Origin of the sequence: Nocardioides fonticola, from assembly GCF_039536805.1 — a bacterium.
Classification (GTDB): Bacteria; Actinomycetota; Actinomycetes; order Propionibacteriales; family Nocardioidaceae; genus Nocardioides; species Nocardioides fonticola.
In genome coordinates, this window is record NZ_BAAAZH010000013.1 from 135790 (window position 1) to 190144 (window position 54355).

Below are 54355 nucleotides of genomic sequence, written 5' to 3' on the forward strand. Positions count from 1 at the left end.
TCGAGGTGCGAGCGCCAGCGAGCCGCGAGACCCCCGCACCCGAGAGGCAGCCGGGACCCACCTAGCCAGCGCCTTCCAACCCGACGCGAACGGCGACCCGACAGGCGACCGCGCCCACCCACCTGCGTAGCCGGCGCCTTTCAACCCGAAGCCAACGCTGCAGCCGGGGTCGGTCGGCGCGGGCAGGCGACGTCCCCAACGAAGCAGCCCACCTCACCGGGTCTCGTGGCTCGGCGCCGGGGCGCCTCGCACCTCGACCACCGGAGGGCGCCCCGCACCTCGACCACCGAAAAGCACCCGAGCACCGGTACGCCGACTCACCCCACCTCGAGGTCGTCCGCATCGACGATGCGGTACGCGTACCCCTGCTCGGCGAGGAAACGCTGGCGGTGGGCGGCGAAGTCGGCGTCGACGGTGTCGCGGGCGACGATCGTGTAGAAGCGGGCGACCTTGCCGTCGCGGCCGGGGCGCAGCAGGCGTCCGAGGCGCTGGGCCTCCTCCTGGCGCGAACCGTAGGAGCCCGACACCTGGATCGCGACCTCGGCCGAGGGGAGGTCGATGGAGAAGTTGGCGACCTTGGAGACCACCAGCATCCGGATCTCGCCGGTGCGGAAGGCGTCGAAGAGCCGCTGCCGTTCCTTGACGGGGGTGTCGCCGGTGATGACGGGGGCGTCGAGGGCGCGGGCGAGCTCGTCGAGCTGCTCGAGGTACTGCCCGATCACGAGCGTGGGCTGGTCGGGGTGCTTCGCCACCAGCGAGCGGACGACGTCGACCTTGTGGTGCGTGCAGGCCGCGAGGCGGTAGCGCTCCTCGGGCTCGGCGGTCGCGTAGGCGAGCCGGTCGGACGACGGCAGGGTCACCCGCACCTCGACGCAGTCGGCGGGCGCGATCCAGCCCTGGGCCTCGATGTCCTTCCACGGGGCGTCGTAGCGCTTGGGTCCGATGAGGGAGAACACGTCGCCCTCGCGGCCGTCCTCGCGCACGAGGGTGGCGGTGAGGCCGAGGCGACGGCGAGCCTGGAGGTCGGCGGTCATCCGGAAGATCGGCGCCGGCAGCAGGTGCACCTCGTCGTAGACGATGAGGCCCCAGTCGCGGGCGTCGAGCAGTTCGAGGTGCGGGTAGACGCCCTTCCGGCGCATCGTCAGCACCTGGTAGGTCGCGATGGTCACCGGCCGGATCTCCTTCACGGCGCCGGAGTACTCGCCGATCTCGTCCTCGGTCAGCGAGGTGCGCCGCAGCAGCTCGTCCTTCCACTGCCGTGCCGACACGGTGTTGGTCACCAGGATCAGCGTCGTGGCCTGGGCGTGCGCCATCGCCGCCGCGCCGACCAGCGTCTTGCCCGCCCCGCAGGGCAGGACGACGACGCCAGAGCCGCCGTGCCAGAACGACTCGGCGGCCTCCTGCTGGTAGGGCCGCAACGACCAGCCGTCGGGGTCGAGGGCGATGGGGTGCGCCTCGCCGTCGACGTAGCCGGCGAAGTCCTCGGCCGGCCAGCCGAGCTTGAGCAGCGCCTGCTTGAGGTTGCCGCGTTCGGAGGGGTGCACGATCACGGTGTCGTCGTCGACGCGGGCCCCGAACATGCCGGCCACCTTCTTGGCGCGCAGCACCTCCTCGAGCACCGGGCGGTCGGAGGAGGAGAGCACGAGCCCATGCGTGGGGTGCTTCTCCAGCCGCAGCCGGCCGTAGCGCGCCATCGTCTCGGCGATGTCGATGAGCAGCGCGTGCGGGACGGCGTAGCGCGAGTAGCTGAGCAGGGTGTCGATGACCTGCTCGGCGTCGTGGCCGGCGGCGCGGGCGTTCCAGAGCCCCAGCGGTGTGAGCCGGTAGGTGTGCACGTGCTCGGGGCTGCGCTCGAGCTCGGCGAACGGCGCGATCGCCTTGCGGCAGGCTGCCGCCTGGTCGTGGTCGATCTCCAGCAGCAGGGTCTTGTCCGACTGGACGATCAGGGGGCCGTCGTTCACAACGTCCTAGCCTACGGAGGCCCCGAGGGCGCGGACGCCGACGATGCGGTGCACGGCGAACGCGCGGACGTCGTCGCTGCGGTGGTCGCGGGCCAGCAGCCGCCCGCCCTCGACGGATCGGGGGTCGACGACCCGCTCGGTGCGCACCCCGTCGTCGCCGACGTAGGTGATGACGACGCTCTCGCCGGTCTCGACGGCCTCGCGCAGCACCGCGAGCGCCCCGGACGGCGTCAGCGGCGACCCCGTGGGCGCTGCGGGCCGGCTGGCCTCGGCCCGGTCGCCGGCGCGGATCGCGGTGACCACCGCGCTGACCCGTGCGGCGTCGCGGGCCTGACGGGCGCCCTCGGCGCGCGCCGCCTTCGGTGTGCGGGCGCGCAGCGCGTCGGGACGTGCCACGTGCACCGTGCCGTCGGGCGCCTCGACGACCGGCGCCGCGCCCATCTCGCGCAGGCGGGGGAGCAGCACGTCGATGGGGGTGTCGGAGACCAGCACGGTCGGGGCGATGCAACGCAGCCCGAGGGCGGCGGCCTGCGGATGGTGCAGCAGTTCGGCGAGCGCCGTCTCGTCGTCCGAGCGCAGGAACGCCTCGGCATGGCCGACCCGCACACTGCCGTGTGTGCGGGCGGTGTCGTCGACGAGGTAGGTGAGCGGTTGCGGCACCGGCGTGCGCGAGACCGCGGCCAGGAAGGCGTGCACCTCGGCGGCGCTCCAGCCGATGTCGAAGGCGCGCCGCACCGAGGACGCCGTGAACCGGTAGACCGTCGCGCCGCCGCGTGACTCGACCTCGGCCACGCTCTGCAGCCGACGTGCCAACGCCGACTCCAGCGGCCCCGGCGCCACGGCGGTGAGGTCGGCCTGGAGCAGCACATGGTCGACCGGTGGGGGCAGCAACGCGGCGAGCGCCGCCGTCGCGGCGTCGGTGTCGCCGTCGAGCAGGGGTCGGGCGTAGGAGGTCAGGCCGTCGAGGCCGGTGACGCCGAGGGCGGCTGCCTCGCGCACTGCCCAGGCCACCTGATCGGCCCGGGTGCGGGGACGGCGCGGACGCCGCCACGCGACATGGGCGGTGAGCGACGGCAGGCCCGTGCCGGCCGCGAGCGTCTGGCCGGCGGGCAGATCGGCGAGCGCCGCCAACGTCATGCGGCGCGCCTCCACCTGGTGGACGCCGGTGAGCTCGGGCTGCAGCGCGTTCCACGCCTTGCCGGCGGTGTCGCGGGCGCCGACCAGACCGGGCAGCCGGTCGCTCTCCAGCCATGCGGTCACCAGTACGGCCCAGCGCTCGGCGGTCGGCAGCCCCGACCAGGTGTCGAAGCGATCGGAGGGCAACCAGCACAGGTCGCCGTCGGGGTTCATGCCCGCCGCGAGCAGACGTGCCGCGAAGGCGGTCTCGACCCACAGCGCCGCGGTCGCCTCGTCGTCCTGCAGGAGCGCGGCGATCGCCTTGAGGTCGCGCACCCCCAGGCCGCCGCTGCGCAGCACCGTCGGCGGGCGCAGGCTCCACTCGTCGAGCACGAGCTCGACGCGGCGCACGGCCTCGAAGGCCGCACCGGCCCCCGCCCGGTCGACGAGCGCCGCCGACCGGGACGACGTCGCGATCTCGGGCATCGCGTCGACCGGCTCGAGCGTGGTGCGCCCGCCGCGCAACGCCAGCCCCACCTCGCCGGGCAGCACGACGGTGCTGCCTCCGCGCGGCACGAGCAGGCGCCGCGCCAGCAGCTCCTCGGCGGGTGTGCGGGCGTCGTCGACCGAGACCGTGTGGCGCGAGCCGGACGTCGTCGCCTCCCCGCCCTGGTCGGCCACGTGCTGGAGCAGCGTGCGCGCCTCGGGCGAGACCGCCTCCAGCGCGGCCTTGATCTCCGCGGCCGGCGGCGGCTCGGGCGAGCGGGGCCGCAGACCGCTCGTGCCCGGACCGGCGGCCAGCGACTCGGCGACGCCGGTCAGCGCCCGCAGCCCCTGCGCCGACTCCCACGCCAGGGCGAGGTCGAGGAGCCGGTCGAGGGCGGCGCCGGCAGCGACCGGGTCGGCGTGCACCGTCCCCAGGAGTTCCTCGCGGCTGGTTTGGCCGGCGACGACCAGGGCATCAAGCACGGAGAGTTCGAGCCGGGTGAGCTGGTCGAGGGCGCGCAGCACCGACGACCTCGTCGCCGCCCGGGAGGCCAGTTGGCCGGAATCGTGAGGGGTGGGAGTGGCCAGGTCGGGACGTGCGAGCAGCAGACGGGACACCCGGTCGTCCGACCAGCTGCGCAGCTGGTCGGCGAGCGAACGGAATCCGGTCTCGGCCATCCCTGCAACGCTACCGGTGGCAGCGAACCCGGGCGGTGGCCGATGACCCGCATCACGCCCCGCCTGCTGCCCGGCCCGCACGTGGCGCTGCTCTCGGCTGATCGCCGCACGGTCGTCGTCCCCGGCTCCGAGGACGCCGTCGGGCCGCTGTGGGCGCTGTTGGCCGGCGCTGACGCCGTCCCCGATCTGTTCGAGCACCTCCTCGACGTCGTCCTCGCGGCCGGTGTGCGCGGGCGTCCCGGGTTCGCGCTCGTGCGCGACGAGCCGGACGCCGTCCGCGTGGCCGTGCGCGGTGCCTGGGCGGCCCACCTCCCCGACCACGACGTGCCGCTGCGCGCTGCCGACGACGTCGGCTGGCGTGAGGCGCGCCTGCCTGCGGGCGCGCGGGTGCTGCTCACCACCGTCGACGGGGTCGGCGGCCCGGGCCCCGGCTGGAGCGACGCGCCGTCGGGCCCCCTCGTCGTACGCCTGGGCGGCGTAGAGGTGCCGGGGGTCGAGCCCGCGGTCGTGCCGGTGGTGGAGGCACCCATGCCGGTGGTGGAGGCACCCGTGCCCGCCGTCGCGGCGCCCGCGCCGGTCATCGAGGCGCCCACGCCTGTCGTCCAGGCGCCCGCGCCCGTCGAGCCGATCCGGCCACGGCCCGTCCTGCAGCCCGATCCGCTCACCGTGCCGCTCGCGGCGCTGCTCGGCGGGCTCGACGACGAGGTGTCCGACCCCGAGCCTCTCGAGCCCGCGGTGCCCGCCGTCCCTGCCGCGACCCCGGTCCTGCGCCTCTCGGCAGGGGAGGTCGGCGAGATCGCCCTCGACCGGCCGGTGGTGATCGGCCGGGCGCCCCGGGCGCTGGGCCCCGACCCCGACGAGGAGGTGCGCCTGGTCGCGGTGCCCAGCCCGCACCACGAGATCTCCTCGACCCACCTGGAGATCCGGCCCGGTGTGCCCGACCCGCTCGTGCCCACCGTGACCGACCTCGGCTCCACCAACGGCACGCTGGTCATCCGGCCCGGACGACCGCCCGAGACCCTGCGCCCCGGCATCCCGGCGGCGGTCACCCCCGGGGTCGTCGTCGACCTCGGCGACGGGCTGACCATCGAGCTCGGGGTCGGTGCGTGACCCGAGCCGCCCCCGCACCGCGCGGGACCCGTGCCCGTCGTCCCGGCGGGCCGGCTGACGCCGATGCGACGCCGGCGCTGCTCGATCGGCGCCTCGGCGCCTGGCTCCTCGATCACGCCCTGCTCGGCGTCGTCGGAGTCGTCGCCTTCGCGGCGGCCGCGCAGGGAGTCGCGGTCGCGACCGCTGCGGCGATCGCCGTCGTCGCGGTGCTCCTGGTGTGGGTGCTGCTGGCGGTCGACCTCGGTCGTACCGGCGCCACGCCCGGACGACGCGTGGTCGGCGTCCGGGTCCTCGACGCCGACACCGGTCGGCCGCTGGGAGTCCCGCGGGGGCTGCTGCGCTCGACGCTCCTGCTGCCCGCGGTCGTGCCCACCGCCGGCGCGGGCGCCACCCTGCTGGCCTGGAGCGCCGCCGGCGACACGCGCCGGCGGGCCTGGCACGACCGGCTGGTCGGCTCCCTCGCCGTCGACGTGCGGGCCGCCCGCCCGGCCGCTGCGGCGCAGCCGACGGTGATCACCGCACCGGTCCCGGCCCCACCCGAGCCGCCCGTCGACGAGCCGTCCGTCGACGAGCCGCCCACGGTCGACCTCGGCCGGCTGGGGCTCGCGGCCCGGGTCGAGCGCCACACCCGCCCCTGGCGGCTGCTGGTCGACACCGGCGAGGACATCGTCTTAGGGTCCCGCACGCTGCTGGGGCGGGCACCCGCGCCCCGCGCCGACGAACCGGGCGGCCGCCTGGTCGCCCTGCCCAGCGACGACCTGTCGCTGGCCACCACCCACGCAGTGCTGGAGGTCGCCCACGACGGCGTCCTCACCGTCGCCGATCGCGGGTCGGCCGAGGGCACCTACGTCGTGCGCGGCCACGCGGCGCGCCGGGTCGCCGCGGAGCCGCTCGCCCTCGAGGACGGCGACGTGCTGCGCTGCGGCGACCGCGCCATGCGGGTGCGACGCACCGGGTGAGGATCCGTGCTGCGAGGTCGGGCCCGGCAGACCTCGCGGCCCGCCGCCGTCCGGGTGGAGTGCTCTGGCGCCGAACGAGAACTTGTTCTAGCGTCCGCCCATGACGTTCGAGCACGAGGGCAGCATCGCCACCACGGCCAGCCCCGCGGCGATCTGGCGACTGTGGAGCGACACCGGCACGTGGGCCCAGTGGGACCCGCCGGTCGAGCGGGTCGTCCTCGACGGCCCCTTCCGCATCGGCACCACCGGCACCCTGACCCTCGCCGGCGGCATCGAGGCCCCCTTCGAGCTCACCGTCGTGCGGGCCGAGGAGCGCTACGTCGACCGGCTCACCCTCGGCGAGCTCGTGATCGACATCGACCACCGGGTCGAGGCCCACGGCGACGGCGCGCTGGTCACCGTGCACACCACCATCGAGGGTCCCGGTGCCGACCAGATCGGCCCGATGGTCACCGCCGACGCGCCCGTCGCGCTGGCGGCGCTCGTCGCGATGGCCGAGGCGCCCGCGCCGGTCGCCTGACCGCCGCCCGGTCGATCAGACCGCCGCGAGGACGCCGTCGAGGGCCCAGGCCGCGGCCGCCTCGGCGTGCACCCGCATGGAGTCCAGCAGCGGCACGGGGGAGTCCGCGGCGCCGACGAGCAGCTGGATCTCGGTGCAGCCGAGCACGACCGCCTGCGCGCCGTCCGCGGCCAGGTCGTGCAGCAGTCCGCGGTAGATCGCGGCGCTCGGAGCGGAGACGACGCCGCGCGTGAGCTCCTCGAAGATGATCCGGTCGACCTCGGCGCGTGCGGCGGCGTCCGGGACGACGACCTCGAGCCCGGCCGCCCGCAGCCGACCGACGTAGAAGTCCTCCTCCATCGTCCACCGGGTGCCCAGCAGACCCACCGTGCGGTGCCCCTCGGCCAGCGCCCGCGCGGCGATCGCGTCGGTGATGCGCAGCAGCGGCAGGTCGACGGCGTCCTCGACGGCGTCGGCCACACGGTGCATGAGGTTGGTGCAGATGAGCAGTGCGTCGGCTCCCGAGGCCTCGCAGCGGCGGGCCGCCTCGGCGAGCAGGCGCCCGGCGCCGTCCCAGTCCTCGGCCACCTGGAGGGCCCGGATGCGGGAGAAGTCCACCGACTGGAGCGTGATGGGTGCCGAGGCGTGGCCGCCGAGCGCGGCCGCGGCCTGCTCGTTGAGCACGCGGTAGTAGTCGATGGTGCTGTGCCAGCTCATGCCGCCGAGGAGTCCGAGGGTGCGCATGGGTCCAGGATGGCGAGCGACCGACCCCAAGAGAATCCGTCATCTTCTAGAGTCGGCCATAAGCTGAGCTGATAGTGCGGGAACGAACCCCGAGGAGGCCGCCGTGCTCGATCCGCGTCGCGTGGTGCTCTTCCGGTCGGTCGTGCGCGCCGGCTCGATCTCGGCGGCCGCCCGCGACCTGGGGTGGACCCAACCGGCCGTCAGTCAGCACCTCCAGGCGCTCGAACGCTCGGCCGGCTGTCGGCTCCTCGAGCGCGGGCCCGGTGGCGTCGTGCCCACCGAGGCCGGGCGCCTGCTGCTGGCCCGCGCCGACACCATCGCCGGCGAGCTGCACCTGGCCGAGGAGGAGCTCGCGGCGGTCGCGCAGCTGCGGCGCGGCCGGGTGCGGTTGGCGGCCTACCCCTCCGCCGCCGCCACCGTCGTCCCGCGGGCGATCTCGCTGCTCCAGACCCGCCACCCCGAGCTCGACGTCGAGCTCACCGAGGCCGAGCCGCCCGAGGCCACCGAGGAGCTGCGGGCCGGTGCGGTCGACCTCGCGCTGGTCTTCGACTACGCCGACGACGCCGTCGACCCCCTCCCGGGCGTCGTCCGGGTGCCGCTGGGGGAGGAGCCGGTCGACCTGGTGCTCCCCGCCGAGCGCGCGGCCGGGCTCGGACGCCGTCCGCGGCTCGCCGCACTCGCCGACGACCCCTGGATCGTCGGGTGCGTGCGCTGCCGCGCCCACGCGGTGCGCCGCTGCGCGGAGGCCGGTTTCGAGCCGCGCGTGCGCCACGTCAGCGACGACTACGTGGTGGTGCAGCAGCTCGTCGCGCTCGGGCTCGGGGTCAGCCTGCTGCCGCGCACGGCCCTGGAGGCCTACCGGCACCCCGAGGTCGTCGTGGTGTCGGGCGCCGCCTACGGCACCCGACGCCGTGCCCTGCTGCATCGCACGGCGGCCGACGGCGTCCCCGCGGTGCGGGCGCTGGCCGAGGCCCTGGCCGTCAGCGGTTGACGACCACCGGGATGCGGGTGCGGGTGCCGGTGGCCCCGCGCCAGAGCACCCAGCCGTCGTCGGCGACAGCCGGCCCCAGCAGCAGCACCCGGAATCGGGCCGACTCGCCGGGCGCCAGGCGCACCGCCGCCGGCGTGACGATCGCGCGGTGGGAGGTGAACCCGCCCGCGGAGGAGGAGAAGTAGAGACGGCGTCCGGTGGTGTTGGTGATCGTGCGGGTGTCGGTGAGCACCGGCGCGGCGGCGGTCAGCACGATCGCGGGCAGGTCGAGGGCGGTGCGCTCGCCGTCCAGCCAGCGCCGGTAGGCCGTGGCCGGCACCTGCAGCGCCAGGCCGGGACGGCGTGCCGCGGCGGCGTCGACGACGCCCGCACCCGCCCGTCGGACCGCGGCCCCGGGCACCTCGCGCGCCGTCGTCGCCAGTGCCGAGCGCACCTCGGCCGGCCCCATGCCGTGGGAGAGCAGGGTGGCCGCGACCCCGGCGACGGTGGCCGTGGCGGCGGAGGTGCCGGTGAGGAACTCCCACCGGCGTCCAGTGGTGGCCGCGATGACGCCGGCGCCCGGCGCGAGGACGTCGGGCTTGACCACGCTGATCGAGGGATCGCCCGCGCTGGAGAAGGGGAGCACCCGGGCCGGGGCCGAGCGCACGGGCAGGGCGTCGAGCCGCACCTCGGCGGCCGGGTGCCGCAGCGCCCAGCGGCGCAGCGCCAGGCCGGTGGCGCGGTCGACGTGCAGGGTCGGCACCCGGTGCAGGTCGGTCTCGAGCGGCTGGCGGCGGGTGTTGGCGAGCACCATGCCGGCGCCGTCGGCCAGGGCGACGGCGGCCGACTTGTCGACCCGTCCGACCAGGCCGCGCTCGCACAGCACGATCGCGTCGCGCACCCGGCGCGCGTCGAGGCTGCCCGGCACGCACTGGCCGGCGGCCCGTGCCGAGTAGCCCGGCGCCGGCACGCGGGAGCCGACGACCACGCGGGCGGGGCCGGCGTCGCGGGTGGCGGTCATGACGCCGGTCAGCCGGCGTCCGTCGGGGAGCCGCAGCACGCCCGGACGGCGGATGCCGGCGCTGGCACCGACCGTGGTCACCCACGGCACCGGATGCGCCGCGTAGGCGCGGTCGCCCTCGTTGCCCGCGGCGGCGACCACGACGGCGCCGCCCTCGACCGCGCCGAGCAGGGCGAGGTCGACGGCGTCGATCGTGTCGGAGGGTCCGCCGACGGCGAGGGTGAGCACGTCGACGCCGTCGGCGGTCGCCCGGTCGATCGCGGCCACGAGGTCGGCGGTCGAGCAGCCGTCGTCGGCGGGGTCGGGGGCGGTCCAGCAGGCCTTGTAGGCGGCGATGCGCGCCTGCGGCGCCTCGCCGGAGAAGCGACCCAGATCGGTCGGGCCGGTCCGCACGGTGACGCCGGGGTTGCCCGCGGCGATCGAGGCCAGGGCGGTGCCGTGGCCGTCGTCGTCGGCGGGGGAGAGCGCCGAGCCCGACCGCACGGCGTCCTCGCCGAACCCGGCCACGAACCAGTCGCCGCCGACCACCTTGTCCGAGCAGGCGTCGGCGCCCCAGCCCTCGGCGACGCTGCACGCGCCGCGGTAGCCGGCGGGACGGCGGCCCAGGCCGGGGCTGGAGGCGAACAGGGGGCTGTCGGCGTCGAGGCCGGAGTCGATCACGCCGATGACGACGCCGCGCCCGCCCCGCGGATCGAGACGGGTCGAGCGGCCCAGCGCCGCCCGGTCGGCGACGCCCGCGAGCGGTCGCACGGCGTTGCGCTCGACGTCGGCGACGCGGGGATCGGCGGCCAGGTCGCGCGCCTGGGCCGCGGTGAGCTCGACCGCGACGCCGTTGAGCGCGGTGGTCCAGCGGTAGACCGGCGCCGCGGCGTCGACGGAGTCCAGGACGGCGTCCTGCTGGGCCAGCAGGTCGACCGGCACGAACGCCGCCGGCAGCAGGCTCGGGCGGCCGGCCGTGCCGGGCCCCTCCAGCACCACGAGGTAGAGGTCCCGCGAGCCCGACGCCGCCGCGCCGGCCGCCCCGACCGGGGCGATCGTCAGGAGCGAACCGACCGTCGCGAGCACGCCGAGCAGCGCCACGACGAGGGCGCTGCGACGACGGTGCGGGCGGGACACGGATGCTCCTGGGCTGGTTCGGGCTGGTTCGGGCTGGTTCGGGCTGGTTCTGACGGGCTCCCGCTGGTTCGGGCGGGGCCACGGTGACGCGTGGGACCCACCATTGTGACCCGTGGCCGGTGAGCCTGTCCCGCTGACGGCGTCCTGGCCCCGGAGCGCTGGCCCCGGCGCCGTACGCTGCGGGGCATGGACCGGTCGACGCTCGTGGTGGGATTCGACCTCGACCTGACCCTCATCGACACCGTCCCCGGCTTCCGCGCCGTGCTGGTCGCGCTGGGCGAGGAGCTCGGGGTGTCCTTCCCGGTCGAGGAGATGACCGCCAAGCTCGGGCCGCCCCTCGACCTCATGCTGGAGCCCTACCTCCCGGCCGCCGAGATCCCCGCCGCCGGCGACGTCTTCCGCGCCCTCTACCCGCGCTACGCCATCGACTCGGTACCCGCCCTGCCCGGCGCCCACGAGGCGATCGCCGCCGTCCGGGCGCGGCAGGGCCGGGTGCTGGTGGTCACCGGCAAGTACCCCGCCAACGCCCAGCTCCACCTCGACCACCTCGGCATCGAGCCCAACCACCTCGAGGGCTGGGTGTGGGGCGTCGGGAAGGCCGACGTGCTGCGGCGCGAGGGCGCCTCGATCTACGTCGGCGACCACGTGCACGACGTCGAGGGCGCGCTGGCGGCCGGCGTCACGAGCGTCTCGGTGCTCACCGGCGGCTGCACCCGCGAGGAGCTCCTCGACGCCGGCACCCACGTCGTCCTCGACCATCTCGGCGAGTTCCCGCACTGGCTCGACGACCACCTCGCCGGCGACCTCGCCGCTCGGTGATCCCCGACCCCGTGGGCGTCACGACGCTGCTGGAGGAGGTCTGGCGCACCCGCCCGCTCCCCGGGGCCCCCGTCGTGCTCGGTACCGGGGTGTTCGCGGCGGCCGCGGTGCTGTGGGCCCGCAGCTGGACGCTGGTCCGGCTGGGCATCACCACCGTCCACGAGGCGGGCCACGCGGCGGTGGCGCTGCTCGTCGGCCGTCGGCTGCACGGGGTGCGGGTGCATCAGGACACCTCGGGGCTGACCCTCTCCTCCGGGCGGGCGCGCGGCCCGGGGCTCGTCGCGGTCTACGCCGCCGGACACCTCGCGCCCGGGGTGCTCGGCCTGCTCGCCGTGGCCGCCCTCGCGGCCGGACGCCCGGTCGCGCTGCTGGCCGGCGGCGTGGTGGTGGCCGCGCTGCTGCTGGTGTGGGTGCGCAACCTCTACGGCCTGCTCGTCGTGACCGTGATCGGTGCGGCCCTCGCACTGCTGGCCTGGCGGGCGCCCGACGACGTGCGCACCGCCGCCGCGTACCTCGTCGCGTGGCTGCTGCTCCTCGGCGCCCCGCGGCCGGTGGTCGAGCTGCTCGCGGCCGGACGTCGTCGTCCCCGCGGCTCGGACGTCGACCGGCTCGCCGACCTCACCGGCGTCCCCGCGGTGCTGTGGGCCCTCGTCCTCCTGGCCGCGACCCACGCCGGCGCCGTCCTCGGCGCGACGACGCTCGCGCCCGACCTGCTAGCCGCAGCGGTCTGAACCGCTGCGCATCACGGGCCGCTATCGGTTCGCGGCGCCTTCCGGCGTCCCACTATCCTGGCCCGACCCCGCACCGCCATCCGAGGAGAGACCCGTGCCGACCGGCCGAGTGAAGTGGTTCGACGCCGAGAAGGGCTTCGGCTTCCTGTCCCAGGACGACGGTCCCGACGTCTACGTGCGCGCCGACGCCCTGCCCGAGGGCATGACGACGATCAAGAACGGCACCCGCGTCGAGTTCGGCATCGCCCAGGGCCGTCGCGGCGACCAGGCGCTCCAGGTGCGGGTGCTGGACAAGCAGCCCTCGCTCGCCCGCCAGCAGTCGCAGGCCAAGCGCAAGACGCCCGACGAGATGACCCCGATCGTCGAGGACCTCATCCGCCTCCTCGACGGCATCGGCGAGGCCTACCGTCACGGCCGGCACCCCGACCGCACCACCGCCAAGCCGGTGGCCAAGCTCCTGCGCGCGCTGGCCGACGAACTCGAACTCTGAGGCCCCTCGGTCACTGAGGTGCGAGCGCAGCGAGCCCGGTCGGTCACTGAGGTGCGAGCGCAGCGAGCCTCGAAGTGCCCGCACCCGGACGCCGACGGCGCGTGACGACTGCCAGGCTCAGACGGCCGTCCGGGCTCGCGGCCTCCGGGTCGCCCGCGCCCCGCTGAGCACGTAGACCGCCCACGCGGCCAGCACGCCGGTGGCGACCCCGAAGCCGATCGTGGCCGGGTCGAGGGGCAGCACGATGCCCACGAACCCGCCCGCCACCCACGCGAGCTGCAGCGCGGTGTCGCTGCGCGCGAAGGCGCTGGCCTGCACCCGGGTGGGCACGTCGCGCTGGATGGTCGCGTCGAGGCAGAACTTCGCCAGCGCCTGGGCGGTGCCGGCGGCCAGGCCGAGCAGCGCCAGCGCCAGGACGCCGTAGAGGAACGTCGCCACCGCGCACAGCGCGAGGTCGACGAGGAGCGCGGCCACGACCGTCACCCGCGGGTCGATGCGCCGCAGCAGGGACGCCGCCGCGACGCCGAGCGCGTTGCCGGCGCCCGCCGCCCCGATCACCAGGCCGACGAGCACCTCGGAGGACAACGAGGTCTCCGGCGGGTTCTCGCGCAGCAGGAACGCCAGGAACATCAGCAGGAAGCCCGAGAGCCAGCGCGGCCCGCAGTTGGCGCGCAGCGCGAACGCGACCCCGCTCGGCACGGGCGCCCGGCGACGCGACGGGCCCTGCGCCGTCCCGATCGGGCCGGGGCCGAGCGCCAGCGGCTCCTCGCCCTGGTTGGAGTCGACCCGGTCGGGGAGGCGGATCGCGCACACGGTGGCGATCGCGAAGAGCACGAACGCGTAGCGCAGCGACCACTCCGGGCCGATGAGCGAGGCGAGGCCGGCGATCGGCGCCGAGACCGTGGTGCCGACGATGCCCGACAGCGACACCCGGCCGTTGGCCTTCACCAGCGTGAAGTCGGTCGGCAGCAGGCGCGGCACCGCCGCGGCCCGGGTGACGCCGTAGGCCTTGGAGGAGATGAGGACGCCGAGGGCCGCGGCGAACAGCCACGGCGACTCGCCGTCGACCTGGCTGGCCAGCGCCCAGGCGAGGAACGCGCGGATCGCCATCGTGCTGCCGATCGCCCAGCGGCGTCCGTGGCTGAACCGGTCGAGGAAGGGGCCGATGAGCGGCGCGACGATGGCGAAGGGCAGCATCGTCAGGCCGAGGAAGAGAGCCACCTGACCGCGGGCCTCGCCCGAGGGCACCTGGAAGAACAGGCTGCCGGCCAGGGAGATCGCCACGGCAGCATCGCCGGCGGTGTTGAAGAAGTGCAGGTAGATGAGGCGGTTGAGGCCCGACTGCTCGGCGCCCTGCGCGCCGGCCGCCCGGCGGGCCTGCACCCCGACGTACCGGGAGAACCGCGTGGTCGCCCGCGCCGCCCCGGTGACCCCGCGCGCAGTGGCCCGCGCACCTGCCCCGAGGCGGGCCGCCGACGACGGCCGCGCCGGAGCGCCCGCGCCGTCCCGGAGGTCCTCGGGGGAGTGCTGCTGGGTCATGGCCTCATCCTGCCTGCTCGCCGGTCGGAGGTGGTCGCGGGACACGGCGGCGGCGTGCCTCCCCCGGCCCTCCACCCTCCATCCGGGGCCCGACCTGACACGGATGGGACCGACGAGGCATGATTCCCGACGTGACGGCTGACTCGCTCGCGACCACGGCGCCCGACCCGATCGCCGCCGCTGCGGTGGACGACGCGCGCCGGGCGCTGCTGCTCGACATCGACCCCGCCGACGTCGGCGCGCACCTGGGTGCGGTCGGCGAGGCCCCGGAGGTCGTGACCCACTACTTCTCCTGCGAGCGCCGCGGCTACCTCGGGTGGCGCTGGGCCGTCACCGTGGCCCGCCCCGACGGCCAGCAGCACGTCACCGTCGACGAGGTCGTCCTGCTGCCCGGTGACGACGCGATCGTCGCCCCTCCGTGGGTGCCCTACCGCGAGCGCCTGCGCGCCGGCGACCTCAGCCCCGGCGACCTGCTCCCGGTCGACGACGACGATGCGCGCCTGGTCCCCACCTACTCCTTCGGTGACGACCCGCTCGACGCCGACGAGAAGGCCCAGATCCGCCAGGTCGCCCGCGACCTCGGCCTCGGGCGCATCCGCACCCTCAGCCCGCTCGGCCGCGACCGCGCCGCCGAGCGCTGGTACGACGGCGACGGCGGCCCGCGCTCGCCGATCGCCCAGGCCGCGCCCGACCACTGCTGGTCGTGCGGCTTCCTCGTGCGCCTCGCCGGCCCGCTCGCGGAGCGGTTCGGGGTGTGCGCCAACGGCGACGCCAACGACGACGGCCGGGTGGTCTCCCTCGACCACGGCTGCGGTGCGCACTCCGAGGTGCGGCTCGCCAAGCGCTACGCGCCCACGCCGCCCCCGCCGCCGGTGCACGACACCCTCACCGACGACGAGATCGAGTTCCTCTGATCGGTCCTCCACCGGCTCGTCGCGGCCGGTGACCGGCTCGGGTCGAGCCGCTCACGCCTCCTCGGCGCGGTCCTCCCGCGCCCGGCGGCGCCGCTTGCAGTACTCCAGGCCGAGCAGGCCGAGCCCGGTGCCGGTCAGGCAGGTCCACAGCCACCAGCCGCGGCCGTCGTCCTGGAGGCGCCCGTAGAAGGGCAGCAGGGCGAGGAACGCGACGAAGAACGCGATCGTGCCGACCTGCACGCTGCGCACGCCGTCGACGTCGAGCGGCTCGACCGCGGCCACGACGTAGGTACGGCGGCCGATCTCCCGGGGGCCGGGTTCGTCCTCGCGCAGATCCATGGGTGCAGGGTAACCGGCCTCACGTCGTCCGACATTTCGTGAGCAAAGGTAATGACCTAAGCTAAAGACATGCCGAGTGTCGAGAAGGTCGCGCGCACCGACGCGGGCCTCGCCGCCGAACTGCGCATCGCCGTCATGCGCCTGCGTCGCCGGTTGGCGAGCGAACGCCAGCCGGGCAACGACCTCTCGATGAACGCCATGGCGGTGCTCGGCCTGCTCCACCGCAAGGGCGAGCAGACCGTCGGCCAGCTCGCCGCCTTCGAGCGCGTGCAGCCGCCGTCGATGACCCGCACGGTCACCTGCCTGCAGGACGGCGGTTACGTCGAACGCCGTCCGCACCCCACCGACGGCCGCCAGGTCGTCGTCGTGCTCACCGACCTCGGTCGCGACACCGTGATCGCCGACCGGCGCCGGCGCGACGAGTGGCTGACCCGCCGCCTCGCCGCCCTGTCCACCGAGGAGCGCGATCTGCTCCGCCGGGCCGCCCCGCTCCTCGACCGTCTCGCCCAGGAGGACTGACCCCGGTTTGAGTCCCACGTTCCGATCGCTCCACAACCGCAACTACCGCCGCTACGCCGCCGGCAGCCTCGTCTCCAACGTCGGCACCTGGCTCCAACGGGTCGCCCAGGACTGGCTGGTGCTCCTTCTCACCGGCAGCGGCGCCGCGATCGGCATCACCACCGGACTCCAGTTCCTCCCGTTCCTGCTGCTCTCGCCGATCGCCGGCCTGGTCGCCGACCGCATCCCCAAGCGCCGGCTGCTGCAGATGACCAACGTCGGCATGGCGGTGCCGGCCGCCGTCCTCGGCCTCCTGGCCGTCACCGGCACGGTGCAGCTGTGGCACGTCTACGTGCTGGCGCTCCTGCTCGGCACGGCGTCCGCCTTCGACGCCCCGGCCCGCCAGTCCTTCGTCTCGGAGATGGTCGACGCCGACGACCTCACCAACGCGGTCGGCCTGAACTCCGCCAGCTTCAACAGCGCCCGCATCATCGGCCCCGCGCTCGCGGGCCTGCTCATCGCCGCCTTCGGCAACGACGTGCCCGGCACCGGCTGGGTCATCCTGCTCAACGCGGTCAGCTACGCGGCCCCCATCCTCACCCTCGCGCGCCTCGACGGCGACGCGCTGCACCCGACGCCGCGGCTGGCCCGCGAGCGCGGTCAGGTGCGGGCGGGCGTGGCCTACCTGCGCAGCCGGCCCGACCTCCTCCTCGTGCTCGGCGTCGTGTTCTTCACCGGCACCTTCGGGCTCAACTTCCAGCTGACCAGCGCGCTCATGGCCACCCAGGTCTTCGGCAAGGGCCCGACCGAGTACGGGCTGCTCGGCACGTTCATGGCCGTCGGCTCGCTCACCGGCTCGCTCATCGCGGCGCGCCGGGTCGTCGTCCGGCACCGCCTGGTCGTCGGGGCCGCGGTGCTCTTCGGCGCCGCCGAGATCCTCGCCGGGGCGATGCCGACCTACGGGCTCTACGCGCTGCTGTGCCCGCTGCTCGGCATCAGCGCGCTGACGATGATCACCAGCGCCAACGCCTTCATGCAGCTGCACTCGGCACCCGAGATGCGCGGTCGCGTCATGGCGCTCTACATGATGGTCTTCACCGGCGGCACCCCGCTCGGGTCGCCCTTCATCGGGTGGATCGGGGAGACCTTCGGGGCGCGGTCCACGCTGTTCGTCGGCGGTGGGCTCACCATCCTCGGTACGCTGGCCTCGGCCGCCCTCGTCACCCGTCGTCGACGCGTTTTGACCGCTCCAACCGCGCCGGGTAGCCTCAATCCTCGTGTCTGGGACGACCAGGCGCTCGCGCGTGCTCGGAAGTGATCGGCGGGATGTGACCGCAGGCCTTCGGCACGCAAAGCGTTCCCACCGCCCGCGGTGAGAACCTGCGAGAGGGCGACACGCCCGACTGCGGGGGTCCAGGGACGCCGATGCGGCGCCGGTCGGGAGCACCTCCCACGACACCGAGACGAATCGTGCTGGGCAGAGTGCCCGGTACTGAGAGCGAACAAGAAGGGGAACCACCCGGTGCCCACCATCAACCAGCTGGTCCGCAAGGGCCGCCAGGACAAGGTGTCGAAGAACAAGACGCCTGCCCTGAAGGGATCGCCGCAGCGCCGAGGCGTCTGCACCCGCGTCTACACCACCACCCCGAAGAAGCCGAACTCCGCCCTCCGCAAGGTCGCCCGTGTGCGCCTGAGCAGCGGCGTCGAGGTCACCGCTTACATCCCGGGCGTGGGCCACAACCTCCAGGAGCACTCGATCGTGCTCGTCCGCGGCGGTCGTGTGAAGGACCTCCCCGGTGTGCGCTACAAGATCATCCGCGGCACGCTCGACACCCAGGGCGTGAAGAACCGCAAGCAGGCTCGCAGCCGCTACGGCGCGAAGAAGGAGAAGAGCTGACATGCCGCGCAAGGGCCCCGCTCCGAAGCGGCCGATCGACGTCGACCCGGTCTACGGCTCCCAGCTCGTCTCGCAGCTGGTCTCCAAGATCCTGAAGGACGGCAAGAAGCAGGTCGCGCAGCGCATCGTCTACACCGCGCTCGAGGGTTGCCGCGAGAAGACCGGCACCGACCCCGTCGTCACGCTCAAGCGCGCGATGGACAACGTCAAGCCGGCCATCGAGGTCAAGTCCCGCCGCGTCGGCGGCGCGACCTACCAGGTCCCCGTCGAGGTCAAGGGCACGCGCGGCACCACGCTCGCGCTGCGCTGGCTCGTCGGCTACGCGCAGGACCGTCGTGAGAAGACGATGGCCGAGCGCCTGATGAACGAGATCCTCGACGCCTCGAACGGTCTCGGCGCCGCGGTGAAGAAGCGTGAGGACACCCACAAGATGGCTGAGTCCAACCGCGCCTTCGCCCACTACCGCTGGTGATCTCCCGGTGGGGGCGGCCACCCGTCGCCCCCACCGCACCGCACATTCCGACTACCGCAAGGGAACGCTGAACAACAGTGGCCGTCGACATCACCACGGACCTCAAGACCGTCCGCAACATCGGCATCATGGCGCACATCGACGCCGGCAAGACCACCACCACCGAGCGCATCCTCTTCTACACCGGTATCTCCTACAAGATCGGTGAGGTCCACGACGGCGCAGCCACCATGGACTGGATGGAGCAGGAGCAGGAGCGTGGCATCACGATCACCTCCGCCGCGACCACCTGCTGGTGGAAGTCGCACCAGATCAACATCATCGACACCCCCGGTCACGTCGACTTCACCGTCGAGGTCGAGCGCTCGCTGCGCGTCCTCGACGGCGCCGTCGCGGTCTTCGACGGTGTCGCCGGTGTCGAGCCGCAGTCGCAGACGGTGTGGCGTCAGGCCAACAAGTACGCCGTCCCGCGCATGTGCTTCGTCAACAAGCTCGACCGCACGGGCGCCGACTTCTACCGCGTCGTCGACTCGATCGTGCAGAAGCTCAACTCGACCCCGCTGATCCTCCAGCTCCCGATCGGTGCCGAGGCCGACTTCATCGGCGTCGTCGACCTGGTCGAGATGAACGCCAAGGTCTGGCGCGGCGAGACCAAGCAGGGCGAGGACTACGTCGTCGAGGAGATCCCCGCGGACCTGGCCGACAAGGCCGCCGAGTACCGCGAGAAGCTCGTCGAGACCCTCGCCGAGGCCGACGACGACATCATGGAGGTCTACCTCGAGAACGGCGACGAGTTCGACGTCCCGACCCTCAAGGCCGCCATCCGTCGCGCGACGCTCGCCGACAAGCTGAACCCGATCCTCACCGGCACCGCGTTCAAGAACAAGGGCGTGCAGCCCCTGCTCGACGCGATCATCGACTACCTGCCGAGCCCGGTCGACGTCGACGCCATCGTCGGCCACAAGCCGAACGCGGAGGAGACCCCGGAGAACGAGATCACCCGCAAGCCGTCGGCCGACGAGCCGCTCTCGGCGCTGGCGTTCAAGATCGCCGCCGACCCGCACCTGGGTCGTCTCACCTTCGTGCGCGTCTACTCGGGCAAGCTCGAGGCCGGCGCCACCGTGCTCAACTCGACCAACGGTCGCAAGGAGCGCATCGGCAAGGTCTACCAGATGCACGCGAACAAGCGTGAGGAGATCGCGTCGGTCGGTGCCGGTCAGATCGTGGCCGTCATGGGTCTGAAGGACACCAAGACCGGTCACACGCTCTCCGACGCCGCCAACCCGGTGGTGCTGGAGTCGATGACCTTCCCGGCCCCGGTGATCGAGGTCGCCATCGAGCCCAAGACCAAGTCCGACCAGGAGAAACTCGGCGTCGCCATCCAGCGTCTCGCCGAGGAGGACCCCACCTTCGTCGTCAAGACCGACGAGGAGACCGGCCAGACCATCATCGCCGGCATGGGCGAGCTCCACCTGGAGATCCTGGTCGACCGCATGAAGCGGGAGTTCAAGGTCGAGGCCACCGTCGGCAAGCCGCAGGTCGCCTACCGCGAGACCATCCGCCAGTCGGTCAAGAACCACGGCTACACGCACAAGAAGCAGACCGGTGGTTCGGGTCAGTTCGCGAAGGTGCTCGTCTCCATCGAGCCCAACACCGACCCCGAGACCGGCCTCGGTGCGGGCTACGAGTTCGTCAACAACGTCACCGGCGGTCGCGTGCCGAAGGAGTACATCCCCTCGGTCGACCAGGGTGGACAGGACGCCATGGAGTTCGGCGTGCTCGCCGGCTACCCCATGGTCGACGTGCGCTACATCCTCGAGGACGGCGCCTACCACGACGTCGACTCCTCCGAGCTCGCGTTCAAGATCGCCGGCAACCAGGCCTTCAAGGAGGCCGCCCGCATGGCCAAGCCGGTCCTGCTGGAGCCGATGTTCGCCGTCGAGGTGACGACCCCCGAGTCGTTCCTCGGTACCGTCATCGGCGACATCAACTCCCGTCGTGGCCAGATCCGCGCGCAGGAGGAGCGTCACGGCGACATCGTCGTGTCGGCCCTCGTGCCGCTGTCCGAGATGTTCGGGTACGTCGGCGACCTGAGGTCCAAGACCTCCGGCCAGGCGTCGTACTCGATGGAGTTCGACTCGTACGCCGAGGTTCCTTCGAACATCGCCGACGAGATCATCAAGAAGGCCCGCGGCGAGTAATCTCTCGCAGGTCCTCGGCACCACCCTTTCTGTACGAGTCAAGTAACAAACAACCCAGGAGGAGCCCCCAGTGGCTAAGGCGAAGTTCGAGCGGACCAAGCCGCACGTCAACATCGGCACCATCGGTCACATCGACCACGGCAAGACGACGCTGACCGCGGCGATCACCAAGGTGCTGCACGACGCGTACCCGGACATCAACCCGTTCACGCCGTTCGACGAGATCGACAAGGCTCCCGAGGAGCGCCAGCGCGGTATCACCATCTCGATCGCGCACGTCGAGTACCAGACCGAGGGCCGTCACTACGCCCACGTCGACTGCCCCGGTCACGCCGACTACATCAAGAACATGATCACCGGCGCGGCCCAGATGGACGGCGCGATCCTGGTCGTGGCGGCCACCGACGGTCCGATGCCCCAGACCCGTGAGCACGTGCTGCTCGCCCGCCAGGTCGGCGTGCCCGCCCTGGTCGTCGCCCTCAACAAGTGCGACATGGTCGACGACGACGAGCTCATCGAGCTCGTCGAGATGGAGGTGCGCGAGCTCCTCTCCGAGTACGAGTTCCCGGGCGACGACATCCCGGTCGTGCGCGTGGCGGCCTTCCCGGCCCTCAACGGCGACGAGAAGTGGGGCAAGTCGGTCCTCGAGCTCATGGCTGCGGTCGACGAGTACATCCCGACCCCCGAGCGTGAGACCGACAAGCCGTTCCTCATGCCCGTCGAGGACGTCTTCACGATCACCGGTCGTGGCACCGTCATCACCGGTCGTATCGAGCGCGGCATCGTCAAGGTCGGCGAGGAGGTCGAGATCGTCGGCATCCGCGAGGGCTCGCAGAAGTCCACCGTCACCGGCGTCGAGATGTTCCGCAAGCTCCTCGACGAGGGCCAGGCCGGTGAGAACGTCGGTCTGCTCCTGCGCGGTACCAAGCGCGAGGACGTCGAGCGCGGCATGGTCGTGATCAAGCCGGGCACCACCACCCCGCACACCAACTTCGAGGCCTCGGTCTACATCCTCTCGAAGGAGGAGGGCGGCCGTCACACGCCGTTCTTCAACAACTACCGCCCGCAGTTCTACTTCCGTACCACGGACGTGACCGGCGTCGTGACCCTCCCCGAGGGCACCGAGATGGTCATGCCGGGTGACAACACCGAGATGTCGGTCGAGCTCATCCAGCCCATCGCCATGGACGAGGGCCTGCGGTTCGCGATCCGTGAGGGTGGCCGCACCGTCGGCGCCGGCCGGGTCACGAAGATCACGAAGTGAGCTTGACTCTCCGGTGATCTGACCAGTTCAGACAGCAGGGCCCCCAGCCGTGAGGCTGGGGGCCCTGCTGCGTCTCCGGCTCAGGCCGTGAGCGCCTCGACGGCACCGGCGAACACCTCGGTGTGCCGGTCGACGTCGGCCTCGGTGTGGGCGGGGGAGAAGAGCGCCATGTTGTGGAACGGCGTCAGCAGCACTCCGCGGTTGAGCGCCCAGAGGTGGAAGAACGCCTCGATCTCCTCATCGACGGCGGACGCGGCGGCGGCGCCGTCCCGGGGCGGCGGGCAGAACCAGTACTCGGCGCGGCAGCCCAGTCGCTGCACGTGCCAGGGCAGTCCGGCCGCCTCGATGACCCCGGCGACGCCGGCGGTGAACCGTTCGGCCAGCGGGACGGCGCCGGCGAAGTCCTCCTCGCGCAGGCAGCTCGACAGGGTGGCCCGGATCGCGGCCGTGGCGAGCGGGTTGCCCGTGAGCGTGCCGCCCACACCGGCGACGTCGATCTCGTGGCCGAGCATCGGCCCGGCCAGCCGTGCGGCGATCTCGGCCGTCATGCCGTAGGCCGCGGCCGGGATGCCGCCGGCGATCGCCTTGCCGACCACGATCAGGTCGGGCTCGAGGTCCCATGCCCGGGTGGCCCCGCCGGGGCCGGCGCACATGGTGTGGGTCTCGTCGTTGATCAGCAGGACGCCGTGGCGACGGGTGATCTCGCGGACGCCCGCGAGGTAGCCCTCCTCGGGCAGCACGATGCCGATGTTGGTGAGCGCCGGCTCCATGAGCAGACACGCGACGTCGCCCTGCGCGAGCCGGCGGTCGAGGGCGTCGAGATCGTTGAACGGCACGACGGCGGTGGTGACGGCGACGTCGACCTGCGGCCCCAGCGCGCCCGGGCGCGGGACGACGCGGTCGCCGTCGAGCACCGCGAGACTCTCGTCGACCGTGCCGTGGTAGCACCAGTCCATGACGGCCACGCGCGGCCGGCCGGTGAGGTGGCGGGCGAAGCGCAGCACGAACCGGTTGGCGTCGGTGGCCGACATCGCCAGCTGCCAGGCGGGCAGGCCGAAGCGCCGGGCGAGCTCCTCGCCGACCCACACGGCGTCCTCGCCCGGCAGCATCGTGGTGACACCGCGGCCGGCCCGGGCGGTGATCGCCTCGGTGATCTGCGGCAGCGCGTGGCCGGTCATGGCGCCGGTGTCGCCCAGGCACAGGTCGACGTAGGAGACGCCGTCGACGTCGACCAGCCGGGCGCCCTCGGCGTGGTCGACGAACACCGGGAACGCGCCGGGCCACCGGGTCATCCACGGCATCGGGACGCCGGCGAGCAGGGAGCCGTGGGCGCGGGCGGCGAGCTCGGCCGAGCGGGGGTGGAGCTCGCGGAAGGTGGTCTCCTCGGCGGCGTGGAGCTGCGCGAGACGGGTGCGGTCGATCATGAGCCGATCATGTCGGAGACAATGGCGTCATGGAGGACACCGGCCAGCGCGTCGTCCCCGCGCGCCCGCACCACAAGCTCACCGACGACGGACGACGGATGCGCGAGGTGCTCTCCTACTCCCGGCGCGGCAGCCGGTTCACCCCGCGCCAGGCCGAGGCGTGGGCCGCGCATCACGAGCGCTACGTCATCCCCGACACCGTCGTCGACCGTGAGGGTTTCGCCTTCGAGGAGTGGTTCGGCCGCAGCGCTCCGCTCATCGTGGAGATCGGGTCGGGTGTCGGCGAGGCGACCGCCGTCCTGGCGGCGGCACGCCCCGAAGCGAACGTGCTGGCCTTCGAGGTGTGGCGTCCCGGTGTCGCCGACACCCTGTGGCGGTTGGAGGAGGCGGGCGCCCACAACGTCCGCCTGTGCGGCGTCGATGCGGTGTGGTCGCTGGAGCATCTGCTCGGCCCGGCCTCGATCACCGAGCTGTGGACCTTCTTCCCCGACCCGTGGCGCAAGGCCCGCCACCACAAGCGGCGCCTGATCTCGGCGGAGTTCGCCGAGCTCGCGACCTCCCGCCTCGTCCCCGGCGGCGTGTGGCGGCTGGCCACCGACTGGGCCGACTACGCCGAACAGATGCGCGAGGTGCTCGACGCGGCCCCCGGGCTCAGCGGCGGCGAGGTGCCGCGCTGGGAGGAGCGGCCGGTCACCAAGTTCGAGCGCAAGGGCCTCGCCCTCGACCGCACCATCACCGACTTCCGCTACGAGCGGGTCGCCCCCTCGTCACCGAGCATCGCGAGCTCCTCCTCGACGTAGGGGTCGGAGGTTCCTGCGGCCTCGTGCCGGCGGCGCAGATCGCGTTGCACTTCGAGCGCCTCGGCACGGCGGCCCAGGTGCCGCAGCGCCCACGCGACCATCCAGTCGGCCACGAGCAGACGTTGCTCCGCGTCAGGGAGACGTAGCGCAGCAGCGCGTGCCTCCTCGAAGGCGGTCAGCGCCTCGGGCCAGGCGCCGGCGTCCGCATGGGTCATCCCGATGTTCGTGAGGATCGAGCACTCCCAGGTGCTGGTGTGGGGGTCGGACGCCGTGCGGGCCGCCTCGAGCGCGCGCAGGTGGGCGGCCAACGCCTCGTCGGGCGGCGCGACCAGCGCGAGCATGTGCAGGGCGTCGACCTCGAGGAAGGGCAGGTCGGCTGTCCGCGCGGCCTCGACGGCTTCGGCGAACCAGCGCTCCGCCTGCTCCGGGTCGCCGTCGCTGCGCAGCGCGCGTCCACGTTCGAGGGTGCTCCACGCCCGGACGACCGGGTCGTCGTGCCCGGCGATGCCGTCGAGCAGGGCCAGGGCCTCGGTGGTCCGCTCCTGGAGCCCGAGGGCGCGGGCGATCTGCGTCGTCCAGACCGCGCTGGTCGACGCATCCGCCGCTGCGCGCAGGCGTGACTCGGAGGCGACCGGGTCCTCGAAGTCCCAGAGTCGGCGCACCTCCGCGGGCGAGGGGTGGAGGCTCATCGCTTCGACAGGTGCTCCGGCAGGGTGCACGCGGCGTCCAGGCCGAGCACGTGGTTGAGCCGACCGAACCCGATCCACGAGCCCAGGCACATCGACAGCTCGACGATCTCGCGGTCGGTGTAGTGGGCCTTCATGCGGCCCCAGAACTCCTCGTCGAGACCGTGGTGGTCGGCGGTGTAGCGCTCGGCGTACTCGGCGGCCAGCCGGGTGCGCTCGTCGAAGGCGTCGGTGGTGCGCCACTGCTCGACCGCGGTCTCGAAGCCGGCCTCGACCTTCACGCCGTCGCGTTCGGTGCGCCAGTCCTGGCAGAACAGGCAGCCGTTGAGCTGGGCGACCCGCAGCCGTGCCGCCTCGAACTCGCGCAGGCCGAGGGTGGAGTGCTCGTAGACCGCGGTGGCGAAACGGGACGCCGCCGGCCCGATGCCGGGGACGAGTTCGCCCCACACGTGGATGAGGGGGTCGCTGCCCTCGGGGATGTCGATGATCATGCGGGCTCCTCGGACGGGATGGCGGGGGAGAGGTCGAAGCGGCCGACGGCCGGCCGCAGGGGCACGTCGAGGGCGTCGTAGAGGCCGGGCGGTGCCGCCTTCAGCCACGGGACGGCGTCCAGCAGCCGCCAGGCGGCGGTCGCGTTGCCGCCGGCCGCGCGACCCTCCTCGGTGCTCGCCTCGATCGTCAGCTCGAGCCGCGGGTCGCCGTCGAGGATGACGCGGTGGGCGCCGTCGGCGCCGTCGGGCGGCAGCGGCCAGGCGAGCGCGCAGGTCGGCACGATGCGGGTGATGTGCTCGATGACCACGACCGGACGCCCGGCCACGATGCCCTGCACCTCGAACCGCAGCGCGCCCTGGGTGCCGCGTGCGAAGAAGCCGAGGCGGGTGGTGGCGTCGGCGTCGAGCGGGCAGCGCTCGACCCGCTCGCGGATCGCCTCCAGTTCCAGGCCGAGGGCGCGGGCGAGCAGCCGCACCTGCCCGCCCCACACCATCGTCGGGATGCCCGGCGCGACCATCGGCGGGACGACGTCCATCGGACCGCCCATGCCGACCAGCGCGCGCACGGTGTGCTCGGCGTCGTAGTCGGAGTAGTCGAAGTAGTCGAAGATCTCCTGGCAGCGCACCTCGCGGATGCGTCCGGTCAACCCGCTCGCGAGCACCGGCAGCACGTCGTTGGCCCAGCCCGGGTCGATGCCGCTCACCAGGAGGGAGGAACCGCCCGCGCGGGCCGCCTCCTGCGCAGGTCGGACGACGGCTGGCGCGGCGCCGCGCGGGTCGTAGAGCTCGTAGAGGGACGGCGTGACGACGTCGACCCCGGCAGCGAGGGCGCCGCACACGTCGGCCAGGGCGTCCTCGCCCCGCAGGTCGCCGGAGGCCATGTAGGCCACGGCGCCGTCGCGCAGACCGGCGAGCACGCTCGGCACGTCGTCGACGGGGCGCGCGGTCACGCCGCTGGGCGCCGTCAGCCCGGCGAGCTCGGCGGCGTCGCGCCCGACCTTGCCCGCATCGTGGGTCAGCACGGCCGTCAGGCGCAGGCCGGGATGGGCGAGCACGCCGCGGATCGCGGCTCTTCCCATGTTCCCGGCGCCCCACACGGCGACGGGCACGGGGGGAGCGGTCCGGGATGAGAACGTGTTCTCATCCTGCATGGAGGGCGACCCTAGTGCACCGCGCGGGAGGCGTACACCGTGCGAGCACGGTGCGGACGGTCAGGTACGCCGGGTGGTGAGCCGTCGGCGGGCGGCGTCCTGACGGGCCAGCTGCTCGGCCGAACGACGGCGCCGCTCGGCCAGCAGGGCCGCGAGGACGGCGTCGCCCGGTGCGCCGGGCGGCGGTGCCGGGTGCACGTGGGTGAGCGCGTCGGCCAGCAGGCGTTGCTCGAGCATCGCGGCGGCCGCGGGCGAGAGCGTCGGCGCGCGGTCGAGGAAGCGGCGGATCGCGAGGCCGAGCTCGGGACGCATCGGGCGCAGATCGCAGCCGGCCGCCCACGCGGCCAGCGCCGGCGGCATGGTGGGCGCCGGACCCGGCGTCCAGCTCACCCGGTCGCGCACGACGTAGGTGCCGGCGGCGAGGTCGCCCAGCCGCTTGCCGCGCGGATGGAGCGCTGCGGTGAGCAGGGCCGGGGTGCCGCTGAGCGCGTAGATCTCCACCACGCCCAGCAGCGCCCGCACGAACGCGTGCTGGAAGGAGATCGCGCCGGCGTCGTCGCGCACGACCCGCAGCCCCATCACCCGTTTGCCGAGCGACTGTCCGCGGGTCAGCGTCTCGACGGTGGTCGGCACGGCCACCAGTGCGGCGGCCACGAGCACGATCGCCAGCGCCTCGGCGAGCGCGGTGTCGAGGTCGAGGGAGGCCAGGGCGGCCAGCACGGAGAAGGCGACGAGCGCCACGACGGTGAGAACGACGTCGATGAGCGAGGCGACCATGCGCAGCGGCAGCGAGGCCATCGGCAGGTCGAGCGCGACCGCCTCGCCGGTGACGAGGGCGTCGGGGTCGTCGACTCGCGTGCTGTCCATCGGGTCCAGCCTAGATCGGCGCTGCGCCTACAGTGGCGAGGTGGACGTCGACGCCTACGCCGAGGCCCATCACGGCGAGTGGACGCGGCTGGAGGAGCTCTCCGGCCGCCGGTCGCTGAGCGGTGCCGAGGCCGACGAGCTGCTCGACCTCTACCAACGCACCGCCACGCACCTGTCGGTCGTCCGGTCGCTCGGCCCCGATCCGACGCTCGTGCGGTACCTCTCCTGGCTGCTGGCCCGCGCCCGCACGCGGGCCGGAGGCGCCCGGGTGACGACGTGGGCGACGGTGCGGTCGTTCCTCCTCGAGCGCTTCCCGGCCGCCCTCTACCGGCTGCGGCGCTGGTGGCTGGGCACGCTGGTGGCCAACGTCGTCGTCACCGCCGTGATGATGCTGTGGCTGCTGGAGCATCCGGCCGTCGAGCAGAGCCTGCTCGGCCCGCGCCAGATCGACGAGCTGGTGACCAACGACGTCGAGGGGTACTACCACGAGTCGGCGGCCAGCCACTTCGCCACCCAGGTGTGGGTGAACAACTCCTGGGTGGCCGCGCTGTGCATCGCCCTCGGGGTGCTCGGGCTGCCGGTGCTGTGGCTGCTCTTCACCAACATCGCCAACCTGGCGGTGATCGGCGCGATCATGACGCGCCACGATCGCGGCACCCTGTTCTGGGGGCTGATCCTCCCGCACGGCCTGCTCGAGCTCACGGCGGTCTTCGTCGCCGCCGGCGTGGGCCTGCGCCTGTGCTGGGCCTGGGTCGACCCGGGGCCGCTGCCGCGCGGCAGGTCGCTCGCGCTCGAGGGCCGCACCGCCGGCACCTGCGTGCTCGGCCTCGCGCTCGTGCTCGCCGTCAGCGGGGCGATCGAGGGTTTCGTGACGCCGTCCGGTCTCCCCACGTGGGCGCGTGTCGGCATCGGCGTCCTGGCGGAGGTCGCGTTCCTGCTCTACGTCTTCGTGCTCGGCCGGGCCGCGGTCGCGCGCGGTCACACCGGCGACGTCGACGCCGCCCTGCTCGACGATCGCGTCGCCACCGCGGCCTGAGAACCGGGCTCAGCCTGGATTCACCGCTGCGTCGCGCCGTAGCGGGGAACCGGTGAATCCAGGCTCAAAGCCGTCCGGCGGCCTTGAGCGCGAGGTAGTGGTCGCCCAGTGCCACGGCCAACCCGTCGGGTGCGGCGTCGACCACCTCCACCCCCAGGCCGCGCAGCAGGGCGGCGGTCTCGCTGCGCCGCGCCGCCGCCTGGGCCGCGGCCGCCGCGGCGTAGACCTCGCCGGCGGTGTCGGTGCGGGCCGCGAGCCGGGCCAGCTCCGGCTCCCCGACCGTGGCCAGGAGGACGCGGTGGCGCGCGGTGAGCGCCGGCAGCAGCGGCAGCAGCCCCTCCTCGAGAGGCGCGGCGTCGAGCGTCGTCAGCAGCACCAGCAGGGCCCGGTTGCGCCCCAGGTCGGCGACCGCGCCGGCCAGCGTCGGCCAGTCGGCCTCCGCGAGCACCGGGTCGAGGCCGGCCAGCAGGTCGTCGAGGCGGTGGACGGCGTCGCGTGCGGCGCCGAGCCGGGCCCGGGCCCGCACCCGGCGATCGCCCGCCACGAGGTCGACCCGGTCGCCGGCCCGGGTGGCGAGTGCGGCGAGGAAGAGGGCCGCGTCCAGGGCGGCGTCGAGGCGGGGGACGTCCTCGACCCGGGCAGCCGAGGTGCGGGAGGTGTCGACCACGAGCACCACCCGCCGGTCGCGCTCGGGCTGCCAGGTGCGCACCACGGCACGGCGGCTGCGGCCGGTGGCGCGCCAGTCGATGGAGCGGACGTCGTCGCCGGGGACGTACTCGCGCAGCGAGTCGAACTCGGTGCCCAGGCCGCGCACCCGCACCGCCGCGCGCCCGTCGAGATCGCGCAGGCGGGCCAACCGCGAGGGCAGGGCCACGCGCGAGGGGAAGGCCGGCAGCGCCCGCACGCGTCCCTCGACCGGCAGTGTGCGCTGCCGTGCGGCCAGCCCCAGCGGCCCGCGCAGCCGCACCGTGACGCCGGCCGCCCGCAGGTCGCCGCGGCGCACCGGGGTCAGTGCGGTCGTCAGCCGGACGCCGTCGCCGGGGCGCAGGTCGAGCCGGTGGCGTTCCCCGGTGGCGCCGGCCGTCGGCTGCCAGGCGTCGCGCAGCACGCCGCGGGCGCGCCGGCGTCCGCCGTGCTCCACCCGCAGGTGCGTCGCCGTGGTCTCGCCGAGCCGGGTCGGCGCGGTCGCGTCGCGCTCGAACCGCAGCCGGTCGGGTGCGGCGGCCAGCGCGACGTCGAGCCCGGCGGCGAGGAGAACCAGCAGGGTCCACCAGCCGACGGTGTCGAGCCCGGGGCGCACCACGACCGGCCCCACACCCGCGAGGAGCAGGAGGGGCAGTCGGCCGGTGATCGCCAGGGGCAGCCGCATCGGGGGCCTAACGGGGCACGGGGACGCCGGCGATGGCGGCGGCCAGCACCGACTCCACCCGGGTGCCCTCGAGCTCGGCCTCGGGCCGCAGCCCCAGGCGGTGGGCGAGCGTGGCGTGGGCGAGCAGCTTGACGTCGTCCGGTGTCACGAAGTCGCGGCCTGAGAGCCAGGCCCAGGCCCGTGCGGTGCGCAGCAGCGCGGTCGCGCCGCGCGGGCTCACCCCCGCCGAGAGGGACGGCGTCGCCCGGGTCGCCCGCGCGAGGTCGACGACGTAGGCCGCGACCTCCGGCGCCACCTGCACCGCGGCCACGGCACGCCGCGCGGCCAGGATGTCGTCGGGCCCGGCCACGGCGCGCACCCCGGCCGCGGCCACATCGCGGGGATCGAAGCCGTCGGCGTGCCGGCGCAGGATCTCGATCTCCTGCTCCCGCTCGGGCACCGGCAGCACCACCTTGAGCAGGAACCGGTCGAGCTGGGCCTCCGGCAGCGGATAGGTGCCCTCGTACTCCAGCGGGTTCTGCGTGGCGGCCACCAGGTAGGGGTCGGGCAGCCGGTGCGTGACGCCGTCGACGGTGACCTGACCCTCCTCCATCGCCTCCAGCAGCGCCGCCTGGGTCTTGGGCGGGGTGCGGTTGATCTCGTCGGCGAGCAGCAGGTCGGTGAACACCGGGCCCGGCCGGAAGACGAGGTCGCCGGCCCGCGGGTCGAGGATCATCGAGCCGGTCAGGTCGCCCGGCATGAGGTCGGGGGTGAACTGCACGCGCCGGCTCTCGACCTGGAGGGCCGCAGCGAGCGACCGCACGAGCAGGGTCTTGGCGGTGCCCGGCACGCCCTCGAGCAGCACGTGCCCGCGGCACAGCAGCGCGACGAGCAGACCGGAGACCGCGGCGTCCTGGCCGACGACGGCCTTGGCGACCTCGGCCCGCACCGCCGTCAGGCGCTCGCGCGCGGTCGTCGCGGAGGGTGCGGGGTCGGTGCCGGGGTGGGTCCCGGGGTCGGTCATGGTGCTCCTACCTCTCGTTCGAGTGCGGCGAGTCGGGTGGCCAGGGCCACGAGGGCGCGGTCGTCGTGGGGGGCGACGTCGGAGTAGAGGTCCGCGAGGGCCGGATCGAGGACGGCGGGCGGCACGCTCGGCCGGGTACGGCGGATCGCCGCGCGCAGCGCATCGGGCGGCGATCCGGGCGGCAGGGCCAGGCGGCGTTCGAGGCGGGACCGGGTGGCGGCGCGCAGTCGGGCCGCGGCATGCCCACGGTCGCCGGCCCGGTGGTAGAGCCGACCCAGGCTGTGCACGCTCTCGGCCGCCCGCACCGTGACCGGCAGGGGCTCGGTGACCACCGGCCCGAGCCGGCGTCCGCGCCACAGGGCGAGCGCGCCGAGCGCGAGCAGGGCCAGCACGAGCGACGGCACCAGCGCCGGAGGCAGCAGGCTGCGCAGTCCGACGCCGTCGGCGGCGCCCTGCTCGGTGACGTCGGGGACGTACCAGACCAGGCGCGGACGGCCGCCGAGGAGCCGCAGCGCCAGGGCGGCGTTGTCGGCGCGCAGGATCTGGTCGTTGCTGAGCGCCTCCCCGGCGCCGAGCAGCGTGTAGGGCCCGACGTCGACGAGGGCCGGACGCTCGCCGAAGCATCCCGGCCCGTCGTAGCCGAGCCGTTCGTCGACCTCGAGGGTCAGGTCGGCGACCGGTGCTCGCGAGCAGTCGGCGGCCACCGGCGCGGCATCCTGCTCGCGGGTGACGTCGGTGTCGATGTCGAGCAGCCGCAGGACGCCCGGCCCGGGGTCGACGAGCACCGCGCGGGCGGCGGGCAGCAGGTCGCGCAGGTGCGCGCCGGTGCGGCGTCCGAGTGCGGCCGGCGAGGTGACCACGATGGTGGTGGACGGCGCGTCGAGGCGGCTGACGGCCGCCTGGAGGCCGGCGTCGTCGCGTGCCACGACGACCTCGACGCCCTGCTGCTCCAGCACCCGGGCGAGCGCCTGGGCGCCGCGGCGGCCGGGGTTCTCCGGGTCGAGCTCGCCGGTGCGTGCGGCGTCGGGGGTCAGCGCGACGGTGATCGCGGCGACGGCTGCCACCGCGAGGGCGAGGAGGAGGGGCACGCGCAGGCCGCGCAGGCGCCCGCCGGACGCGTGGGGTGCGGAGCTCGGCGCGGTGGTCGCGGTGCTCATCGGCGTGCCCCCGCCCGTGCGGCCAGGTCGTCGTCGAGGGCGAGGACGCCGCGGGCCAGCTCGACGGTCGGGGTGCGGCCGCCGTAGCGGACGGCGTCGAAGAGGGACGCGACGAGCCGCACGGTCTGCGCCCGCTCGGGGTGGGCCGCGGCCAGGGCGGAGGCGACCTCGGCGACCGTGCTCGCGGGGTTCTCGGGCAGGACGCCCGCCTCGTACTGGCGCAGCGTCAGTGCCCGGAAGCCCTCCACGACCGCCTCGGCGAGTCGGCCGTCGAGCAGCGCGGCCTCGGCGCGGCGACGCAGCTCGGCCGCGACGACGCCGTCCTCCTCCAAAACCCTCCCGGACGGGGCGGGCCGGCGGCCCTCGCTGCGCACCCGCGAGGCCAGCCACGCCACCGCCAGGACGAGCGACAGCACGACCAGGAGCGCCAGTGCGAGCCCGAGCCCGTCGATCGCCCCGGCCCGGCCGACCCCGTCGGAGAGCACCCGGTCGAGCAGGTCGAGCAGGCGCCGCAGCAGGTCGTCGGTCTGGTACGCCGGGTCGAGGAGTTCGCGGCGCAGCAGGTCGCGGGCCCGGTCGGGGTCCGGGAGCACCGGCACGTCGCGCGCGAGCATGACCGCTCAGACCGTGCCCGGCCCGGTGGCCACCCCGCCGCCGCCCGGCGCCGTGCCGACGGCACCCGCGAGCAGCTCGACGTCGTAGCCCTCGTTGCGGATGCGCAGGTCGAGGTACTGGAGGCTGACGACCACCGAGGAGAACGGCGTGGTGGTGGCCGAGGAGAGGATGCTGCCGAGCACCTGGCCGATGATGAGGATCGCGATCGCGTACTCCGGCGAGGTCGAGGCGAGGATCTGCGCACCGAACGAGACCGGGGCGCCGATGATGCCGCCGGCGATGCCGACCAGGATCGCGGTGAGCAGGCTGATGCCGAAGAGCCGCCAGAACGAGCCGCGCGAGAGCCGGGCGGCCCGTCCGAACGCCGCCCACACGCCGATGCGCTCGATCACCAGGGCCGGGACCGCCACGTAGGTCAGCCGGATGAAGGCGAGCACGGTGCCGGCGATCGCCAGCGGCACGCTCACCAGACCGAAGACGACCGGCAGGGCGGCGCCGTCGCTGAGCGCGATGACCGCGACCCACAGACCGATGTATAGCCCGAACGCGAGGGCCGAGACCAGGCCGATGAGCAGCGGCAGCGCGATCAGGCGCCAGCGCAGACCGCGGGTGGCGGCCCACGCCTCGGGCATCCGGAAGACGCGGCCCTGGGCGGCGCCGACGGCGACCGCGGCGATCATGCCGGTGACGATCGCCTGGCCGACCTGGTCGAGGAGGAGGCCGAGCGCGAACGCCCCGCCGAGCAGCAGGAGGCGGGTCAGCTGGGCGTCGGTGAGGTCGAAGGACTCGGCCTCCAGGTCGATGGTCTCCCCGCTGAACCCGACCAGCACCGAGACCAGCAGCGGGATGAGACCGGCCAGGGCGCTCACCAGCACCGAGGCGCCGAGGGTGGCGCCGGCGTTGCGACGCAGCACCGCGAACGCCCCGTTGTAGAGGTCGCCCAGGCCCAGCGGGCGCAACGGGACGGCGCCGGGCTGCAGCACCGGCGGCGTCCACACCGGGGCGCCGCCGTAGGGAGGGCCGCCGTAGGGAGGGCCGCCGTAGGGAGGGCCGCCGTAGGGAGGGCCGCCGTAGGGCGGGGGCGGAGCCGCCGGGGGCTGGGCCGGCGGCACGGGTGAGGGAGGCGGGGCGCCGGCGCCGGGCGGCGGGTAGCCGCCGGGCGGCGGGTAGGACGGCTGCGGGGGCGGGTCGACGGCGTCCGACATCGAGGCGTCTCCTCGTCCGAGAGAGGGTGGGCGGGTTCGCCCCGGAGTCCCATCCTGACCCATCCCGGTCGGCGGCGGGGCTCGGTGGGGGCCTCGGTGGGGGGGCCGGCAGGGGGCCGGTGGGGGCCGCAGGCAGGGTGGGGCCGTTCCGATTTGGCCCTCCACGCCGCTTCTGCCAAGATAGCCAGGTTGCTCCGGCGGGTCCGCCGGGGTGCGGCACATCTTGACTACTGAATCGCGTCTCCCGTGAGTCCGGTGGTCGGCGTGCGCCGCACCTGCTCCGCACCTGGTCACCGACCAGCGCGGCGGGGGACCCGATCCGCATCCGACGAACCGTCGGGTGCCACCGAGGTGGCTGGCAGTTCCTGCGCATCGGCATGTTCGCTTATGGCGACACGCCCGACCGCGGGGGTCGCTCGGCCCGGTGGTGGACGACAGGGCGGGACCGACTCAAACCCGAGGACGCCCCGGACTAGGCACGCGGTACGACGAGTGAAGGACGAGAGAGACCTATGGCGGGACAGAAGATCCGCATCAGGCTCAAGGCCTATGACCACGAGGTGATCGACACCTCGGCGCGCAAGATCGTGGACACCGTCACCCGCACGGGTGCCAAGGTCGCCGGCCCGGTGCCGCTGCCGACCGAGAAGAACGTGTACTGCGTCATCCGCTCGCCCCACAAGTACAAGGACTCCCGCGAGCACTTCGAGATGCGCACCCACAAGCGCCTGATCGACATCATCGACCCCACCCCGAAGACCGTCGACTCGCTCATGCGTCTCGACCTTCCCGCGGGCGTGGACATCGAGATCAAGCTCTGAGGTTGGAGAGATGACTTTCGAACGCAACGCGAAGGGGCTGCTGGGCACCAAGCTCGGCATGACCCAGGTCTGGGACGAGAACAACCGCGTCGTCCCCGTGACCGTGGTCGCCGCCGCGACCAACGTCGTCACCCAGGTGCGCACCCCCGAGACCGACGGCTACAACGCCGTCCAGATCGGCTTCGGCGAGATCGAGGCGCGCAAGGTCAACAAGCCGGAGGCCGGGCACTTCGCCAAGGCCGGCGTGACCCCGCGTCGTCACCTCGTGGAGATCCGCACCGCGCTGGCCGCCGAGTACACGGTCGGTCAGGAGCTCGGCGTCGACACGTTCGCCGCGGGCGAGCAGATCGACGTCACCGGCACCAGCAAGGGCAAGGGCTTCGCCGGCACGATGAAGCGTCACGGCTTCGCCGGTGTGTCCGCCTCGCACGGTGCGCACCGCAACCACCGCAAGCCCGGCTCGATCGGCGCCTGCGCCACGCCGGGTCGCGTGTTCAAGGGTGTGCGCATGGCCGGCCGCATGGGTACCGACACCGTCACCACCCAGAACGTCACCGTCCACGCGGTCGACGCCGAGAAGGGCCTGATCCTTCTCAAGGGCGCCGTGCCCGGCCCGAAGGGCGGCGTCGTCGTCCTCCGTACGGCCGCGAAGATCCACCCGAAGGAGGCCTGAGCATGGCCGTCAAGACCGTCACGGTCGACCTGCCCGCGGAGATCTTCGAGGCGAAGGTCAACATCCCGCTGATCCACCAGGTCGTCGTCGCCCAGCAGGCCGCTGCGCGTCAGGGCACGCACGCCACCAAGACCCGCGGCGAGGTCCGCGGTGGTGGCAAGAAGCCCTACAAGCAGAAGGGCACCGGCCGCGCCCGTCAGGGCTCGACCCGCGCTCCGCAGTTCGCCGGCGGTGGCACCGTCCACGGCCCGCAGCCGCGCGACTACAGCCAGCGCACCCCCAAGAAGATGAAGGCCGCCGCCCTGCGCGGTGCCCTCTCCGACCGGGCTGCCAACGGCCGCATCCACGTCGTCGAGTCGCTGGTCGAGGGCACCGCCCCGTCGACCAAGACCGCCCTGGCGAACCTCAAGAGCCTCGTCGCCGATCGCGCGAACTTCCTCGTGGTCCTCGAGCGCTCCGACACCGTCACCTGGCTCTCGCTGCGCAACGCGGTCGAGGTGCACATCGTGGCCGTCGACCAGGTCAACACCTACGACGTCCTCGCCGCCGACGACATCGTGTTCAGCAAGGGCGCCTTCGAGGCGTTCGTGAGCAGCAAGGAGGCCGCCAAGTGAGCACCCTGCACAAGGACCACCGCGACATCCTGATCGCGCCGGTCGTCTCCGAGAAGAGCTACGGCCTGCTCGACGCCAACAAGTACACGTTCATCGTGCGCCCCGACGCCAACAAGACCGAGATCAAGATCGCGGTCGAGAAGATCTTCGGCGTCAAGGTCACCTCGGTGAACACCCTCAACCGTCAGGGCAAGGCCCGTCGGACCCGGACCGGCATCGGCCGTCGCAAGGACACCAAGCGCGCCATCGTCAGCCTGGCCGAGGGTCACCGCATCGACATCTTCGGAGGTCCGGTCTCCTGACCGGGCGAGTAGAGGACTGAACTGATGGCTATCCGCAAGTACAAGCCGACCACGCCCGGTCGTCGTGGCGCGTCGGTCGCCGACTTCGTCGAGATCACCCGCACCACGCCGGAGAAGTCCCTGACGGTGCCGCTGCCCAAGAAGGGCGGCCGCAACAACCAGGGCCGGATCACCACCCGTCACCAGGGCGGCGGTCACAAGCGTGCGTACCGCATCATCGACTTCCGTCGCTACGACAAGGACGGCGTGCCGGCCAAGGTCGCTCACATCGAGTACGACCCCAACCGCACCGCCCGCATCGCGCTGCTGCACTACGCCGACGGCGAGAAGCGCTACATCGTGGCGCCCAAGGGTCTGACCCAGGGCATGGTCGTGGAGTCCGGCGTCGGCGCCGACATCAAGGTCGGCAACAACCTGCCGCTGCGCAACATCCCGGTCGGTTCGACCATCCACTGCGTCGAGCTCCGCCCCGGCGGTGGCGCGAAGATGGCCCGCTCGGCCGGCAACAGCGCCCAGCTCGTTGCCCGTGAGGGTTCGCGCGCCACGCTGCGTCTGCCCTCGGGCGAGATGCGCTTCGTCGACGTGCGCTGCCGCGCCACGCTCGGCGAGGTCGGCAACGCCGAGCAGTCGAACATCAACTGGGGCAAGGCCGGCCGCATGCGCTGGAAGGGCAAGCGCCCGACCGTCCGTGGTGTCGTCATGAACCCGGTCGACCACCCGCACGGTGGTGGTGAGGGTAAGACCTCCGGTGGTCGTCACCCGGTCTCCCCGTGGGGCAAGCCCGAGGGCCGTACGCGCAAGCGCAAGGCCTCCGACGCCCAGATCATTCGCCGTCGCAAGTCCGGAAAGGGCCGTAAGTAATGCCTCGCAGCCTGAAGAAGGGCCCCTTCGTCGACGACCACCTGCAGAAGAAGGTGGACGCGGAGAACGAGAAGGGCACCCACAACGTCATCAAGACCTGGTCGCGCCGCTCGATGATCGTGCCGGACATGATCGGTCACACCATCGCGGTGCACGACGGTCGCAAGCACGTCCCGGTCTTCGTGTCCGACTCCATGGTCGGCCACAAGCTGGGCGAGTTCGCCCCCACCCGCACCTACCGCGGTCACGTCAAGGAAGACCGGAAGGGACGTCGTCGATGAGCACCAGTGAGCGTCAGCGCGTCAGCGCCCGCCGCGAGTCGCTGCTCGGCGACCAGCCGGGTGCCTTCGCGAGTGCGCGGTTCGTCCGCATCACGCCGATGAAGGCGCGCCGGGTCATCGACCTGGTCCGCGGCCTTCCCGTCGACGAGGCGCTGTCCCTGCTGCAGTTCGCGCCGCAGGCCGCCTCCGAGACCGTCTACAAGGTGCTCGAGAGCGCGATCGCCAACGCCGAGACCACCGAGGGCCTCAACCGCAACGACCTGATCGTCTCGGTCGCGCGGGTCGACGAGGGTCCGACGATGAAGCGCTGGCGTCCGCGTGCGCAGGGTCGGGCGACCCGCATCAACAAGCGCACGAGCCACATCACGCTGGTCGTCCAGCCGGCGTCCGTCGTGGCCGCCACGAAGGGGAAGGGTGCCTGATGGGCCAGAAGATCAACCCGAACGGCTTCCGTCTCGGCATCTCCACCGACCACAAGTCGCGCTGGTACGCCGACAAGCTGTACCGGTCCTACGTCGGCGAGGACGTCGCCATCCGCAAGCTGCTCTCCAAGGGCATGGAGCGGGCCGGCATCGCGCGCGTCGAGATCGAGCGCACCCGTGACCGCGTGCGCGTCGACATCCACACCGCTCGTCCGGGCATCGTCATCGGCCGCCGCGGCGCCGAGGCCGACCGCATCCGCGGCGAGCTGGAGAAGCTCACCGGCAAGCAGGTGCAGCTGAACATCCTCGAGGTCAAGAACCCCGAGGTCGACGCCCAGCTCGTCGCCCAGGGTGTCGCCGAGCAGCTCGCCGGCCGCGTGCAGTTCCGTCGCGCGATGCGCAAGGCGATGCAGACCACGATGCGCTCGGGTGCCAAGGGCATCCGGATCCAGTGCTCGGGTCGACTCAACGGCGCCGAGATGTCGCGTACCGAGTTCTACCGCGAGGGTCGCGTCCCGCTGCACACGCTGCGTGCCGACATCGACTACGGCTTCTACGAGGCCAAGACCACCTTCGGCCGCATCGGCGTGAAGGTCTGGATCTACAAGGGCGAGGTCGCCGGCACCCGTGCCGAGCGTCAGGCCCAGGCCGCCGCCCGCGCCGGCGTCCCCGGCCGCTCGGGTCGTCCGACCCGCGGTGGCGACCGTCCCGGTCGCGGCAGCCGTGGCGACCGTCCGGCTCGCGGCGACCGCGCTCCCGAGACCGCCGACGCTCCGGCCGAGGCGGTTGCCCCCGCTGAGTCCACCGCCGGATCGGAGGCCTGACCATGTTGATGCCCCGTCGCGTCAAGCACCGCAAGCAGCACCACCCCAAGCGCTCCGGCGCTGCCAAGGGCGGCACCTCGCTGGCGTTCGGTGACTTCGGCATCCAGGCGATCGAGGGTCACTACGTGACCAACCGACAGATCGAGTCGGCCCGTATCGCCATGACCCGTCACATCAAGCGTGGCGGCAAGGTGTGGATCAACATCTACCCCGACCGCCCGCTCACCAAGAAGCCTGCGGAGACCCGCATGGGTTCGGGTAAGGGCTCGCCGGAGTGGTGGGTCGCCAACGTCAAGCCCGGTCGCGTCATGTTCGAGCTGTCCGGTGTGCCGGAGGACGTCGCCCGCGAGGCGATGCGCCGCGCCATGCACAAGCTCCCCATGAAGTGCCGGTTCGTCACGCGAGAGGCGGGTGAATTCTGATGGCGAAGGGTCTCTCCGCCCACGAGCTCGACGAGCTCAACAACGTCGACCTCGAGGCCAAGCTCCGCGAGGCCAAGGAGGAGCTGTTCAACCTGCGGTTCCAGGCGGCCACCGGCCAGCTGGAGAGCCACGGGCGACTCAGCTCGGTCAAGAAGGACATCGCCCGGATCTACACCGTGGTGCGCGAGCGCGAGCTCGGCATCCGGTCCACCCCGGGTCAGAGCAACGAGGACGGTGCCGCATGAGCGAGCAGGTTCAGGTCGAGGAGCGCAACTCGCGCAAGACCCGCGAGGGCCTCGTCGTCAGCGACAAGATGGACAAGACCGTCGTCGTGACCGTCGAGGACCGCGTCAAGCACCCGCTGTACGGCAAGGTCCTGCGCCGCACCAGCCGGCTGAAGGCGCACGACGAGCAGAACGCGTGCGGCATCGGCGACCGGGTCCTGATCATGGAGACCCGTCCGCTGTCGGCCACCAAGCGCTGGCGCGTCGTCGAGATCCTCGAACGGGCCAAGTGAGCCCGAGGCAGTAACCCCCTCCGTCCCCGCCCTGCGGCGGGGCGGGGGAGTCCACCACCCAGTTCGGCCAGGCTCGTCGCCCTGTTGAGACGACGAGAACCGGCTCGACAACCAGGAGAGATTCAATGATCCAGCAGGAGTCGCGACTCAAGGTCGCCGACAACACCGGTGCGAAGGAGATCCTCTGCATCCGCGTGCTCGGCGGCTCGGGTCGGCGCTACGCCGGCATCGGCGACGTCATCGTCGCCACCGTCAAGGACGCGATCCCCGGTGGCAACGTGAAGAAGGGTGACGTCGTCAAGGCGGTCGTCGTGCGCACCGTCAAGGAGCGCCGCCGTCCCGACGGTTCGTACATCCGCTTCGACGAGAACGCCGCGGTGATCCTCAAGAACGACGGCGAGCCCCGTGGCACCCGCATCTTCGGCCCCGTGGGTCGCGAGCTGCGCGAGAAGAAGTTCATGAAGATCATCTCGCTCGCCCCGGAGGTGCTGTGATGGCCAAGAAGAACCCCAGCGTGAACATCAAGAAGGGCGACACCGTCAAGGTCATCGCCGGCAAGGACAAGGGCGCCGAGGGCAAGGTCATCCAGGTGCTCCGCGAGGAGCAGCGGGTGATCGTCGAGGGCGTCAACCGCATCAAGAAGCACACGAAGGTCGTGAACCAGGGCGGTCGCGCCGGCAACACCGGCGGCATCATCACCACCGAGGCCCCCATCCACGTCTCCAACGTGATGCTCGTCGAGGGCGACGGCGTGACCCGCATCGGCTTCCGCCGCGAGCAGGTCTCCAAGCGCCGCCCGGACGGTTCGGAGTACTCCGCCGAGCGCAGCGTGCGCATCTCCCGCAAGACCGGTAAGGACATCTGATGACCGAGACCCAGACCGCAGCGGTCGCCCCGCGTCTGAAGCTGCGCTACCGCGAGGAGATCCTCCCCGCGCTGAAGTCCGAGTTCGAGATCGCCAACGTCATGCAGGTGCCCGGCCTGACCAAGATCGTGGTCAACATGGGTGTCGGCGAGGCCGCTCGCGACTCCAAGCTGATCGAGGGTGCGGTCAAGGACCTCACCGCGATCACCGGCCAGAAGCCGACCGTCACCAAGGCCCGCAAGTCCATCGCGCAGTTCAAGCTGCGCGAGGGCATGCCGATCGGCGCTCACGTCACGCTGCGCGGCGACCGCATGTGGGAGTTCCTCGACCGCCTGCTGTCGCTGGCGCTGCCGCGTATCCGCGACTTCCGGGGTCTCAACCCGAACCAGTTCGACGGCCGGGGCAACTACACCTTCGGTCTCACCGAGCAGGTCATGTTCCACGAGATCGACCAGGACAAGATCGACCGCTCGCGCGGCATGGACATCACCATCGTGACGACCGCCGTGAACGACGACCAGGGCCGCGCGCTGCTCAAGCAGCTCGGCTTCCCCTTCAAGGAGAACTGATCATGGCCAAGACCGCTCTGAAGGTGAAGGCTGCTCGCAAGCCGAAGTACGCCGTCCGCGCGTACACCCGCTGCCAGCGCTGCGGCCGGCCGAAGGCCGTCTACCGCAAGTTCGGCCTCTGCCGCATCTGCCTGCGCGAGATGGCCCACCGCGGCGAGCTGCCCGGCGTCACCAAGTCCAGCTGGTGACCAGCCCCGATCCCACCCGCTGAAGGTCCCGTCGCCACCGCGCGCCGGGAAACCGCAGAAGAGAGAGAACACCCACTCATGACGATGACTGACCCGATCGCAGACATGCTCACGCGTCTGCGCAACGCCAACCAGGCGTACCACGACTCGGTGTCGATGCCGTACAGCAAGCTCAAGCAGGGCGTCGCCGAGATCCTCCAGCAGGAGGGCTACATCACCTCCTTCGCCGTCGCCGAGCCGGCCGAGGGCGAGGTGGGCAAGACGCTCACCATCACGCTGAAGTACGGCCGCAACCGCGAGCGCTCGATCGCCGGCGTCCGCCGCATCAGCAAGCCCGGTCTGCGCGTGTACGCCAAGCACACCGGCCTGCCCAAGGTGCTCGGCGGCCTCGGCGTGGCGATCATCTCCACCAGCCAGGGTCTGCTGACCGACCGCCAGGCCAACCAGAAGGGCGTGGGTGGGGAAGTCCTCGCCTACGTCTGGTGACGAGAGACCGAGAGGAGAACGAGTAGATGTCCCGCATTGGCAAGCTCCCCGTCCCGGTCCCGTCCGGTGTCGATGTCTCGATCGACGGTCAGTCCCTGACCGTCAAGGGCCCCAAGGGCCAGCTGAGCCACGTCGTCGCCGCGCCGATCGTGGTCGAGAAGGGCGACGGCGTCCTCGACGTCAAGCGTCCCGACGACGAGCGCATCAGCAAGTCGCTGCACGGTCTGACCCGCACGCTGGTCAACAACATGGTCGTCGGTGTCACCGAGGGCTACGAGAAGAAGCTCGAGATCGTCGGCGTCGGTTACCGCGTCGCGGCCAAGGGCCCGACCCAGCTGGAGTTCCAGCTCGGCTTCTCCCACCCCGTTGTCGTGAACGCCCCCGAGGGCATCACCTTCGCGGTCGAGAGCCCCACCAAGTTCGGTGTCATCGGCATCGACAAGCAGCTCGTGGGTGAGGTCGCGGCGAACATCCGCAAGATCCGCAAGCCCGAGCCGTACAAGGGCAAGGGCGTCCGCTACGCCGGCGAGGTCGTCCGCAAGAAGGTCGGAAAGGCTGGTAAGTGATGGCCATCTCGCTGTCGAACAACAAGCACACCGCTGCGCGCGTCCGCTCCCGCCTGCGTCGTCAGGTCCGCGGCCGCAAGAAGATCTCCGGCACCGCCGAGCGTCCTCGCCTGGTCGTGACCCGCTCCTCCAAGCACATCACCGCCCAGGTCGTCGACGACCTCGTCGGCAAGACCCTGGCCTCGGCCTCCACCATGGAGACCGACCTGCGGGGCACGGAGGGCGACAAGACCGCCAAGGCGAAGAAGGTCGGCGAGCTCGTCGCCGCTCGCGCCAAGGAGAAGGGTGTCGACGCCGTCGTCTTCGACCGCGCCGGCAACAAGTACCACGGTCGCATCGCGGCCCTGGCCGACGGCGCCCGCGAGGGCGGCCTGAGCTTCTGATCGCAAGAGCTGCAGAAGAGAGAAGAGGAACAGTCTCATGAGCGGAGCCCAGCGCGGACAGCGCGGTGGCGAGCGCCGTGGTCGCGACGACCGTCGCAACCAGGGTGCGGACAAGACCGCCTACATCGAGCGGGTCGTTGCGATCAACCGCGTCGCCAAGGTCGTGAAGGGTGGTCGTCGCTTCAGCTTCACCGCCCTCGTGATCGTCGGTGACGGCGACGGCCTCGTCGGTGTCGGCTACGGCAAGGCCAAGGAGGTGCCCGCGGCGATCGCCAAGGGTGTCGAGGAGGCCAAGAAGCACTTCTTCCGCGTGCCCCGCATCCAGGGCACCATCCCGCACCCGGTCCAGGGTGAGAAGGCCGCCGGCGTGGTCATGCTGCGCCCGGCCGCTCCTGGTACCGGTGTGATCGCGGGTGGCCCGGTGCGCGCCGTCCTGGAGTGCGCCGGCATCCACGACATCCTGAGCAAGTCGCTCGGGTCGTCGAACCAGATCAACATCGTGCACGCGACCGTCGAGGCGCTGAAGATGCTCGAGCAGCCCGAGGCCGTGGCCGCCCGCCGTGGCCTGCGCGTCGAGGACGTCGCCCCGGCGGCCCTGCTCAAGGCCTCGGCCGAGCCGGTCGCCGCCCCGGTGGCGGAGGTGACCCTCTGATGGCACAGCTCAAGGTCCAGCAGACGAAGTCGACGATCGGTTGCAAGGCCAACCAGCGCGACACCATCCGCAGCCTCGGCCTCAAGCGGATCGGCGACGTCGTCATCAAGGAGGACCGCCCGGAGATCCGGGGCATGGTCCACACCGTCCGTCACCTCGTGACGGTCGAGGAGGTCGACTGACATGACGCTCAAGCTCCACCAGTTGCGTCCGGCGCCCGGTGCCAAGACCGCCAAGACCCGCGTGGGTCGCGGTGAGGGCTCGAAGGGTAAGACCGCCGGCCGCGGTACCAAGGGTACGAAGGCCCGCTACCAGGTTCCGGTCGCCTTCGAGGGTGGCCAGATGCCGATCCACATGCGGCTGCCGAAGCTCAAGGGCTTCAAGAACCCCTTCAAGGTCGAGTTCCAGGTCGTGAACCTCGACAAGATCGGCCAGCTGTTCCCCGAGGGTGGCGCCGTCACCGTCGAGGAGCTCGTGGCCCGCGGCGCGGTTCGCAAGAACCAGCCGGTCAAGGTGCTCGGCCAGGGCGAGATCTCGGTCAAGGTCGAGGTCGCGGTCAACGCCGCGTCCGCCTCGGCCAAGGAGAAGATCGAGGCCGCCGGCGGCTCGGTCACCCTGGTCTGACCAGGGTCGATCGCACGACGACACGGGCGCGGGAGCGCCTCCGCACCGCGGAGACGCCTCCCGCGCCCTTCGTCGTCCCACCCCGGCCGTCGGGTCGACGTGCAGCGAACCTGCGGCGTCGTGCCTGTTAGGCTTCCCGAGGCTCTTCGCCGGTCGCCATCGCGCACCCGAGGAGCCGCGTTTCCGACGAGATTGAGGATCTGCCCGTGCTAGGCGCCTTCGCCAACGCTTTCCGGACGCCGGACCTTCGGCGCAAGCTGCTGTTCGTCCTGCTCATCATCGTGATCTTCCGGGCCGGCTCGCAGATCCCGGCCCCCGGTGTCAACGTCTCCAACGTGCAGGAGTGCCTGAACCTCGCGAAGGAGGGCGACTCCGCCGGGCTCTACAACCTGGTGAACCTGTTCTCCGGTGGTGCGCTGCTCCAGCTGACGATCTTCGCGCTGGGGATCATGCCCTACATCACCGCGAGCATCATCCTGCAGCTCCTCGTCGTCGTGATCCCGCGCCTGGAGGCGCTGAAGAACGAGGGCCAGTCCGGGCAGACCAAGATCACCCAGTACACCCGCTACCTCACCCTGGGCCTCGCGCTGCTCCAGGCCACCGGCATCGTGGCGCTCGCGCGCTCGGGCAACCTGCTGAGCGGCTGCGACACCACCACCTACCCGCTGCTGCACGACGACGGCACCGCGACCTTCCTGGTGATGGTCGTGACGATGACGGCCGGCACCGCGGTGATCATGTGGCTGGGCGAGCTCATCACCGAGCGCGGCATCGGCAACGGCATGTCGATCCTGATCTTCACCCAGGTCGTCGCCTCGTTCCCCGTCGCGCTGTGGAACGTCGGCCAGTCGCAGGGCTGGTGGACCTTCGGCATCGTCATCGCGGTCGGCATGGTCATCGTCGCCGCGGTCATCTTCATCGAGCAGGCGCAGCGCCGCATCCCGGTGCAGTACGCCCGCCGCATGGTCGGACGCCGCATGTTCGGCGGCAGCTCGACCTACATCCCGCTCAAGGTCAACCAGGCCGGCGTCATCCCGGTCATCTTCGCCAGCTCGCTGCTCTACCTGCCCGCCATGGCGGTGCAGTTCAACCAGAGCAACGACCCGCCGAGCTGGGTGACCTTCATCAGCAAGTACTTCGTGCGCGGCGACCACCCGCTCTACATGATCGCGTTCTTCGCGATGATCGTCTTCTTCACCTACTTCTACGTGTCGATCACCTTCAACCCACAGGAAGTGGCCGACAACATGAAGAAGTACGGCGGCTTCATCCCCGGGATCCGGGCGGGCAAGCCGACCGAGGACTACCTGTCCTACGTCCTGTCCCGCATCACGCTGCCCGGCTCGCTCTACCTCGGCATCATCGCGCTGATCCCCCTCATCGCGCTGGCCCTGATCAACGCCAACCAGAACTTCCCGTTCGGTGGCACCTCGATCCTGATCATGGTCGGTGTCGCACTCGACACCGTGAAGCAGATCGAGAGCCAGCTGCAGCAGCGCAACTACGAAGGATTCCTTCGCTGACAATGAGACTGATCTTCATGGGCCCGCCGGGAGCGGGCAAGGGCACCCAGGCCAAGTTCGTCGCCGAGCACTTCGGCGTCCCCGCGATCTCGACCGGCGACATCTTCCGCGCCAACGTCACGCAGGGCACCGAGCTCGGCATCGAGGCCAAGCGCTACATGGACGCCGGCGAGTACGTGCCCGACGAGGTCACGAACCGCATGGTGCGCAACCGCATCGACGAGCCCGACGCCGCCGGCGGCTTCCTGCTCGACGGGTACCCGCGCACGGTCGCCCAGGTCGAGGAGCTCGACGGGATGATCGCCTTCACCGGCCATCGTCTCGACGCCGTCATCCTGCTGACCGCCGACTCCGACGAGCTGGTCAAGCGCCTGCTGGCCCGCGCCCAGACCGAGGGTCGCGCCGACGACACCGAGGACGTCATCCGGCGCCGCCAGGAGGTCTACCTCGAGCAGACCGCCCCGCTCATCGACGTGTACCGCGACCGCGGTCTGCTCGTCGAGGTCGACGGTCTCGGCGAGGTCGACGAGGTCACCAAGCGCATCTTCACCGCCCTCGCACCTGTCCAGGAGAGCTGAGGACGCCGATGGGCTGGCGTGACCGCCACCTGGAGATCAAGTCCCCCGAGCAGCTGCTGCCGATGCGGCGTGCCGGTCTGGTGGTCGGCCGCACCCTCGAACGCCTCCGGGCCGAGGTGCGGCCGGGCATCACCACCGCCGAGCTCGACGCGGTCGCGGAGGACCACATCCGCTCCAGCGGCGCCACGCCGTCCTTCCTCGGCTACCACGGCTTCCCGGCCTCCATCTGCGCCTCGGTCAACGACGAGGTCGTGCACGGCATCCCCGGCGGGCGCACCCTGGCGGCGGGCGACGTCATCTCGATCGACTGCGGTGCCATCGTCGAGGGCTGGCACGGCGACGCCGCCTTCACGATGGCGGTCGGCGAGGTGCCGGCCGAGGTCGAGCGGCTCATCGAGGTCACCGAGGACGCCATGTGGCACGGCATCGCCGCGGCCCGGGTCGGCGGGCGGCTGACCGACATCTCCCACGCCATCGAGTCCCACGTCCGCGCGCAGGGCGCCTACGGCATCCTCGAGGACTATACCGGTCACGGCATCGGCACCGCGATGCACCTCGAGCCGAGCCTGCCCAACGTCGGGAAGCCCGGGCGCGGCCCGCGGCTGGTGCAGGGCCTGGCGCTGGCCGTCGAGCCGATGGTCACCCTCGGCACGAAGGAGACCGACGTGCTCGACGACGACTGGACGGTCGTCACCACCGACGGCTCGTGGGCCGCCCACAGCGAGAACACCTTCGTCCTCACCGACACCGGCGCCTGGGTGCTGACCGCCCTCGACGGCGGGGAGGAGCGGCTGGCCGCTCTCGGCGTCCCGTTCGGACCCCTGGCCGACTGACCGGCCTTCGGGCAGGCTTCGGCCATGAGCCTGCCCTCCCCGGGACCCGACCGCACCGCCGTCGTCACCGGCGCCTCCTCCGGCATCGGCGCCGAGATCGCCCGTGACCTGGCCGCCCGCGGCCACCACGTGACCCTCGTCGCCCGATCGGTCGACCGCCTCGAGGCGCTCGCCGCCGAGCTGCCCGCGGGCGCCGACGTCGTCCCGGCCGATCTGGCCGACCGCGCGGCTCGGGCCGCGCTGGCCGAGCGCCTGCTGGCCGGGCCGCGCACGGTGGAGGTCCTGGTCAACAACGCCGGCTACTCCACCCTCGGGCCGGTGCACGCCAGCGACCCGCTGACGAGATGGCGATGATCGAGGTCGACGTCGTCGCGGTCGCCGACCTCACCAGCCGCCTGCTGCCCGGCATGGTGGCGCGGGGGAGGGGCGCGGTGCTCAACGTCGCCTCGACCGCCGCCTTCCAGCCGCTGCCCGGCCAGGCCGGCTACGGCGCCGGGAAGGCCTTCGTGCTCAGCTACACCCAGAGCCTGGCCGGCGAGCTCCGCGGCACCGGCGTCACCGCCACCGCGCTGTGCCCCGGACCGGTCGACACCGGCTTCGGCGAGCGGGCCGGCTTCAGCAAGCAGGACGCCGAGGAGGCGCTGCCCGCGGTCATGTGGGTCGACGCCGCCGAGGTCGCCCGTCAGGGTGTCGCCGGCCTCGAGCGCGGTCGCCTGGTCGTGATCCCCGGGGTGGCCAACCGGGTCGCCGCGAGCATCGCCCACGTCGCGCCCCGCTCGGTGCTGATCCCGCTCCTGGCCAAGGCCCACCCGGGACTGCGGTGAGGCCCGCCGTCGTCCCGCTGCCGCCGCTGGCGACCGAGGCCCGGCTCCCCTGGGACGCCGAGGTGGACGACGCCGTCGCGGTCATCGAGGCCGCCCGCGCCCGCCACGGCGACACCTTCGTCGTCGACAGCGGGCGCGACCGGTGGGTCTTCACCTTCTCGGCCACCGGCATCGACTCCTTCTACGCCCTCCCCGAGGAGGAGGCCAGCAAGGGGGTCGCCGACTTCCTCATGCTGCGCCGCAAGGTGCCCGAGGAGGTCTTCCTCGACCGCCGGATCCTGCCCGGCACCCTGTTCGGCGTCGGCGACACCCCCACCTACCTCGCCCGGCTCGAGGAGGCCCTCGACCGCACCGTCGAGGAGGCGGGGCCGCAGGGGCGTCTCGACGTCTTCGACCTGACCCGGCGGATCGCGCATCGCATGGGCCTGGCCTCGTGGGGCGGCCCGGGCAGCGCCGACGGCGCCGCCTTCGACGCCCTCGTCGAGGCCTTCGACCGCCTCGACGGCGCGGAGTCCTTCGTGCATCCCGACCGCATGCGTGCGGTGGCCGCGAGCGGGCATGCCGCGGAGCGGGCGGCGCTCACCGTGATCGAGGAGCACCTGGGCAGCGCCGTCGACCGCGCGCTGGCCGACCCGGGCGCGGGGCTCTTCGACCGCATCGTCGCGGCCTGGGCGGCCGAGGAGCCGGCCGTGCGCGCCCGCGGCGTGGCGCGCGACGTCGCCCTCATCCACATCGCCTCGATGAGCAATCTCGCGGCCGCGCTGGGCTGGTCGTTCATCGACGTCCTCACGCGGCCCGCGGTCGCCGACGCCGTCCGGGACGGCGACGACGACCTCGCCGCGGCCGCCGTCCGGGAGTCCACCCGGTTGGCGCAGCGCTCGCTGATGGCGCGCGCCGTCCTGCGTCCGCTGCGCCTCGACGTCGGCGACGCCGTCCTGGAGATCGAGCCGGGGGCGTTCGTGGCCACCCTGCTGCCGGTGACCAACCGCGACCCGTCCCTCGGCCACGACCGCTGGGACGCCGACCGGTGGGTCCGGCACCGCTTCGCCGACACCGCCGGGCTGACCACGCCCCGCGCCGTCACCGCCTTCGGTCACGGCCGGCACAGCTGTCCCGCCCAGCCCTTCGCGGTCACCGCGATGAGCACGGCGCTGCGTCGTCTGCTCACCGCGTGGGACGTCGAGCCCTGCTGGAGCGGGCAGCCGCGGCCGGTGCCGGCCCAGATCGGCGGGGTCGCCCGGGCCGCCGATCCGTGTGAGGTGCGCTACCGCCGCCGCGGCGACGATGCCGACCCGCTGGGAACGCCCCGCTAGGTTGGGCGGGCCCCGCCCCGATCAGAGAGGTACCCCGTGGACGTCGCCCCCTGGCTGTGGTGGACCACCGTCACCGTCACCGTGGCCATCCTGCTCTTCGACGTGTTCGTCATCGGCCGTCGTCCCCACGAGCCCACCCGTCGGGAGACGACCACCTTCCTGGTCCTCTACCTGGCCCTGGCGGTCGTGTTCGGTCTCGGCGTGCTGGCGTTCTCGGGCGGGCGCTACGCCGGGGAGTTCTACGCGGGCTGGCTGACCGAGTACTCCCTCTCGGTCGACAACCTGTTCATCTTCATCGTCATCATGACCAAGCTCGGGGTGCCGCGCGCCTACCAGCAGACGGCGCTGCTGGTCGGCATCGTCATCGCGCTCGTGCTGCGCGGTGTGTTCATCGGCGTCGGCGCCGCGGCGATCGAGCAGTTCAGCTGGGTCTTCTACCTCTTCGGCCTCTTCCTCATCTACACCGCGGTGAAGCTCGCGCGCGACGACGACGAGGACGGCGAGCAGTACGACGAGCCGCGCCTGGTCGCCCTGGCCCGCAAGCGCCTGCCCTTCTCCGAGGAGTGGAACGGCGTCCACCTGACCGTGACCGAGAACGGCAAGCGGCTGCTGACGCCGATGTTCATCGTCGTGCTCTCCCTCGGCATGACCGACCTGCTGTTCGCCCTCGACTCCATCCCGGCCATCTACGGCCTCACCAGCGAGCCGTACCTGGTCTTCACCGCCAACGTGTTCGCGCTGATGGGCCTGCGCCAGCTCTACTTCCTCATCGGCGACCTGCTCCAGCGGCTGGTCTACCTCTCCTACGGCCTGGCGTTCCTGCTGTTCTTCATCGGCGTGAAGCTCGTGCTCCACGCGCTGCACGAGAACGAGCTGCCCTTCATCAACGGCGGCGAGCACGTGGGGTGGGCCCCCGACGTCCCGATCTGGCTCTCGCTGGTCGTCATCCTCGGCACGCTCGCGGTCACCACCGTCGCGAGCCTGGCCAAGGACCGCGCCGACCGCCGCGCGGGCACGTCGGCCTGACCCGACCCGACACCGGCATCGGGGAATCCGCCGGCTCCTCGCGGCGTTGGTGACGGTGATGACCCAGCTGCGCCTCTCCGTCCTCGATCTCGTCCCGGTCCGCAGTGACCAGACCTCCGCGGACGCCGTCGCCGCCAGCCTCGCGCTGGCGCGGACGGCCGACGCCACCGGGTACCACCGGTACTGGATCGCCGAGCACCACAACATGCCGGCCGTCGCCGCCACCAACCCGCCCGTGCTGATCGGCCTGGTCGCCGGTGCGACCCGCCGGCTGCGGGTCGGCTCGGGCGGCGTCATGCTGCCCAACCACGCACCGCTGGTGGTCGCCGAGCAGTTCGCGCTGCTCGAGGCGGCCTTCCCCGGTCGCATCGACCTCGGCGTCGGCCGCGCGCCCGGCACCGACCCGCTCACCTCCTACGCCCTGCGGCACGGCGCGGGCGGCGTCCCCGACGACGCGGTGGCCCGGTTCCCGCAGTACATCGAGGAGCTGGAGGCGATGATGGCGCCCGAGGGCGTCGGCGTGAGCCTGCACGGGCGCACCCAGGCCCTGCGCGCCACCCCGGCGGCCCGCTCGGTCCCGCAGCTGTGGCTGCTGGGCTCCTCCGACTACGCCGCCCGCCTGGCGGCCGAACGCGGGCTGCCCTACGTCTTCGCCCACCACTTCTCCGGCGAGGGCACCGCCGAGGCCCTCGCCCTGTACCGGTCGGGGTTCCAGCCCTCCGAGCACCTCGCCGAGCCGCGCACCTTCCTCACCGTCAACGCGGTCGTCGCCGACACCGAGGAGGAGGCCCGCCGCCTCGCGCTGCCCCAGCTGCTCACCATGCTCGCCCTGCGCACCGGCCAGCCGCTCGCGGCCGGCCGCCTCGTCGAGGAGGCCGAGAAGGTGGAGCTGAGCGAGGGCCAGCGCGACATCGTCGAGCGCATGGCCCGGCGCTGGATCATCGGCGACGCCGCGGGCGCCCGACGCCGGCTCGGCGAGCTGGCCGAGCGGTTCGGGGTCGAGGAGATCATGGTCAACCCGGTGGCGGGCGCCTTCGTGGGCACCGAGCCGGACGTCGCACCCGCGCGCGAGCGCACCCTCGAACTGCTCGCCGCCGCGGCCTGATCCGGCTCGCGGATTCGTCATCGGGCGCCGGCGCGCCCTAGACTGGCGTGTCGGCCCAACGTGGGTCTGTTTCGTGGTGCCTCGCGGCTGCCCGTCTCTCGGCGTTCCGTCGTGAGCCGGGTGAGGCATCCGGAGCGGCCGTACGAGGTCCACCGGCTCCCGCCGGAGGTTCCCGGGCCACCTGGACGGCGCCGCCGTCCAGTACGCACACGGTAGACAACGACCGAAGAGATTGTGGAGGACATGCCGAAGAAAGAAGGCGTGATCGAGCTCGAGGGCACCATCACGGAAGCCCTCCCCAATGCCATGTTCCGCGTCGAGCTGAGCAACGGCCACAAGGTGCTCGCCCACATCAGCGGCAAGATGCGCCAGCACTACATCCGCATCCTCCCCGAGGACCGCGTCGTGGTGGAGCTCTCGCCGTACGACCTCACCCGAGGTCGCATCGTCTACCGCTACAAGTGACGCCCCGGCGCACCGCGAGGTGCGCCGACGTCTGCTCCTAGCCGAAGGAATCCCCGTGAAGGTCAACCCGAGCGTCAAGCCCATCTGTGACAAGTGCAAGGTGATCCGTCGCCACGGCCGCGTCATGGTGATCTGCGAGAACCCGCGTCACAAGCAGCGCCAGGGCTGAGCGACGGCCCCCGGGCCGTCCTCGACAACTGAAGAACAGCACCACCTGAACATCGTGTTCGCTACGCCGCCCTCGGGCGGGGAGCACCTCCGGAGCAGAGGCCGGAGCCCGGACGCCGTCCGGGACGCGACACGACCGACACCTCTGTGACTGACGGGAGGGCCCGCGGGCCCTCCGAAGAAAGGCCAGATCCATGGCACGCCTCGTCGGTGTCGACCTCCCGCGCGACAAGCGCATCGAGATCGCACTCACCTACATCTACGGCATCGGCCGTACCACCGCCCAGAAGCTGCTCGCCGAGACCGGCGTCAGCCCCGACCTGCGGGTCCACCAGCTGGGCGACGAAGAGCTGGTCAAGCTCCGCGACGCCATCGAAGCCAACTACAAGATCGAGGGTGACCTCCGTCGCGAGGTCCAGGCTGACATCCGTCGCAAGATCGAGATCGGCAGCTACCAGGGTCGCCGCCACCGCATGAACCTCCCGGTTCGCGGTCAGCGCACCAAGACCAACGCGCGCACCCGCAAGGGCCCCAAGCGCACGGTTGCCGGCAAGAAGAAGGCCAAGTGACGCCTCGCCCCACGGCGAGCCACTGCCTTCCGAGCACATCCCAGACCAGCTACAGCAGGAGATAACGCATGCCTCCCAAGAGCCGCAACGCGGCCGGCGCCAAGAAGGTGCGCCGCAAGGAGAAGAAGAACGTCGCCGCGGGCGAAGCCCACATCAAGAGCACGTTCAACAACACCATCGTCACCATCACCGACCCCACCGGTGCGGTGATCTCGTGGGCCTCCGCCGGCACCGTCGGCTTCAAGGGCTCGCGCAAGTCCACCCCGTTCGCCGCGCAGATGGCCGCTGAGGCCGCCGGTCGTCGGGCGATGGAGCACGGCATGAAGAAGATCGACGTCTTCGTCAAGGGTCCGGGTTCGGGCCGCGAGACGGCGATCCGCTCCCTGGGTGCGATCGGCCTCGAGGTCGGCACCATCCAGGACGTCACGCCCGCGCCCCACAACGGCTGCCGCCCGCCCAAGCGCCGCCGCGTCTGATCGATCGCCAGAACAGGAGACTTGAGAAATGGCCCGCTACACCGGCCCCATGACCCGCAAGTCGCGCCGTCTCGGCGTCGACCTCGTGGGTGGCGACGCCGCCTTCGAGAAGCGCCCCTACCCTCCCGGCCAGCACGGCCGCGCGCGGGTGAAGGAGAGCGAGTACCGCAACCAGCTGCAGGAGAAGCAGAAGGCCCGCTTCACCTACGGCGTCCTGGAGAAGCAGTTCCACCGTTACTACGAGGAGGCCGCGCGCCGCTCGGGCAAGACCGGTGACAACCTGCTGCAGCTCCTCGAGTGCCGCCTCGACAACGTGGTCTACCGTGCCGGCTTCGCCCGCACCCGCCGCCACGCCCGCCAGCTCGTGAGCCACGGCCACTTCCTGGTGAACGGCAAGAAGGTCAACATCCCGTCCTTCCAGGTCACCGCCCACGACATCATCGACGTGCGCGAGAAGTCCCTGGAGATGACCCCGTTCATCGTGGCTCGTGAGACCCACGGCGAGCGCGTCGTCCCCGCGTGGCTCGAGGCCCTGCCGAACCGCATGCGCATCCTGGTGCACCAGCTCCCCGTCCGGGCGCAGATCGACATCCCGGTCCAGGAGCAGCTCATCGTCGAGTACTACTCCAAGAAGTGAGTCGTCGCCGGCGTCCCCTCACCGTCTCGGCGGGGACGCCGGCACCGCCTCCGGCAGTGGTCTCACCCGGCATCACCTGGCTCCACCCCACCTTTCCACCACCTCGCAGTTCGGGTCCCTCATATAGCGGTCGGGCCCGGAAAGGACACCACCAGTGCTCATCGCACAGCGCCCCACCCTCTCCGAAGAGTCCGTCGACACCTACCGTTCGCGCTTCGTCATCGAGCCGCTGGAGCCCGGCTTCGGCTACACGCTGGGCAACTCGCTGCGCCGCACCCTGCTGAGCTCCATCCCGGGTGCCTCGGTCACCAGCATCAAGATCGACGGCGTCCTCCACGAGTTCTCCACGCTCGAGGGCGTCAAGGAGGATGTCACCGAGATCATCCTCAACCTCAAGGGCCTGGTCGTCTCCTCCGAGCACGACGAGCCGGTCACCATGTACCTGCGCAAGTCGGGTGCCGGTGACGTCACCGCCGCCGACATCGCGCCGCCGGCCGGCGTCGAGGTGCACAACCCCGACCTGAAGATCGCCACGCTCTCCGACACCGGCAAGCTGGAGATGGAGCTCGTCGTCGAGCGCGGCCGCGGCTACGTCTCGGCCGTGCAGAACAAGGGCGCCGACAACGAGATCGGCCGCATGCCGGTCGACTCGATCTACAGCCCCGTCCTCAAGGTCACCTACAAGGTCGAGGCCACCCGTGTCGAGCAGCGCACCGACTTCGACAAGCTGATCATCGACGTCGAGACCAAGCCGTCCATCCAGCCCCGCGACGCCCTCGCGTCGGCCGGCAAGACGCTGGTCGAGCTCTTCGGCCTCGCCCGTGAGCTCAACGTCGAGGCGGAGGGCATCGACATCGGCCCCTCGCCGGTCGACGAGCAGCTCGCCGCCGACCTCGCCCTCCCGGTCGAGGACCTCCAGCTGACCGTCCGCTCCTACAACTGCCTCAAGCGCGAGGGCATCCACACCGTGGGTGAGCTCATCAGCCGCTCGGAGCAGGACCTGCTCGACATCCGCAACTTCGGCGCGAAGTCCATCGACGAGGTCAAGGCCAAGCTCCACGAGATGGGCCTCTCGCTCAAGGACTCCGCTCCCGGCTTCGACCCGCACGCGGCCCTGGCCGCCTACGGCGACGACGACGA

At 72.4% G+C, this 54355-nt stretch carries 66 protein-coding genes and 1 pseudogene (1 of these 67 cut by a window edge); 51 read left to right on the forward strand and 16 right to left on the reverse strand.

Annotated elements, in window-relative coordinates; all coding sequences use genetic code 11:
* Positions 1–317 precede the first annotated feature (317 nt).
* Positions 318–1961, reverse strand: coding sequence for a DNA repair helicase XPB (locus tag ABD671_RS10235; RefSeq protein WP_344733250.1), 1644 nt, complete (start codon positions 1959–1961; stop codon positions 318–320).
* Between the two features lie 6 nt (positions 1962–1967).
* Entirely contained in the window at positions 1968–4241 is a 2274-nt protein-coding gene (locus tag ABD671_RS10240; RefSeq protein ID WP_344733251.1) for a helicase-associated domain-containing protein, read from the reverse strand.
* A 42-nt stretch (positions 4242–4283) separates the two neighbouring features.
* On the opposite strand from ABD671_RS10240, the gene ABD671_RS10245 reads away from it, so the two are divergent.
* From ABD671_RS10245 to ABD671_RS10255, 3 genes are all read left to right on the forward strand, one after another.
* A complete protein-coding gene (locus ABD671_RS10245) occupies positions 4284–5351 on the forward strand; it encodes an FHA domain-containing protein (protein ID WP_344733252.1) in 1068 nt (355 codons plus the stop codon).
* Entirely contained in the window at positions 5348–6310 is a 963-nt protein-coding gene (locus tag ABD671_RS10250) for an RDD family protein (protein ID WP_344733253.1), read from the forward strand. Before ABD671_RS10245 ends, ABD671_RS10250 begins: the two co-directional genes overlap by 4 nt.
* Before the next feature lie 100 nt (positions 6311–6410).
* The gene (locus ABD671_RS10255) at positions 6411–6830 is read left to right on the forward strand and encodes an SRPBCC family protein (protein WP_344733254.1); all 420 of its coding nucleotides are present in this window, start codon (positions 6411–6413) and stop codon (positions 6828–6830) included.
* Positions 6831–6845: 15 nt separating this feature from the next.
* Here the strand turns inward: ABD671_RS10255 and ABD671_RS10260 are convergent, their stop codons facing one another.
* Positions 6846–7553, reverse strand: coding sequence for an aspartate/glutamate racemase family protein (locus ABD671_RS10260; protein ID WP_344733255.1), 708 nt, complete (start codon positions 7551–7553; stop codon positions 6846–6848).
* Positions 7554–7656: 103 nt separating this feature from the next.
* Between ABD671_RS10260 and ABD671_RS10265 the strand changes: the two genes are divergently transcribed.
* Positions 7657–8544: a LysR family transcriptional regulator gene (locus tag ABD671_RS10265; protein ID WP_344733256.1), complete on the forward strand. Its 888-nt coding sequence runs from the start codon at positions 7657–7659 to the stop codon at positions 8542–8544.
* Here ABD671_RS10265 and ABD671_RS10270 read toward each other — a convergent pair.
* Complete coding sequence (locus tag ABD671_RS10270; RefSeq protein WP_344733257.1) at positions 8534–10660, reverse strand: S8 family serine peptidase; 2127 nt, start codon at positions 10658–10660, stop codon at positions 8534–8536. The two genes, ABD671_RS10265 and ABD671_RS10270, sit on opposite strands and share 11 nt — an antisense overlap.
* 186 nt (positions 10661–10846) lie before the next feature.
* Here ABD671_RS10270 and ABD671_RS10275 point away from each other — a divergent pair, with 186 nt between their 5' ends.
* The 3 genes from ABD671_RS10275 (at position 10847) to ABD671_RS10285 (ending at position 12700) form a co-directional block, all read left to right on the forward strand.
* On the forward strand, positions 10847–11479 hold the full coding sequence (locus tag ABD671_RS10275) for an HAD family hydrolase (protein ID WP_344733259.1): 633 nt from the start codon (positions 10847–10849) through the stop codon (positions 11477–11479).
* A gap of 11 nt (positions 11480–11490) precedes the next feature.
* The gene (locus tag ABD671_RS10280; RefSeq protein WP_344733260.1) at positions 11491–12210 is read left to right on the forward strand and encodes a M50 family metallopeptidase; all 720 of its coding nucleotides are present in this window, start codon (positions 11491–11493) and stop codon (positions 12208–12210) included.
* Between the two features lie 94 nt (positions 12211–12304).
* Positions 12305–12700 (forward strand): cold-shock protein, encoded by a 396-nt coding sequence (locus ABD671_RS10285; protein ID WP_344733261.1) that lies wholly within the window; start codon positions 12305–12307, stop codon positions 12698–12700.
* Positions 12701–12817: 117 nt separating this feature from the next.
* On the opposite strand, the gene ABD671_RS10290 is transcribed toward ABD671_RS10285, so the two are convergent.
* On the reverse strand, positions 12818–14239 hold the full coding sequence (locus ABD671_RS10290) for an MFS transporter (protein WP_344733262.1): 1422 nt from the start codon (positions 14237–14239) through the stop codon (positions 12818–12820).
* Between the two features lie 131 nt (positions 14240–14370).
* On the opposite strand from ABD671_RS10290, the gene ABD671_RS10295 reads away from it, so the two are divergent.
* Positions 14371–15153, forward strand: a complete 783-nt coding sequence (locus ABD671_RS10295; RefSeq protein ID WP_344733263.1) for a DUF3027 domain-containing protein — start codon at positions 14371–14373, stop codon at positions 15151–15153.
* Positions 15154–15204: 51 nt separating this feature from the next.
* Here ABD671_RS10295 and ABD671_RS10300 read toward each other — a convergent pair whose 3' ends face one another.
* Positions 15205–15492, reverse strand: a complete 288-nt coding sequence (locus ABD671_RS10300) for a DUF2530 domain-containing protein (protein ID WP_344733264.1) — start codon at positions 15490–15492, stop codon at positions 15205–15207.
* Positions 15493–15561: 69 nt separating this feature from the next.
* On the opposite strand from ABD671_RS10300, the gene ABD671_RS10305 reads away from it, so the two are divergent.
* The 6 genes from ABD671_RS10305 to tuf all read left to right on the forward strand — a co-directional run bounded on the left by ABD671_RS10305 (position 15562) and on the right by tuf (position 21824).
* Positions 15562–16011: a MarR family winged helix-turn-helix transcriptional regulator gene (locus ABD671_RS10305; protein ID WP_344733265.1), complete on the forward strand. Its 450-nt coding sequence runs from the start codon at positions 15562–15564 to the stop codon at positions 16009–16011.
* A 7-nt stretch (positions 16012–16018) separates the two neighbouring features.
* Positions 16019–17308 carry an MFS transporter gene (locus ABD671_RS10310; protein ID WP_344733266.1) on the forward strand — a complete coding sequence of 430 codons (1290 nt, stop codon included), beginning with the start codon at positions 16019–16021 and terminating at the stop codon, positions 17306–17308.
* 204 nt (positions 17309–17512) lie between these two features.
* Positions 17513–17887, forward strand: coding sequence for a 30S ribosomal protein S12 (rpsL, locus tag ABD671_RS10315; RefSeq protein ID WP_028636428.1), 375 nt, complete (start codon positions 17513–17515; stop codon positions 17885–17887).
* 1 nt (position 17888) lies between these two features.
* Positions 17889–18359 carry a 30S ribosomal protein S7 gene (rpsG, locus tag ABD671_RS10320; protein ID WP_344733267.1) on the forward strand — a complete coding sequence of 157 codons (471 nt, stop codon included), beginning with the start codon at positions 17889–17891 and terminating at the stop codon, positions 18357–18359.
* 128 nt (positions 18360–18487) lie between these two features.
* Complete coding sequence (gene fusA / locus ABD671_RS10325; RefSeq protein WP_425574909.1) at positions 18488–20560, forward strand: elongation factor G; 2073 nt, start codon at positions 18488–18490, stop codon at positions 20558–20560.
* Positions 20561–20630: 70 nt separating this feature from the next.
* Positions 20631–21824 carry an elongation factor Tu gene (gene tuf, locus ABD671_RS10330; RefSeq protein WP_344733269.1) on the forward strand — a complete coding sequence of 398 codons (1194 nt, stop codon included), beginning with the start codon at positions 20631–20633 and terminating at the stop codon, positions 21822–21824.
* 80 nt (positions 21825–21904) lie between these two features.
* Here tuf and ABD671_RS10335 read toward each other — a convergent pair whose 3' ends face one another.
* The gene (locus tag ABD671_RS10335) at positions 21905–23248 is read right to left on the reverse strand and encodes a transaminase (RefSeq protein WP_344733271.1); all 1344 of its coding nucleotides are present in this window, start codon (positions 23246–23248) and stop codon (positions 21905–21907) included.
* Between the two features lie 29 nt (positions 23249–23277).
* Here ABD671_RS10335 and trmB point away from each other — a divergent pair, with 29 nt between their 5' ends.
* Positions 23278–24048, forward strand: a complete 771-nt coding sequence (gene trmB / locus ABD671_RS10340; protein WP_344733272.1) for a tRNA (guanosine(46)-N7)-methyltransferase TrmB — start codon at positions 23278–23280, stop codon at positions 24046–24048.
* Here the strand turns inward: trmB and ABD671_RS10345 are convergent.
* The 4 genes from ABD671_RS10345 to ABD671_RS10360 all read right to left on the reverse strand — a co-directional run bounded on the left by ABD671_RS10345 (position 23994) and on the right by ABD671_RS10360 (position 27243).
* Positions 23994–24737: a tetratricopeptide repeat protein gene (locus ABD671_RS10345; RefSeq protein ID WP_344733273.1), complete on the reverse strand. Its 744-nt coding sequence runs from the start codon at positions 24735–24737 to the stop codon at positions 23994–23996. The genes trmB and ABD671_RS10345 overlap by 55 nt on opposite strands.
* On the reverse strand, positions 24734–25225 hold the full coding sequence (locus ABD671_RS10350; protein WP_344733274.1) for a carboxymuconolactone decarboxylase family protein: 492 nt from the start codon (positions 25223–25225) through the stop codon (positions 24734–24736). The genes ABD671_RS10345 and ABD671_RS10350 overlap by 4 nt, the downstream gene beginning before the upstream one ends.
* Positions 25222–26334 (reverse strand): NAD(P)H-dependent amine dehydrogenase family protein, encoded by a 1113-nt coding sequence (locus ABD671_RS10355; RefSeq protein ID WP_344733275.1) that lies wholly within the window; start codon positions 26332–26334, stop codon positions 25222–25224. Before ABD671_RS10355 ends, ABD671_RS10350 begins: the two co-directional genes overlap by 4 nt.
* A gap of 102 nt (positions 26335–26436) precedes the next feature.
* The gene (locus tag ABD671_RS10360) at positions 26437–27243 is read right to left on the reverse strand and encodes an RDD family protein (protein WP_344733276.1); all 807 of its coding nucleotides are present in this window, start codon (positions 27241–27243) and stop codon (positions 26437–26439) included.
* Between the two features lie 40 nt (positions 27244–27283).
* Here ABD671_RS10360 and ABD671_RS10365 point away from each other — a divergent pair, with 40 nt between their 5' ends.
* On the forward strand, positions 27284–28279 hold the full coding sequence (locus ABD671_RS10365) for a stage II sporulation protein M (protein ID WP_344733277.1): 996 nt from the start codon (positions 27284–27286) through the stop codon (positions 28277–28279).
* A 64-nt stretch (positions 28280–28343) separates the two neighbouring features.
* Here ABD671_RS10365 and ABD671_RS10370 read toward each other — a convergent pair whose 3' ends face one another.
* The 5 genes from ABD671_RS10370 to ABD671_RS10390 are packed head-to-tail and all read right to left on the reverse strand — an operon-like array spanning position 28344 to position 33628.
* Positions 28344–29648, reverse strand: coding sequence for a DUF58 domain-containing protein (locus ABD671_RS10370; RefSeq protein WP_344733278.1), 1305 nt, complete (start codon positions 29646–29648; stop codon positions 28344–28346).
* Between the two features lie 7 nt (positions 29649–29655).
* Positions 29656–30651, reverse strand: coding sequence for an AAA family ATPase (locus ABD671_RS10375; protein WP_344733279.1), 996 nt, complete (start codon positions 30649–30651; stop codon positions 29656–29658).
* Complete coding sequence (locus ABD671_RS10380; RefSeq protein ID WP_344733280.1) at positions 30648–31808, reverse strand: DUF4350 domain-containing protein; 1161 nt, start codon at positions 31806–31808, stop codon at positions 30648–30650. The genes ABD671_RS10375 and ABD671_RS10380 overlap by 4 nt, the downstream gene beginning before the upstream one ends.
* Positions 31805–32422 carry a DUF4129 domain-containing protein gene (locus tag ABD671_RS10385; protein WP_344733281.1) on the reverse strand — a complete coding sequence of 206 codons (618 nt, stop codon included), beginning with the start codon at positions 32420–32422 and terminating at the stop codon, positions 31805–31807. The genes ABD671_RS10380 and ABD671_RS10385 overlap by 4 nt, the downstream gene beginning before the upstream one ends.
* 6 nt (positions 32423–32428) lie before the next feature.
* Complete coding sequence (locus ABD671_RS10390; protein ID WP_344733282.1) at positions 32429–33628, reverse strand: hypothetical protein; 1200 nt, start codon at positions 33626–33628, stop codon at positions 32429–32431.
* Positions 33629–34140: 512 nt separating this feature from the next.
* Between ABD671_RS10390 and rpsJ the strand changes: the two genes are divergently transcribed.
* The 35 genes and pseudogenes from rpsJ to ABD671_RS10565 form a co-directional block, all read left to right on the forward strand.
* Entirely contained in the window at positions 34141–34449 is a 309-nt protein-coding gene (gene rpsJ / locus ABD671_RS10395; protein WP_008360994.1) for a 30S ribosomal protein S10, read from the forward strand.
* A 10-nt stretch (positions 34450–34459) separates the two neighbouring features.
* Positions 34460–35122 carry a 50S ribosomal protein L3 gene (rplC, locus tag ABD671_RS10400; RefSeq protein WP_344733283.1) on the forward strand — a complete coding sequence of 221 codons (663 nt, stop codon included), beginning with the start codon at positions 34460–34462 and terminating at the stop codon, positions 35120–35122.
* Positions 35123–35124: 2 nt separating this feature from the next.
* A pseudogene (gene rplD / locus ABD671_RS10405) lies at positions 35125–35730 on the forward strand (50S ribosomal protein L4); the annotation flags it as partial.
* 2 nt (positions 35731–35732) lie between these two features.
* Entirely contained in the window at positions 35733–36038 is a 306-nt protein-coding gene (rplW, locus tag ABD671_RS10410) for a 50S ribosomal protein L23 (RefSeq protein WP_344733285.1), read from the forward strand.
* Positions 36039–36062: 24 nt separating this feature from the next.
* Positions 36063–36899 carry a 50S ribosomal protein L2 gene (rplB, locus tag ABD671_RS10415; protein ID WP_344733286.1) on the forward strand — a complete coding sequence of 279 codons (837 nt, stop codon included), beginning with the start codon at positions 36063–36065 and terminating at the stop codon, positions 36897–36899.
* A complete protein-coding gene (gene rpsS, locus ABD671_RS10420; RefSeq protein WP_224128385.1) occupies positions 36899–37180 on the forward strand; it encodes a 30S ribosomal protein S19 in 282 nt (93 codons plus the stop codon). The genes rplB and rpsS overlap by 1 nt, the downstream gene beginning before the upstream one ends.
* Positions 37177–37602 carry a 50S ribosomal protein L22 gene (rplV, locus tag ABD671_RS10425; RefSeq protein WP_344733287.1) on the forward strand — a complete coding sequence of 142 codons (426 nt, stop codon included), beginning with the start codon at positions 37177–37179 and terminating at the stop codon, positions 37600–37602. The genes rpsS and rplV overlap by 4 nt, the downstream gene beginning before the upstream one ends.
* Positions 37602–38426, forward strand: coding sequence for a 30S ribosomal protein S3 (gene rpsC / locus ABD671_RS10430; protein WP_344733288.1), 825 nt, complete (start codon positions 37602–37604; stop codon positions 38424–38426). The genes rplV and rpsC overlap by 1 nt, the downstream gene beginning before the upstream one ends.
* Positions 38427–38428: 2 nt before the next feature.
* Entirely contained in the window at positions 38429–38848 is a 420-nt protein-coding gene (gene rplP / locus ABD671_RS10435; RefSeq protein WP_344733289.1) for a 50S ribosomal protein L16, read from the forward strand.
* Positions 38848–39093: a 50S ribosomal protein L29 gene (gene rpmC / locus ABD671_RS10440; RefSeq protein ID WP_344733290.1), complete on the forward strand. Its 246-nt coding sequence runs from the start codon at positions 38848–38850 to the stop codon at positions 39091–39093. Before rplP ends, rpmC begins: the two co-directional genes overlap by 1 nt.
* On the forward strand, positions 39090–39365 hold the full coding sequence (rpsQ, locus tag ABD671_RS10445) for a 30S ribosomal protein S17 (RefSeq protein ID WP_344733291.1): 276 nt from the start codon (positions 39090–39092) through the stop codon (positions 39363–39365). The genes rpmC and rpsQ overlap by 4 nt, the downstream gene beginning before the upstream one ends.
* A gap of 125 nt (positions 39366–39490) precedes the next feature.
* Positions 39491–39859: a 50S ribosomal protein L14 gene (gene rplN / locus ABD671_RS10450; protein WP_011757324.1), complete on the forward strand. Its 369-nt coding sequence runs from the start codon at positions 39491–39493 to the stop codon at positions 39857–39859.
* Entirely contained in the window at positions 39859–40230 is a 372-nt protein-coding gene (rplX, locus tag ABD671_RS10455) for a 50S ribosomal protein L24 (RefSeq protein WP_425574908.1), read from the forward strand. Before rplN ends, rplX begins: the two co-directional genes overlap by 1 nt.
* Positions 40230–40799 carry a 50S ribosomal protein L5 gene (gene rplE, locus ABD671_RS10460; protein WP_344733292.1) on the forward strand — a complete coding sequence of 190 codons (570 nt, stop codon included), beginning with the start codon at positions 40230–40232 and terminating at the stop codon, positions 40797–40799. Before rplX ends, rplE begins: the two co-directional genes overlap by 1 nt.
* 2 nt (positions 40800–40801) lie before the next feature.
* Positions 40802–40987, forward strand: coding sequence for a type Z 30S ribosomal protein S14 (locus tag ABD671_RS10465; RefSeq protein ID WP_224128370.1), 186 nt, complete (start codon positions 40802–40804; stop codon positions 40985–40987).
* Positions 40988–41065: 78 nt separating this feature from the next.
* Positions 41066–41473, forward strand: a complete 408-nt coding sequence (rpsH, locus tag ABD671_RS10470) for a 30S ribosomal protein S8 (RefSeq protein WP_344733293.1) — start codon at positions 41066–41068, stop codon at positions 41471–41473.
* Positions 41474–41499: 26 nt separating this feature from the next.
* Positions 41500–42039: a 50S ribosomal protein L6 gene (gene rplF / locus ABD671_RS10475; RefSeq protein WP_344733294.1), complete on the forward strand. Its 540-nt coding sequence runs from the start codon at positions 41500–41502 to the stop codon at positions 42037–42039.
* Positions 42039–42422 (forward strand): 50S ribosomal protein L18, encoded by a 384-nt coding sequence (gene rplR, locus ABD671_RS10480; protein WP_344733295.1) that lies wholly within the window; start codon positions 42039–42041, stop codon positions 42420–42422. Before rplF ends, rplR begins: the two co-directional genes overlap by 1 nt.
* Positions 42423–42459: 37 nt before the next feature.
* Positions 42460–43074 (forward strand): 30S ribosomal protein S5, encoded by a 615-nt coding sequence (gene rpsE / locus ABD671_RS10485; RefSeq protein ID WP_344733297.1) that lies wholly within the window; start codon positions 42460–42462, stop codon positions 43072–43074.
* Positions 43074–43256, forward strand: coding sequence for a 50S ribosomal protein L30 (rpmD, locus tag ABD671_RS10490; RefSeq protein ID WP_344733298.1), 183 nt, complete (start codon positions 43074–43076; stop codon positions 43254–43256). Before rpsE ends, rpmD begins: the two co-directional genes overlap by 1 nt.
* Position 43257: 1 nt before the next feature.
* Entirely contained in the window at positions 43258–43698 is a 441-nt protein-coding gene (rplO, locus tag ABD671_RS10495) for a 50S ribosomal protein L15 (RefSeq protein WP_344733299.1), read from the forward strand.
* Between the two features lie 206 nt (positions 43699–43904).
* A complete protein-coding gene (gene secY / locus ABD671_RS10500) occupies positions 43905–45221 on the forward strand; it encodes a preprotein translocase subunit SecY (protein ID WP_344733300.1) in 1317 nt (438 codons plus the stop codon).
* 2 nt (positions 45222–45223) lie between these two features.
* The gene (locus ABD671_RS10505; protein WP_344733301.1) at positions 45224–45799 is read left to right on the forward strand and encodes an adenylate kinase; all 576 of its coding nucleotides are present in this window, start codon (positions 45224–45226) and stop codon (positions 45797–45799) included.
* Positions 45800–45807: 8 nt separating this feature from the next.
* Entirely contained in the window at positions 45808–46632 is an 825-nt protein-coding gene (gene map, locus ABD671_RS10510; RefSeq protein ID WP_344733302.1) for a type I methionyl aminopeptidase, read from the forward strand.
* Between the two features lie 24 nt (positions 46633–46656).
* Positions 46657–46986, forward strand: a complete 330-nt coding sequence (locus tag ABD671_RS10515) for an SDR family oxidoreductase (protein WP_344733303.1) — start codon at positions 46657–46659, stop codon at positions 46984–46986.
* Complete coding sequence (locus tag ABD671_RS10520; protein ID WP_344733304.1) at positions 46983–47456, forward strand: SDR family NAD(P)-dependent oxidoreductase; 474 nt, start codon at positions 46983–46985, stop codon at positions 47454–47456. Before ABD671_RS10515 ends, ABD671_RS10520 begins: the two co-directional genes overlap by 4 nt.
* A complete protein-coding gene (locus tag ABD671_RS10525) occupies positions 47453–48769 on the forward strand; it encodes a cytochrome P450 (RefSeq protein WP_344733305.1) in 1317 nt (438 codons plus the stop codon). Before ABD671_RS10520 ends, ABD671_RS10525 begins: the two co-directional genes overlap by 4 nt.
* A gap of 36 nt (positions 48770–48805) precedes the next feature.
* On the forward strand, positions 48806–49795 hold the full coding sequence (locus ABD671_RS10530; RefSeq protein ID WP_344733306.1) for a TerC family protein: 990 nt from the start codon (positions 48806–48808) through the stop codon (positions 49793–49795).
* 58 nt (positions 49796–49853) lie between these two features.
* Positions 49854–50900 carry an LLM class flavin-dependent oxidoreductase gene (locus ABD671_RS10535; protein WP_344733307.1) on the forward strand — a complete coding sequence of 349 codons (1047 nt, stop codon included), beginning with the start codon at positions 49854–49856 and terminating at the stop codon, positions 50898–50900.
* A 243-nt stretch (positions 50901–51143) separates the two neighbouring features.
* Positions 51144–51365, forward strand: a complete 222-nt coding sequence (gene infA, locus ABD671_RS10540; protein WP_026145687.1) for a translation initiation factor IF-1 — start codon at positions 51144–51146, stop codon at positions 51363–51365.
* Positions 51366–51420: 55 nt separating this feature from the next.
* On the forward strand, positions 51421–51534 hold the full coding sequence (rpmJ, locus tag ABD671_RS10545; RefSeq protein ID WP_004008316.1) for a 50S ribosomal protein L36: 114 nt from the start codon (positions 51421–51423) through the stop codon (positions 51532–51534).
* 193 nt (positions 51535–51727) lie between these two features.
* Positions 51728–52102 (forward strand): 30S ribosomal protein S13, encoded by a 375-nt coding sequence (gene rpsM, locus ABD671_RS10550; RefSeq protein WP_344733308.1) that lies wholly within the window; start codon positions 51728–51730, stop codon positions 52100–52102.
* A gap of 68 nt (positions 52103–52170) precedes the next feature.
* Entirely contained in the window at positions 52171–52578 is a 408-nt protein-coding gene (gene rpsK, locus ABD671_RS10555) for a 30S ribosomal protein S11 (RefSeq protein WP_344733309.1), read from the forward strand.
* Between the two features lie 28 nt (positions 52579–52606).
* The gene (rpsD, locus tag ABD671_RS10560; RefSeq protein ID WP_344733310.1) at positions 52607–53215 is read left to right on the forward strand and encodes a 30S ribosomal protein S4; all 609 of its coding nucleotides are present in this window, start codon (positions 52607–52609) and stop codon (positions 53213–53215) included.
* A gap of 154 nt (positions 53216–53369) precedes the next feature.
* Positions 53370–54355, forward strand: the 5' portion of a protein-coding gene (locus ABD671_RS10565) for a DNA-directed RNA polymerase subunit alpha (protein WP_344733312.1). It continues 31 nt past the right edge of the window; 986 of the gene's 1017 nt are visible here — the first part of the coding sequence; it begins with the start codon at positions 53370–53372; its stop codon lies off the right edge, out of view.

Coding starts and splice junctions, on each gene's coding strand:
- ABD671_RS10290 (WP_344733262.1), bottom strand. CDS start 14,239: ATGACCCAGCAGCACTCCCCCGAGGACCTCCGGGACGGCGCGGGCGCT.
- rpsD (WP_344733310.1), top strand. CDS start 52,607: ATGGCCCGCTACACCGGCCCCATGACCCGCAAGTCGCGCCGTCTCGGC.
- rpsM (WP_344733308.1), top strand. CDS start 51,728: ATGGCACGCCTCGTCGGTGTCGACCTCCCGCGCGACAAGCGCATCGAG.
- rplN (WP_011757324.1), top strand. CDS start 39,491: ATGATCCAGCAGGAGTCGCGACTCAAGGTCGCCGACAACACCGGTGCG.
- rplR (WP_344733295.1), top strand. CDS start 42,039: ATGGCCATCTCGCTGTCGAACAACAAGCACACCGCTGCGCGCGTCCGC.
- ABD671_RS10515 (WP_344733303.1), top strand. CDS start 46,657: ATGAGCCTGCCCTCCCCGGGACCCGACCGCACCGCCGTCGTCACCGGC.
- rplX (WP_425574908.1), top strand. CDS start 39,859: ATGGCCAAGAAGAACCCCAGCGTGAACATCAAGAAGGGCGACACCGTC.
- ABD671_RS10350 (WP_344733274.1), bottom strand. CDS start 25,225: ATGATCATCGACATCCCCGAGGGCAGCGACCCCCTCATCCACGTGTGG.
- ABD671_RS10390 (WP_344733282.1), bottom strand. CDS start 33,628: ATGTCGGACGCCGTCGACCCGCCCCCGCAGCCGTCCTACCCGCCGCCC.
- rpmD (WP_344733298.1), top strand. CDS start 43,074: ATGGCACAGCTCAAGGTCCAGCAGACGAAGTCGACGATCGGTTGCAAG.
- rplB (WP_344733286.1), top strand. CDS start 36,063: ATGGCTATCCGCAAGTACAAGCCGACCACGCCCGGTCGTCGTGGCGCG.
- ABD671_RS10370 (WP_344733278.1), bottom strand. CDS start 29,648: ATGCGGCTGCCCCTGGCGATCACCGGCCGACTGCCCCTCCTGCTCCTC.
- ABD671_RS10380 (WP_344733280.1), bottom strand. CDS start 31,808: ATGAGCACCGCGACCACCGCGCCGAGCTCCGCACCCCACGCGTCCGGC.
- rplV (WP_344733287.1), top strand. CDS start 37,177: ATGAGCACCAGTGAGCGTCAGCGCGTCAGCGCCCGCCGCGAGTCGCTG.
- rplF (WP_344733294.1), top strand. CDS start 41,500: ATGTCCCGCATTGGCAAGCTCCCCGTCCCGGTCCCGTCCGGTGTCGAT.
- ABD671_RS10300 (WP_344733264.1), bottom strand. CDS start 15,492: ATGGATCTGCGCGAGGACGAACCCGGCCCCCGGGAGATCGGCCGCCGT.
- ABD671_RS10260 (WP_344733255.1), bottom strand. CDS start 7,553: ATGCGCACCCTCGGACTCCTCGGCGGCATGAGCTGGCACAGCACCATC.
- rplE (WP_344733292.1), top strand. CDS start 40,230: ATGACCGAGACCCAGACCGCAGCGGTCGCCCCGCGTCTGAAGCTGCGC.
- rpsK (WP_344733309.1), top strand. CDS start 52,171: ATGCCTCCCAAGAGCCGCAACGCGGCCGGCGCCAAGAAGGTGCGCCGC.
- infA (WP_026145687.1), top strand. CDS start 51,144: ATGCCGAAGAAAGAAGGCGTGATCGAGCTCGAGGGCACCATCACGGAA.
- ABD671_RS10255 (WP_344733254.1), top strand. CDS start 6,411: ATGACGTTCGAGCACGAGGGCAGCATCGCCACCACGGCCAGCCCCGCG.
- rpsC (WP_344733288.1), top strand. CDS start 37,602: ATGGGCCAGAAGATCAACCCGAACGGCTTCCGTCTCGGCATCTCCACC.
- rplC (WP_344733283.1), top strand. CDS start 34,460: ATGACTTTCGAACGCAACGCGAAGGGGCTGCTGGGCACCAAGCTCGGC.
- rpsS (WP_224128385.1), top strand. CDS start 36,899: ATGCCTCGCAGCCTGAAGAAGGGCCCCTTCGTCGACGACCACCTGCAG.
- rplP (WP_344733289.1), top strand. CDS start 38,429: ATGTTGATGCCCCGTCGCGTCAAGCACCGCAAGCAGCACCACCCCAAG.
- ABD671_RS10375 (WP_344733279.1), bottom strand. CDS start 30,651: ATGACCGACCCCGGGACCCACCCCGGCACCGACCCCGCACCCTCCGCG.
- ABD671_RS10505 (WP_344733301.1), top strand. CDS start 45,224: ATGAGACTGATCTTCATGGGCCCGCCGGGAGCGGGCAAGGGCACCCAG.
- fusA (WP_425574909.1), top strand. CDS start 18,488: ATGGCGCACATCGACGCCGGCAAGACCACCACCACCGAGCGCATCCTC.
- rpmC (WP_344733290.1), top strand. CDS start 38,848: ATGGCGAAGGGTCTCTCCGCCCACGAGCTCGACGAGCTCAACAACGTC.
- ABD671_RS10535 (WP_344733307.1), top strand. CDS start 49,854: ATGACCCAGCTGCGCCTCTCCGTCCTCGATCTCGTCCCGGTCCGCAGT.
- ABD671_RS10275 (WP_344733259.1), top strand. CDS start 10,847: ATGGACCGGTCGACGCTCGTGGTGGGATTCGACCTCGACCTGACCCTC.
- ABD671_RS10465 (WP_224128370.1), top strand. CDS start 40,802: ATGGCCAAGACCGCTCTGAAGGTGAAGGCTGCTCGCAAGCCGAAGTAC.
- ABD671_RS10335 (WP_344733271.1), bottom strand. CDS start 23,248: ATGATCGACCGCACCCGTCTCGCGCAGCTCCACGCCGCCGAGGAGACC.
- rpsH (WP_344733293.1), top strand. CDS start 41,066: ATGACGATGACTGACCCGATCGCAGACATGCTCACGCGTCTGCGCAAC.
- rpsG (WP_344733267.1), top strand. CDS start 17,889: ATGCCGCGCAAGGGCCCCGCTCCGAAGCGGCCGATCGACGTCGACCCG.
- ABD671_RS10385 (WP_344733281.1), bottom strand. CDS start 32,422: ATGCTCGCGCGCGACGTGCCGGTGCTCCCGGACCCCGACCGGGCCCGC.
- rpsE (WP_344733297.1), top strand. CDS start 42,460: ATGAGCGGAGCCCAGCGCGGACAGCGCGGTGGCGAGCGCCGTGGTCGC.
- ABD671_RS10305 (WP_344733265.1), top strand. CDS start 15,562: ATGCCGAGTGTCGAGAAGGTCGCGCGCACCGACGCGGGCCTCGCCGCC.
- map (WP_344733302.1), top strand. CDS start 45,808: ATGGGCTGGCGTGACCGCCACCTGGAGATCAAGTCCCCCGAGCAGCTG.
- ABD671_RS10520 (WP_344733304.1), top strand. CDS start 46,983: ATGATCGAGGTCGACGTCGTCGCGGTCGCCGACCTCACCAGCCGCCTG.
- rpsQ (WP_344733291.1), top strand. CDS start 39,090: ATGAGCGAGCAGGTTCAGGTCGAGGAGCGCAACTCGCGCAAGACCCGC.
- ABD671_RS10360 (WP_344733276.1), bottom strand. CDS start 27,243: ATGGACAGCACGCGAGTCGACGACCCCGACGCCCTCGTCACCGGCGAG.
- ABD671_RS10240 (WP_344733251.1), bottom strand. CDS start 4,241: ATGGCCGAGACCGGATTCCGTTCGCTCGCCGACCAGCTGCGCAGCTGG.
- trmB (WP_344733272.1), top strand. CDS start 23,278: ATGGAGGACACCGGCCAGCGCGTCGTCCCCGCGCGCCCGCACCACAAG.
- rpsJ (WP_008360994.1), top strand. CDS start 34,141: ATGGCGGGACAGAAGATCCGCATCAGGCTCAAGGCCTATGACCACGAG.
- ABD671_RS10245 (WP_344733252.1), top strand. CDS start 4,284: ATGACCCGCATCACGCCCCGCCTGCTGCCCGGCCCGCACGTGGCGCTG.
- rplO (WP_344733299.1), top strand. CDS start 43,258: ATGACGCTCAAGCTCCACCAGTTGCGTCCGGCGCCCGGTGCCAAGACC.
- ABD671_RS10345 (WP_344733273.1), bottom strand. CDS start 24,737: ATGAGCCTCCACCCCTCGCCCGCGGAGGTGCGCCGACTCTGGGACTTC.